Source organism: Microcoleus sp. Pol12A5 (assembly GCF_036701435.1).
GTDB lineage: Bacteria > Cyanobacteriota > Cyanobacteriia > Cyanobacteriales > Microcoleaceae > Microcoleus.
In genome coordinates this window covers 1-57,671 of sequence record NZ_JAUBQU010000016.1, presented here as the reverse complement: position 1 = coordinate 57,671, position 57,671 = coordinate 1, and the positions used below count along the sequence as shown (strand labels likewise).

Annotated in this window: 51 protein-coding genes, 2 tRNA genes and 2 pseudogenes (1 of these 55 running past the window's edge); 23 read left to right on the top strand and 32 right to left on the bottom strand. The window is 46.3% G+C overall.

Annotation, left to right across the window (positions count from 1 at the left end; all coding sequences use genetic code 11):
- Both QUA45_RS06815 and QUA45_RS06810 read right to left on the bottom strand, forming a co-directional pair.
- A protein-coding gene (locus QUA45_RS06815) for an SRPBCC family protein (protein WP_333095795.1) crosses the window boundary here: on the bottom strand, nucleotides 1-153 show its 5' portion. The gene continues 540 nt to the left of window position 1, outside the view; 153 of the gene's 693 nt are visible here — the first part of the coding sequence; the start codon lies at nucleotides 151-153; its stop codon lies off the left edge, out of view.
- An 18-nt stretch (nucleotides 154-171) separates the two neighbouring features.
- On the bottom strand, nucleotides 172-1,335 hold the full coding sequence (locus QUA45_RS06810; RefSeq protein ID WP_333095796.1) for a baeRF3 domain-containing protein: 1,164 nt from the start codon (nucleotides 1,333-1,335) through the stop codon (nucleotides 172-174).
- Nucleotides 1,336-1,766: 431 nt separating this feature from the next.
- On the opposite strand from QUA45_RS06810, the pseudogene QUA45_RS06805 reads away from it, so the two are divergent.
- From QUA45_RS06805 to QUA45_RS06790, 5 genes and pseudogenes are all read left to right on the top strand, one after another.
- Nucleotides 1,767-2,429 (top strand): annotated as a pseudogene (locus QUA45_RS06805) (ISAs1 family transposase); the annotation flags it as partial.
- A gap of 87 nt (nucleotides 2,430-2,516) precedes the next feature.
- Entirely contained in the window at nucleotides 2,517-2,759 is a 243-nt protein-coding gene (locus tag QUA45_RS29120; RefSeq protein ID WP_445305292.1) for a transposase, read from the top strand.
- 65 nt (nucleotides 2,760-2,824) lie between these two features.
- Nucleotides 2,825-3,139 (top strand): transposase, encoded by a 315-nt coding sequence (locus QUA45_RS06800; RefSeq protein WP_333095797.1) that lies wholly within the window; start codon nucleotides 2,825-2,827, stop codon nucleotides 3,137-3,139.
- Nucleotides 3,136-3,372 (top strand): hypothetical protein, encoded by a 237-nt coding sequence (locus QUA45_RS06795; protein WP_333095798.1) that lies wholly within the window; start codon nucleotides 3,136-3,138, stop codon nucleotides 3,370-3,372. The genes QUA45_RS06800 and QUA45_RS06795 overlap by 4 nt, the downstream gene beginning before the upstream one ends.
- Nucleotides 3,366-3,620 (top strand): flagellar alpha dynein, encoded by a 255-nt coding sequence (locus QUA45_RS06790; protein WP_333095799.1) that lies wholly within the window; start codon nucleotides 3,366-3,368, stop codon nucleotides 3,618-3,620. The genes QUA45_RS06795 and QUA45_RS06790 overlap by 7 nt, the downstream gene beginning before the upstream one ends.
- A gap of 78 nt (nucleotides 3,621-3,698) precedes the next feature.
- Here QUA45_RS06790 and QUA45_RS06785 read toward each other — a convergent pair.
- Nucleotides 3,699-3,772: transfer RNA gene (locus QUA45_RS06785), tRNA-Pro, on the bottom strand.
- A 91-nt stretch (nucleotides 3,773-3,863) separates the two neighbouring features.
- Here QUA45_RS06785 and lipA point away from each other — a divergent pair.
- From lipA to QUA45_RS06765, 4 genes and pseudogenes are all read left to right on the top strand, one after another.
- A pseudogene (gene lipA / locus QUA45_RS06780) lies at nucleotides 3,864-4,739 on the top strand (lipoyl synthase); the annotation flags it as partial.
- Between the two features lie 92 nt (nucleotides 4,740-4,831).
- A complete protein-coding gene (locus tag QUA45_RS06775) occupies nucleotides 4,832-5,005 on the top strand; it encodes a hypothetical protein (protein WP_333095800.1) in 174 nt (57 codons plus the stop codon).
- 520 nt (nucleotides 5,006-5,525) lie between these two features.
- A complete protein-coding gene (gene sigC / locus QUA45_RS06770) occupies nucleotides 5,526-6,791 on the top strand; it encodes an RNA polymerase sigma factor SigC (protein ID WP_333073525.1) in 1,266 nt (421 codons plus the stop codon).
- Nucleotides 6,792-7,149: 358 nt separating this feature from the next.
- Entirely contained in the window at nucleotides 7,150-7,677 is a 528-nt protein-coding gene (locus QUA45_RS06765) for a transcriptional repressor (RefSeq protein ID WP_333095801.1), read from the top strand.
- 177 nt (nucleotides 7,678-7,854) lie between these two features.
- Here QUA45_RS06765 and QUA45_RS06760 read toward each other — a convergent pair whose 3' ends face one another.
- From QUA45_RS06760 to rpmH, 11 genes are all read right to left on the bottom strand, one after another.
- The gene (locus QUA45_RS06760) at nucleotides 7,855-9,432 is read right to left on the bottom strand and encodes a peptidoglycan-binding protein (protein ID WP_333220037.1); all 1,578 of its coding nucleotides are present in this window, start codon (nucleotides 9,430-9,432) and stop codon (nucleotides 7,855-7,857) included.
- A gap of 41 nt (nucleotides 9,433-9,473) precedes the next feature.
- Complete coding sequence (locus QUA45_RS06755; protein ID WP_333095803.1) at nucleotides 9,474-9,662, bottom strand: hypothetical protein; 189 nt, start codon at nucleotides 9,660-9,662, stop codon at nucleotides 9,474-9,476.
- A 754-nt stretch (nucleotides 9,663-10,416) separates the two neighbouring features.
- Entirely contained in the window at nucleotides 10,417-10,593 is a 177-nt protein-coding gene (locus tag QUA45_RS06750) for a hypothetical protein (protein WP_333095804.1), read from the bottom strand.
- Between the two features lie 456 nt (nucleotides 10,594-11,049).
- Nucleotides 11,050-11,511: an SH3 domain-containing protein gene (locus tag QUA45_RS06745; RefSeq protein ID WP_333095805.1), complete on the bottom strand. Its 462-nt coding sequence runs from the start codon at nucleotides 11,509-11,511 to the stop codon at nucleotides 11,050-11,052.
- A 191-nt stretch (nucleotides 11,512-11,702) separates the two neighbouring features.
- The gene (locus QUA45_RS06740; protein WP_333220035.1) at nucleotides 11,703-13,211 is read right to left on the bottom strand and encodes an AAA family ATPase; all 1,509 of its coding nucleotides are present in this window, start codon (nucleotides 13,209-13,211) and stop codon (nucleotides 11,703-11,705) included.
- A gap of 18 nt (nucleotides 13,212-13,229) precedes the next feature.
- A complete protein-coding gene (locus QUA45_RS06735) occupies nucleotides 13,230-13,745 on the bottom strand; it encodes a YceD family protein (protein ID WP_333095807.1) in 516 nt (171 codons plus the stop codon).
- A 90-nt stretch (nucleotides 13,746-13,835) separates the two neighbouring features.
- Nucleotides 13,836-14,309 carry a R3H domain-containing nucleic acid-binding protein gene (locus QUA45_RS06730; RefSeq protein ID WP_333220033.1) on the bottom strand — a complete coding sequence of 158 codons (474 nt, stop codon included), beginning with the start codon at nucleotides 14,307-14,309 and terminating at the stop codon, nucleotides 13,836-13,838.
- An 11-nt stretch (nucleotides 14,310-14,320) separates the two neighbouring features.
- Nucleotides 14,321-15,469 carry a membrane protein insertase YidC gene (gene yidC, locus QUA45_RS06725; protein WP_333073514.1) on the bottom strand — a complete coding sequence of 383 codons (1,149 nt, stop codon included), beginning with the start codon at nucleotides 15,467-15,469 and terminating at the stop codon, nucleotides 14,321-14,323.
- Between the two features lie 203 nt (nucleotides 15,470-15,672).
- Nucleotides 15,673-16,065, bottom strand: coding sequence for a PH domain-containing protein (locus QUA45_RS06720; RefSeq protein WP_333067527.1), 393 nt, complete (start codon nucleotides 16,063-16,065; stop codon nucleotides 15,673-15,675).
- Complete coding sequence (rnpA, locus tag QUA45_RS06715; RefSeq protein ID WP_333073508.1) at nucleotides 16,037-16,441, bottom strand: ribonuclease P protein component; 405 nt, start codon at nucleotides 16,439-16,441, stop codon at nucleotides 16,037-16,039. Before rnpA ends, QUA45_RS06720 begins: the two co-directional genes overlap by 29 nt.
- Before the next feature lie 42 nt (nucleotides 16,442-16,483).
- On the bottom strand, nucleotides 16,484-16,621 hold the full coding sequence (rpmH, locus tag QUA45_RS06710; protein WP_006632320.1) for a 50S ribosomal protein L34: 138 nt from the start codon (nucleotides 16,619-16,621) through the stop codon (nucleotides 16,484-16,486).
- Between the two features lie 286 nt (nucleotides 16,622-16,907).
- Here rpmH and QUA45_RS06705 point away from each other — a divergent pair, with 286 nt between their 5' ends.
- A complete protein-coding gene (locus QUA45_RS06705) occupies nucleotides 16,908-18,047 on the top strand; it encodes a DUF4365 domain-containing protein (protein ID WP_333095809.1) in 1,140 nt (379 codons plus the stop codon).
- Nucleotides 18,048-18,257: 210 nt separating this feature from the next.
- On the opposite strand, the gene QUA45_RS06700 is transcribed toward QUA45_RS06705, so the two are convergent.
- Entirely contained in the window at nucleotides 18,258-19,934 is a 1,677-nt protein-coding gene (locus tag QUA45_RS06700) for an HlyD family efflux transporter periplasmic adaptor subunit (RefSeq protein ID WP_333220031.1), read from the bottom strand.
- 163 nt (nucleotides 19,935-20,097) lie between these two features.
- The gene (locus QUA45_RS06695; protein WP_333095811.1) at nucleotides 20,098-20,568 is read right to left on the bottom strand and encodes a MarR family transcriptional regulator; all 471 of its coding nucleotides are present in this window, start codon (nucleotides 20,566-20,568) and stop codon (nucleotides 20,098-20,100) included.
- Nucleotides 20,569-21,023: 455 nt separating this feature from the next.
- On the opposite strand from QUA45_RS06695, the gene QUA45_RS06690 reads away from it, so the two are divergent.
- From QUA45_RS06690 to QUA45_RS06655, 8 genes are all read left to right on the top strand, one after another.
- Nucleotides 21,024-21,686 (top strand): class I SAM-dependent methyltransferase, encoded by a 663-nt coding sequence (locus QUA45_RS06690; RefSeq protein ID WP_333220029.1) that lies wholly within the window; start codon nucleotides 21,024-21,026, stop codon nucleotides 21,684-21,686.
- 131 nt (nucleotides 21,687-21,817) lie between these two features.
- Nucleotides 21,818-21,934, top strand: a complete 117-nt coding sequence (locus tag QUA45_RS06685; protein ID WP_333095814.1) for a DUF433 domain-containing protein — start codon at nucleotides 21,818-21,820, stop codon at nucleotides 21,932-21,934.
- Between the two features lie 129 nt (nucleotides 21,935-22,063).
- A complete protein-coding gene (locus QUA45_RS06680) occupies nucleotides 22,064-22,774 on the top strand; it encodes a M15 family metallopeptidase (RefSeq protein WP_333220027.1) in 711 nt (236 codons plus the stop codon).
- Between the two features lie 285 nt (nucleotides 22,775-23,059).
- Nucleotides 23,060-24,130 (top strand): glucose-1-phosphate thymidylyltransferase, encoded by a 1,071-nt coding sequence (locus QUA45_RS06675; RefSeq protein ID WP_333095816.1) that lies wholly within the window; start codon nucleotides 23,060-23,062, stop codon nucleotides 24,128-24,130.
- Between the two features lie 332 nt (nucleotides 24,131-24,462).
- On the top strand, nucleotides 24,463-24,996 hold the full coding sequence (locus QUA45_RS06670) for a hypothetical protein (protein ID WP_333095817.1): 534 nt from the start codon (nucleotides 24,463-24,465) through the stop codon (nucleotides 24,994-24,996).
- A gap of 10 nt (nucleotides 24,997-25,006) precedes the next feature.
- Nucleotides 25,007-27,136 (top strand): glycosyltransferase, encoded by a 2,130-nt coding sequence (locus tag QUA45_RS06665; protein WP_333095818.1) that lies wholly within the window; start codon nucleotides 25,007-25,009, stop codon nucleotides 27,134-27,136.
- 14 nt (nucleotides 27,137-27,150) lie between these two features.
- Nucleotides 27,151-28,221, top strand: a complete 1,071-nt coding sequence (locus QUA45_RS06660) for a glycosyltransferase family 1 protein (protein WP_333095819.1) — start codon at nucleotides 27,151-27,153, stop codon at nucleotides 28,219-28,221.
- Between the two features lie 93 nt (nucleotides 28,222-28,314).
- The gene (locus QUA45_RS06655) at nucleotides 28,315-29,397 is read left to right on the top strand and encodes a glycosyltransferase family 1 protein (RefSeq protein ID WP_333220025.1); all 1,083 of its coding nucleotides are present in this window, start codon (nucleotides 28,315-28,317) and stop codon (nucleotides 29,395-29,397) included.
- Between the two features lie 128 nt (nucleotides 29,398-29,525).
- On the opposite strand, the gene petG is transcribed toward QUA45_RS06655, so the two are convergent.
- Nucleotides 29,526-29,645 (bottom strand): cytochrome b6-f complex subunit V, encoded by a 120-nt coding sequence (gene petG, locus QUA45_RS06650; protein WP_015174208.1) that lies wholly within the window; start codon nucleotides 29,643-29,645, stop codon nucleotides 29,526-29,528.
- Nucleotides 29,646-29,825: 180 nt separating this feature from the next.
- Between petG and QUA45_RS06645 the strand changes: the two genes are divergently transcribed.
- Nucleotides 29,826-30,206: a cytochrome c gene (locus tag QUA45_RS06645; RefSeq protein ID WP_333220024.1), complete on the top strand. Its 381-nt coding sequence runs from the start codon at nucleotides 29,826-29,828 to the stop codon at nucleotides 30,204-30,206.
- A gap of 145 nt (nucleotides 30,207-30,351) precedes the next feature.
- Here the strand turns inward: QUA45_RS06645 and QUA45_RS06640 are convergent, their stop codons facing one another.
- The 5 genes from QUA45_RS06640 to QUA45_RS06620 form a co-directional block, all read right to left on the bottom strand.
- A complete protein-coding gene (locus QUA45_RS06640; protein WP_333220022.1) occupies nucleotides 30,352-35,688 on the bottom strand; it encodes a DUF4347 domain-containing protein in 5,337 nt (1,778 codons plus the stop codon).
- 671 nt (nucleotides 35,689-36,359) lie between these two features.
- Entirely contained in the window at nucleotides 36,360-36,719 is a 360-nt protein-coding gene (locus QUA45_RS06635; protein WP_333220020.1) for an NIL domain-containing protein, read from the bottom strand.
- Between the two features lie 157 nt (nucleotides 36,720-36,876).
- Complete coding sequence (gene cysW, locus QUA45_RS06630; RefSeq protein ID WP_333095823.1) at nucleotides 36,877-37,755, bottom strand: sulfate ABC transporter permease subunit CysW; 879 nt, start codon at nucleotides 37,753-37,755, stop codon at nucleotides 36,877-36,879.
- Nucleotides 37,745-38,605 carry a sulfate ABC transporter permease subunit CysT gene (gene cysT, locus QUA45_RS06625; RefSeq protein WP_333039210.1) on the bottom strand — a complete coding sequence of 287 codons (861 nt, stop codon included), beginning with the start codon at nucleotides 38,603-38,605 and terminating at the stop codon, nucleotides 37,745-37,747. Before cysT ends, cysW begins: the two co-directional genes overlap by 11 nt.
- An 89-nt stretch (nucleotides 38,606-38,694) precedes the next feature.
- The gene (locus QUA45_RS06620) at nucleotides 38,695-39,855 is read right to left on the bottom strand and encodes a sulfate ABC transporter substrate-binding protein (protein WP_333220018.1); all 1,161 of its coding nucleotides are present in this window, start codon (nucleotides 39,853-39,855) and stop codon (nucleotides 38,695-38,697) included.
- 366 nt (nucleotides 39,856-40,221) lie between these two features.
- Between QUA45_RS06620 and QUA45_RS06615 the strand changes: the two genes are divergently transcribed.
- Nucleotides 40,222-42,378, top strand: coding sequence for a WD40 domain-containing protein (locus tag QUA45_RS06615; RefSeq protein WP_333095826.1), 2,157 nt, complete (start codon nucleotides 40,222-40,224; stop codon nucleotides 42,376-42,378).
- 147 nt (nucleotides 42,379-42,525) lie between these two features.
- Nucleotides 42,526-42,598: transfer RNA gene (locus tag QUA45_RS06610), tRNA-Thr, on the top strand.
- A gap of 180 nt (nucleotides 42,599-42,778) precedes the next feature.
- Here QUA45_RS06610 and QUA45_RS06605 read toward each other — a convergent pair.
- The 6 genes from QUA45_RS06605 to QUA45_RS06580 all read right to left on the bottom strand — a co-directional run bounded on the left by QUA45_RS06605 (nucleotide 42,779) and on the right by QUA45_RS06580 (nucleotide 51,905).
- Nucleotides 42,779-44,668 (bottom strand): aminopeptidase P family protein, encoded by a 1,890-nt coding sequence (locus tag QUA45_RS06605; RefSeq protein ID WP_333220016.1) that lies wholly within the window; start codon nucleotides 44,666-44,668, stop codon nucleotides 42,779-42,781.
- A 16-nt stretch (nucleotides 44,669-44,684) separates the two neighbouring features.
- Nucleotides 44,685-45,857, bottom strand: a complete 1,173-nt coding sequence (locus QUA45_RS06600) for a pyridoxal phosphate-dependent aminotransferase (protein ID WP_445304924.1) — start codon at nucleotides 45,855-45,857, stop codon at nucleotides 44,685-44,687.
- Between the two features lie 85 nt (nucleotides 45,858-45,942).
- On the bottom strand, nucleotides 45,943-48,984 hold the full coding sequence (locus tag QUA45_RS06595; RefSeq protein ID WP_333220014.1) for an SMC family ATPase: 3,042 nt from the start codon (nucleotides 48,982-48,984) through the stop codon (nucleotides 45,943-45,945).
- Nucleotides 48,985-49,236: 252 nt separating this feature from the next.
- Complete coding sequence (locus QUA45_RS06590) at nucleotides 49,237-50,412, bottom strand: exonuclease SbcCD subunit D (RefSeq protein WP_333220012.1); 1,176 nt, start codon at nucleotides 50,410-50,412, stop codon at nucleotides 49,237-49,239.
- A 193-nt stretch (nucleotides 50,413-50,605) separates the two neighbouring features.
- Entirely contained in the window at nucleotides 50,606-50,953 is a 348-nt protein-coding gene (locus tag QUA45_RS06585) for a DUF433 domain-containing protein (protein ID WP_333095830.1), read from the bottom strand.
- A gap of 58 nt (nucleotides 50,954-51,011) precedes the next feature.
- On the bottom strand, nucleotides 51,012-51,905 hold the full coding sequence (locus QUA45_RS06580; RefSeq protein WP_333095831.1) for an ion channel: 894 nt from the start codon (nucleotides 51,903-51,905) through the stop codon (nucleotides 51,012-51,014).
- 112 nt (nucleotides 51,906-52,017) lie between these two features.
- On the opposite strand from QUA45_RS06580, the gene QUA45_RS06575 reads away from it, so the two are divergent.
- Nucleotides 52,018-52,338 (top strand): hypothetical protein, encoded by a 321-nt coding sequence (locus QUA45_RS06575; RefSeq protein ID WP_333039230.1) that lies wholly within the window; start codon nucleotides 52,018-52,020, stop codon nucleotides 52,336-52,338.
- A gap of 307 nt (nucleotides 52,339-52,645) precedes the next feature.
- Here the strand turns inward: QUA45_RS06575 and QUA45_RS06570 are convergent, their stop codons facing one another.
- From QUA45_RS06570 to QUA45_RS06555, 4 genes are all read right to left on the bottom strand, one after another.
- Complete coding sequence (locus QUA45_RS06570; protein ID WP_333220010.1) at nucleotides 52,646-53,980, bottom strand: hypothetical protein; 1,335 nt, start codon at nucleotides 53,978-53,980, stop codon at nucleotides 52,646-52,648.
- A 529-nt stretch (nucleotides 53,981-54,509) separates the two neighbouring features.
- Complete coding sequence (locus QUA45_RS06565; protein WP_333095833.1) at nucleotides 54,510-55,031, bottom strand: hypothetical protein; 522 nt, start codon at nucleotides 55,029-55,031, stop codon at nucleotides 54,510-54,512.
- A gap of 287 nt (nucleotides 55,032-55,318) precedes the next feature.
- Entirely contained in the window at nucleotides 55,319-55,669 is a 351-nt protein-coding gene (locus tag QUA45_RS06560) for a hypothetical protein (RefSeq protein ID WP_333220008.1), read from the bottom strand.
- A 392-nt stretch (nucleotides 55,670-56,061) separates the two neighbouring features.
- On the bottom strand, nucleotides 56,062-57,162 hold the full coding sequence (locus QUA45_RS06555; RefSeq protein ID WP_333220006.1) for a saccharopine dehydrogenase NADP-binding domain-containing protein: 1,101 nt from the start codon (nucleotides 57,160-57,162) through the stop codon (nucleotides 56,062-56,064).
- A 290-nt stretch (nucleotides 57,163-57,452) separates the two neighbouring features.
- Here QUA45_RS06555 and QUA45_RS06550 point away from each other — a divergent pair, with 290 nt between their 5' ends.
- Nucleotides 57,453-57,581: a hypothetical protein gene (locus QUA45_RS06550; protein ID WP_333220004.1), complete on the top strand. Its 129-nt coding sequence runs from the start codon at nucleotides 57,453-57,455 to the stop codon at nucleotides 57,579-57,581.
- The last annotated feature ends 90 nt before the right edge of the window (nucleotides 57,582-57,671 follow it).

Sequence of the window (57,671 nt, the reverse complement as noted above, 5' to 3'; positions counted from 1 at the left end):
GCCCGCAACTGCCAGCAAAGCACCTCGCAAAGAACGCTGCGACAAACCAAAAAGCACCAGCGCGCCGCCGCCAATTAAAGATGCCCAGCGTTCGGTATCGCCGCTGCTACTTTGGTTTTGTTTGTCGGAATTTGTCATTGAAGTAGATTCCATTGGTTTAAACCTGGTAAATTAATAGCGAAAAATAGCAGCTACAGGTGCCTCCTCCGGCACTTTTTCTGGTGGCACGGCGTAAACAGTTCCGCCGTTGAGAATATTTTGAATTGCTGCGGCATTCAACAAATCTTCGTCGCCCAATTCTGCCTCGGGGTGGATTTGCACCGAGTTCGTCTCGGGATTAAAACTACCCCACTGCTGGACGCCAAGAGCAACAAACAGTCGATCGACCCGTCCAAAATAAGCAGCCGAAACAGCTTCTTTCAAATCAGCAGAAATTTTATCGCTTCCTATGAGATCGCGGTATTGTGCGATCGCCTCCGACTGAGCCTGCAAAAACAAAGGTTCTACCAGTGGCAAAGCTTCTGCCCGCAACTCTTCCGGCTTGAGAAGTTTCTGATTGCCTGTAATTCCTTCTTCAACTAAATGCGGGTAGCTATTGGCTTCTCGGTAAAGCGGGAGCAAATATTCAACTCCCGCTAACACTAAAGGAGCTTTTTTATTGCGCAAATATTCGTGCAGGACCGCATCGATTATGTGGAAATACTGCAATATTTCGTGCTGGCGCTCATCTCGATCTGGACTTCCTTGACCGTGAAAACTTCCCGGATGCTGAAAAGAATTATTAGTGCCTCCTTTTGAAGTAGCAATCCGAAACTGACCCTCTTTAGCTGTCGGGTCATATTGCAGAGCGTCATCAAGGCTTCTCGGCAAGTTTTCAACTTCAACTTCCCGAGCACTGTAAGCCGTACACTCAATCAGCCTCACTTCCTTCTGACTGAGAGCTAAAACATAAAATAAATTATTTCCTGTCAGCATAGGCATCAGCGGTTTGACGTGAAAATTGTCACTCACAACCACTAATTCATCAAAATTAACCGGACAGGTATAGTAGCGGAAAAATCCCGAACCGACAAAAATCGCCAGCAGGTTGCTTTGATTTTCCCAAAAGTTTTCCTGGTCAATTTCTGCTCTGACTGGCTCTAGCAATTGAGCAGCTTCTTTTTTGTCAAATCCGTACTCTACTATTTTGTCTTCAGCCTCTCTGATTAAATTTTTGAACCGAATCGGATTTTGTTGAATTTCTGTTCCTTGAGCTACTGGCATATAAATAGAGACGCACAATCCAGGAGATTGTTGTACCAGCGCTTTGAGTTCCTCTACAGATATTAAGTTCACCGCTGAAACTCCTTTTCTAATAAAGGGTGGTGTAATGAAAACAACCGATTTTTTAAAATGTATCTCCCCTGGCGCGGCTCCTGCGTCTGCCTAAAGTAATGATCGCCTGCTGTAGAGCCTTTCATCCCCGAACTAAAACAGGGTTTGCAGCCGCTGTTCCAATCGAACTGCTTATCACCTAAGATAGACGGCGCTAACTCATCTGCTACTTTACGATAATTTAGTTGAGTCTGGTTTAACTAATCGTTATATATAATGAAAACACAACTGTTTCTGAGGTTGATCTGGGCAACATTTATTGCCTATACCTTACTGCTAGCTCCTCTCGATCGGCCCCGGGCGAACGCATCTAAATTTTATGTTAACAGGATACGGTATATTAGCAAATAATTATTTAGTACGTACAAAACATTTAATTAGAGTTCGTTTTTCTGAAGCTCAAGCCTAAAATTACCATGACCGACCTTTTTTTTAACTGAGAAGATCCAAAACTTGAACGGACAATATGCTATGAATTAATTGATATTATCACCATCTAAATTTGTGTCGTGATTTGCGCTGCTGATACATGGATGGAGATCGAAAGTTACGGTCGCTATAAATACGAATGGTTAAATAAATTTTTAGAAGTACCGAATGGCATACCTTGACATGATGACACAAGTGTGCGAGTGTTTTCTCGTCTTAAACCCGAGTAATTTCAGAAATGTTTTTTGAGTTGGATTCAATCTATTAGTTACTTCAATCCAGGAGAGGTAATCGCCATTGATGGCAAAACTCTTCGCCATACTTACTATGGGAAAAGATAAAAAAGCAATTCATCTTATCGGTGCTGGGGCGGCCAGTCAAAAATTAGTTTTAGGCAAATTTAAATTTTATAAAAAGTCTACATTGAATCACAGCAATTTATGTTTTAATAAAAGTTTTGTAATTAAAGGGAAGCATTGTCCCGATTGATTGTATCGGCTGCCAGAGGTCAATTGTGAAGTCAATTGTCAAAAAAAAGAGATTATGTAATCACCTTAAAAAAGAACCAGCCATCCCTGTATACCAGAGTACAAGAGTTGTTTAAAAAAGCAATTACCCAAAGATTTTAGGATTTACTTTACATATACAACCCATTTGACATCTTTTACGGTCTTGTTGTAACGTGACCGTAAAAGCATTATCCAGTAGCAGCCATGCCTTATTATAGCAGTCTAACGGATTCAGAATGGGAAACAATTGAACCAATACTACATGAGATATTGCCCAAAAATAACCGAACTAGACCATGTAACTGGACAAAAAGAGAAATCTTAGATGGCATCTTCTACCAACTAAAAAATGGCTGCAATTGGCAAGACTTACCGAAGGACTTGCCCCCCTATTCTACTGTATATTGGCATTACAAGCAGTGGCGCTCACAGGGAGTAATAAAATAGCTGATGATGGTATTACATGAGCAAGTGCGTGAGCAGGTAAAAAAAAAGCCAAATGGACTAGATTGATGATGATGATAGACTCACAAGCCGTAAAAAATACTTGTAATGCTAGTATTGAGTCAAAAGGCTTTTGTTTCTACAAATCTACAAATGGTATTAAAAGACACCTAGCCGTTGATACACTTGGGTTTCCATTGTTTACCCACTGTACAAAAGCTAGTGTATCAGATGATGCTGGTTTGATTGAAATGTTGACTTTAAATCTCGATTATTTTAAGTCCAAACCTCTAAATATTCCGAAAATTACACTCTTACTAGACAATGGCTATCATCCCGAATATCTCACAAAAGAGTTAAAAAAAAATCTCCAGAAATTATGACAAAAATCAAGTTTGAACTTTCAGAAAAGCCATCAAAAGCTGAAAAAAAAGCTCAAGGGAAATCAGGATTTGTCCCAGTTAAAGCAAGGTGGGTCATTGAACGGTCAAATGCTTGGATGGAAAAATGTAAAATTTTGGTGAAGAACTTTGAGAGAAGTTTGACAGCGGCGACTGCGAAGCTCAACCTTTGTTTTATTAGGTTGATGATTAGAAGGCTTGCACCCTCTTGTTAGATGTCAAATGGGTTCTATACTCTGGCAACGGCGACTTAGGACTGAAGGTGCAGATGTTTGAGGCAGAACTCAAGGAAGCACGGCGCTCACGGGAACAAAATAAAAACTCAGCTCCGACCGTTGCAGAATCTGCAGAGCCGACCGATATGCTCGATCAGTTAAAAGCGCGGCGCAAAAAGTCAAGGGCAGACTTGGCGGACATGGAAGCAGTTTTGGGGCTACTCAGCTACTTAGAAGAGTCGGACTGAGCTAAGGATGAGCAGAAAATGGAATATCCTAGAGAGTAATAAATCTGAAATCCGTTACATGTAAAGAGTTAAAGTCAATCGGGATGACAGGATTTGAACCTGCGACCCCCTCGTCCCGAACGAGGTGCGCTACCAAGCTGCGCTACATCCCGAAATTAGTCACTATATTTTTAGCTTATCACATTCAAGTTAAAAATTAGCAAGCTCGTATATAATTATTTGTAAAACACTACTCAGGCGGAGACAGACGTGACAGTTAAGCCCCAGTGGTTGCGAGTTAAAGCCCCCCAGTGGGAGCGCGTCGGCAACGTCAAAGAAATTTTGCGGGATTTATCCCTGAATACGGTTTGCGAGGAGGCGTCGTGTCCGAACATCGGCGAATGTTTCAACGCAGGTACTGCGACATTTTTGATTATGGGCCCGGCTTGTACCCGCGCCTGTCCTTACTGCGACATCGATTTTGAGAAAAAGCCCCAACCTTTAGATCCCACGGAACCCCAAAGATTGGCGCAGGCGGTCCAGCGGCTCAAACTCAACCACGTCGTGATTACCTCTGTCAACCGGGACGATTTGCCGGATGGGGGCGCGTCTCAGTTTGTCGAGTGCATTCAAGCAGTACGATCGGCGATGCCCGATACAACTATAGAAGTTTTGATTCCTGACTTGTGCGGCAACTGGCAGGCTTTAGAAATCATTCTCGCAGCCCGGCCAGAGGTACTCAACCACAATACCGAAACCGTAAAGCGACTTTACCGCAAGGTGCGGCCACAAGGAAAGTACGATCGCACCTTGGAACTATTGCAGCGAAGCCGCGAACTCGCACCTGGGGTTTACACCAAATCCGGCATCATGGTGGGACTAGGAGAAACAGACACCGAAATTCGGGAGGCGATGCAGGACTTACGGGCTGTCGGCTGCGATATTTTAACAGTTGGACAGTACCTGCAACCGACTCAAAAGCACTTGAACGTAGAAAACTTTGTGCCTCCGGAACAGTTTGATGCTTGGAGAAAGTTTGGCGAATCTTTGGGATTCTTGCAAGTTGTAGCTTCTCCCTTAACTCGCAGTTCCTATCACGCCGAACAGGTGAGGGAACTGATGAAACTTTACCCACGCTAGCGATTTTAATTCGAGTTGACTCGCGCCCGATCTCACCATTCTCACTAAAACCCCATCAACCGGGTAACAGCGAGGAAAAACTTGCGCTTGATATGTACGCCCTGGGCAAAAAACCCGGTTTCAAATGCTGGTGTTCGGGGCGTGATGTTAAGCCGGAAGCAGCAGCCAACACCAAAACAATTATCAGTCGATCGTCGCCTCAAAGTCGCGACTTACCCAAAAGAGATCCAGAAACCGGGTTTCTTCCTCAAACTTCTAGGTTTTAATCCAGAAATTTGAGGAAGAAACCCGGTTTTTGCGTCAGCCAATAACTCGCTACTGCGGACTCTAGCAACTCTCAAGCCCATATGCTGTAATGGATTAAACGTCTCCGTTCACTAAGGTATTTTTAATCTAGAGCGCCGAGTTATATAAAGTTTTATTAAAAAAATGGTTAATTTTCCGAAGTGATCGGGAACCAGCTTATTGGTGATGAAGATTAACTTAACTTCTGACTAACGTCACTTGTTTCTAGCCAGTCACTATCTATACTAGCTACATAAACAAAGAAGTACAACACACTTTTCGGGCCTTCAACCTGTTACATCAGAAAGTTCTTAGCGTTTTCCAGAATCTTGGTAAAACAAGTGGGGCAGCAAAAGTTCGATCGAACAACAGCAGAAAAGTCAGGAAAGTTAGTAAAGAAACACAAAGCGGTGATGCTTCGTTTTAACTAAGTGGGCATCTTAATTATAAATAACCGCTAAGCGTAGCATCTTTTCACCCGGAGCAACTGAGAAAATCACTATGCCAGCCACCTCTTTTTACGCTGAAGCTGAATTCGACGAACAACTGCGAGTCAATCCCTTGCAAGGTGATGTGTTGGACGAAGATGCTGAAGAAGCTGGAGACGAACTGCTCGACCAAGACCCAGCAGAGACAGAAGATGCAGACCCAGCAGCAAAATTGCAAAAAAATGCCAGCCGCCGCACTACAGATTTAGTGCGCCTGTACCTCCAAGAAATAGGTCGGGTTCGTCTCTTGGGTAGAGACGAAGAAGTCTCGGAAGCTCAAAAAGTTCAGCGCTATATCAAATTGCTGGAATTACGCAACACCGTCGCCTCCCAGGAAGAAGGGCTAATTGCGCGCTTTGTGCATTTAATTGAAGTGCGAGATCGGTTAGCAGCACAGTTGGGACATAAACCTTCCCTGGAACGCTGGGCATTAACCGCCGGCGTCGGTGACGTGCCCGAACTCAAGCGAATTATGTCCGAAGGCAAGCGCCAGTGGGCAGAGTTAGCAGAGATGACAGTCGAGGCGATAGAAAGAGTTCAAGCCGAAGGCGTCGAAGCGAAAGACCATATGATTAAGGCGAACCTGCGCCTGGTGGTTTCGGTGGCGAAAAAATATCAAAATCGCGGTTTAGAATTGCTCGACTTAATACAAGAAGGTACTCTGGGACTGGAGCGAGCTGTAGAAAAGTTTGACCCGACGCGGGGCTATCGGTTTAGCACCTATGCGTACTGGTGGATTCGGCAGGGAATTACGCGGGCTATCGCCACTCAAAGCCGCACCATTCGCCTCCCCGTCCACATTACCGAAAAACTTAACAAAATCAAAAAAGCCCAGCGCAAAATTTCTCAAGAAAAAGGTCGGACAGCTACGATCGAAGATATCGCTGTCGAGTTGGACATGACGGCCTCCCAAGTCCGAGAAGTTTTGCTGCGAGTCCCCCGTTCTGTTTCTCTGGAAACTAAAGTGGGCAACGAAAAAGATACAGAGTTGGGCGACTTGCTCGAAACCGACAGCATCTCCCCAGAAGAAATGCTGATGCGAGAAGCTCTGCACCGCGACTTGCAGCAACTGCTGGCAGATTTGACCAGTCGCGAGCGAGATGTAATTCTGATGCGCTTTGGTTTGGGCGACGGACACCCCTATTCGCTGGCAGAAATCGGTCGTGCCCTCGACTTGTCCCGCGAGCGGGTCCGCCAAATTGAAGCAAAAGCTTTGCAAAAACTCCGCCAACCCAAGCGTCGCAACCGCGTGCGCGACTATCTGGAGTCTCTGACTTAAATTTGGCCTGTCAGTCAGCGCGATTAATCGGGGAGCAAGGCATTTGGCACTTGTGCAGAAGGCATGAGGCATTCGGCAGAAGTAACAATATTTACTTCTAAACAACTTCTCTGTCCTCTGCAGCAAGTCAATCGATTTTAGATTTTAGATTTTAGATTTTAGATTGAAGCATTGACCCCACGGATAAATATGGGGGCTTCTATCCTGGGTGCTTTCACTCATAAAGCTTGTTAAAAGTCAAAAAATATCAAAAACCAAATTTTTTCCTCAATCTTTTTTCAATAAGCTGCGATATTTGCAAAATATCTCGATCGTTGTGTATTATTGTCAATAGGCAGACTTTCTTGAGAGGGTCACTATGGCACTTTATACCGCGTCCTCATTCAAATCCGAACTCAATGACAAAGGCTGGCGGATGACTCCCCAACGGGAAACCATCTTGCACGTGTTTCAGAACCTCCCCAAAGGCAATCACCTGAGTGCGGAGGATTTGTACACTTTGTTAAAAAATCGCGGAGAAAACATTAGCTTGTCCACCATTTACCGAACTTTAAAGTTAATGGCAAGGATGAGCCTCCTCCGCGAACTCGAACTAGCAGAAGGTCACAAACACTATGAAATAAACCAGCCTTACCCGCATCACCACCACCACCTAGTCTGCGTTCAGTGCAATAGGACGATCGAATTTAATAACGATTCGATTTTGAAAATTGGCCTGAAGCAAGCTGAAAAGTCTGGGTTGCACCTGCTAGACTGCCAGCTAACCATTCATACGGTGTGTCACGAAGCTTTGCGGATGGGATGGCCGTCTTTGGTTTCCAGCAATTGGTCTTGTCCGAGGTCGATCGCCCAGAACGGCAGCAGCGCCCCGGATTCAATCGAGTGACAGTACACTATTTTCGCATTTCAAGTACGGCTTGTTACAAGTTTTAACAAAAATCGGTAGCCCAAGTGCGATCGCAGTTACGCGGAAACCGGGTTTCTTAAGAAAAATACATCATTTCAGGAATGAGTCGGAAACGAGAAACCCGATTTATTTGATGTAGGGTCCGCAAGCCTGGGGCTAAAAAGTTTGGCTCAACAAATCGTCGCTGCTGACCCCGTAACTGCGCTGAGCTCGATCGAGGGCGTCTCTCGTCGAACCATCGAAAACTCCGCTGATCGAGCCTGTGTAAAAGCCGAGGTCTTGCAGTCGCCTTTGTAATTGCTGAATGCTCGCTCGAGAGTTGAAACTGCTGCTAATTGGAACAGCAGGAACAGCTACCCGGTCAGCTAATCCGTTTCGGAGCGCAGCCAAAGTCGCCGGAGTGGCAATACCCGTCGCCGGTGACAAATTGCGTTCCTGCTGAAACGATAGCACCGCAAACTCGGTCTCGGCTCCAAATACTCCGTTCACCGGGCCGGGGTTTTTGCCAAGACTTCTGAGGGCAGACTGAAGCTGTCGGACAACAGCCCCAGTATCGCCCCGTCGCAGACCAGTGGCGATTTGCGGCACAGGCGCTGCAGCCTGCCTGTTGCCTTGCCGCAAAGCCGATCGAGTGCTGCGATCGACCCTTCCAGTCCCGAACAGCCCGCTATCTCTCTGAAAGCGGATCAAAGCTGCCTGAGTTGGTCGATCGAACCAACCGTGAATCTGGCTCCTGTAATAACCCAATTCTTGCAGCCGCCGCTGCACAAATTCTACTTGTCGGCCTCTGTCGCCCAACTCTAGAAAATCTCCGCCATTAATCTGTTGGTCATCTTCCTCAGTCCATGAGGTAATTTCAGCTTGCCTCATCTGGGCATCGATAGCAGTCAAAGTAGCAGTGTCAGCGCAACCATCAGAAACCAGATTGTAATCTTGCTGAAAACGAGTCACAGCGTAGAGAGTGCGTTCCCGAAACTTACCGTCAACGCCGCCTTCAAAATAGCCCAAAGCTTTTAATTGTCGCTGGATCAAGTCTACCGTTGCCCCTCTGTCCCCGAACCGCAGCCCCTTGCAACCGCCATTTCCCGAAATATCCCCTGGAAGCGTAACGGGGGGGATTGGCCGGGTGGAACCAAACAGCAAAGCTAAAGTTTGCCTATCGGCAACTCCAGTCACCCGCAGCCGATTAATTCGCTGGAAGTATCTAACGGCATTTTGAGTAACTTCGCGAAAACTCCCTGTAGGATGCGCGCTGAAGTAGCCTAGCTGCTTCAACCTGCGCTGGAGTGCCGAAACATCTGCACCCGCGTCTCCAAAACGCAGCTCCCTATAATTTGTATAGATAGTTTTAAAAGGTCGATCGTCATCCCCGGCCAAACTGTTAAGTGCTATTACAGTAGCTCGATCGGGCCTACCAGTCAGCGACAGTTGATAGTCTCGCTGAAAGTTAGTCAGAGCTTGTTGAGTAACTGGGCCGAGTTGACCTGTCGAAGATCTGGGAAAATAGCCGAGTTCCCGCAACCTGTCTTGAACAGAGCGCAAATTGGGATATCCCGGATCTATTTGAGCAAAAGCCGAACCGGCTGCACTCAAAACCGACAGCATCAAAGCCAGAGACAGCAAACGGACGTAAGTTTGACTCGATAGGTTTTGCCACTTGGGTTTATCAAAAATTTTCGACTCTAGGGGTGCTTCGCAAACAAGAGCAAGTTCGAGGTAAGCAAGAGATTCCATAATTTTTTAGTGTGAAATGGTGGGTGGGTTGTGTGAGCAAACTACCAAAAATGATTTTTGGCACGCTTGGCTTGGATTCTACCAACGCTAAGTTCTACTTGAAAAGCGCGAAGCACCCGTTTTTCTAAAAAAATACCGTCAAAAATAATTACAGGTAATAACCAAGATAGCATCGCTGCTTCTAGAGACGCGAGACTCAGCAAAAAAGTTTGCAGGCATAGTCTTAGCATTTAAGACCAAAAGAGAATAAGTTGTCAGGTAGTGTTGGCTAATATTTTATCTGCCTGCCGCTGAAATTACCACAAGACTTGCGAGCAGGCTGTCATCACCTTAATTTGTGGTCGGCTAAAGAGCCTGAAATTGCAGATTTTTTGTTAAGAAACGCGGCTTCTTCATGTGGCGAGTGCGTCTAGGAAAGTACCGCTGATTAACCAAAAAACTAGCTACTAAAAACCCCCACGTTTGCTAGTTGCAAATAGGGCGGGAATTTTTTGATAAGTTGACTTTGTAGTGAAATACCTAACACTAACCTTGCGGTGAGCGTGTAGGCTTCGTATCTTATTTGCCGTTGCTCTGTTGGGGATATCAATTGGTGAATATTCGTCACTCAAGACGATCCCAGTCTTACACGGCATCTCTGGCTTTGCAGCCTTTATCCCTTCGTAGGGAACCCACCCAGAAACCCTGTTTCCCAAGGCAAAAAACTATTCCGTATGACAAACTTAGATTGTATTTCACATTAGGACGTATCCCAATAACCAGCGGTCTGTCTTTTCCCCTTTTCTCTCGCAGTTATCCTTGGCAAGCATACTAATGCTACTGTGACCTATTGTTTGCAGCCGAGTGGGTGGGTCGCAACCACTGATATCTTACCATCTTTTTGTGAGAAATCAGGAAATTTTTGATTATTTCATAGACCTTGCTTGGCTTATATCCCAACGCCCAATTGAGTACAATTACAGCGTAGGACTTACGCCAATTGAGTTAAATTAAGCCGAACCGATCGCAAATTACAGCTACTCCCGCTGCAAAAATAGTAATTGCGATGGCTACCAGCGGGTTTTGCCCTCTGCTCACCGCAAAAGAGGTAACGATCCCAGCTCCCAAAGCTGCAGTAACAGCAGCAGTCGCCAAATCTCGATCGGGACGTTTGTCGTACATATTTTTTATTGTTGGTAGCTGTTAAGCGGAAAACTTACATCTTGTAATCCAAGCTACCACTCTTGCCTCTGTGGCGGTGACAACAGCCTGGGTTTTGCAACTAACCTTAAAATTTTGCTAATGTTCTTAACATACTCTCCTGAATCACATAAGTTAGGTTTATGTATTATTGAGTTTTTCTGTTGAGTTTTAGCTTTTAAAACCTTTTGCCTGCTGGGCTTTTATCTTAAGGTCAGGATTTTGCAGGGGCGATTGCACCTGCAGTGTCAGCGCATCAAACTGCTATCGCAAATATCGTAAAGAAATTTAACTTGACTTTTATTTATAAATATGTATCTCGATATTTGGAGCCAGAGACAGGAAAAAACCCAGGGTTGGTAAACAACCTGCACACTACAATTGCTTCGCTGCCCTCACACTCAGAGGAGTATATTTTTTGTCTATTTTGCCTAATTCCTATTCGCCCTCAACTCTTTCAGTATTGCCACCTTTGACCCAACCCTCGCGATTGTCATCCTCAATCCGAATTCGCTGCCACTCTTTGTCGGGCGACTCTTCCAAAACTACGACTTTTTCCTTGTAACCAACACCGCCAATACGGTTCGAGTCTCGGCTACCAGTATCCCGGAGAATTAAGCCGATCGGCTGAGTCACCACAGCTCGGTAAGCTCCTGGTTCCAGGGGTTTCGGAGACGGGGCATCGCTAGATGTAGAAACAGGGCTAGCCTGGGCTGTTGACTTCGGCGCTGCGCCTGCAACCTGAACTGCTGTTTTGTCGTTGGGAAAAACAGGTTTTTCGGGCACAGTAGTTAACTTAGCGGCAAAGTAAAGTGCAGCAGCGACGCTAGCACCTGCCATCAGGACGATCGCGAGCAGAAAACCCACTAAAAATTTGAAAACGCTATATACACTGTTCATAAAACCGCAAATGAAGGAAGAAGGAAGTTCGGCAACGGATCCTGTAACGGATGTAACGGATGTCAGGCAGAAGGCAGAAGGGAAGAGGGAAGAAGGTTGACTGTTGAGTGTTGACTGTTGAATGTTGAGTAAAATCTGGTAACTGCCAACTGACAACTGGTTACTAACTACTGACTACTGACTTCAAAAGCTTAACCTTGAATCCGGCGGCTCAAACTGCCGTATCTAGAAGCAAGGCGAGCTTTCCCCGCAGCGGCCCAATCTTGGAGAAACTGGATTTGTTCTTGAGCCGTTCTGGCTAAGGGCACCATCTGACTAGCTGATTCTAAAATATCATCTGTGGTAAAGTCTCGATTTTGGCTAAACCCAATGTGCATGGCTTCAATCAAAGTTTGCTCGATTTCGGCCCCGGAAAAATCGGGAGTTTCATAAGCCAAGCGCTCTACATCGTAATTTTTGATGCTGTGCGATCGCAACCGCAACAAATGTACCTCAAAAATCGCCCGCCGTTCCTCCTGGCTGGGCAAACCCACAAAAAATATTTCGTCAAACCTGCCTTTTCTCAGCATTTCTGGTGGCAGAGACTGGATGTTGTTGGCCGTTGCGACTACAAACACCGGCGAAGTTTTTTCTGCCAACCAAGTAATAAATGTCCCGAACACCCGGCTGGTTGTCCCGGAATCTCCTTTACCGTCTAATCCCGCAAAAGCTTTGTCAATCTCGTCAATCCAAAGCACGCAGGGGGCCAAAGCTTCCGCTAGCTGAATCATTTGCCTGGTGCGGGATTCCGATTCTCCGACTAATCCGGCAAACAAGCGCCCGACATCCAACCGCAGCAAAGGCAAATGCCAGTGGTGGGCGATCGCCTTTGCTGTTAAGGATTTTCCGGTTCCTTGAATTCCGACTAACAACAAACCTCTGGGATGCGGCAAACCGTATTGGCGGGCTCGATCGGAAAAAGCACCGCCGCGCCGCAGCAGCCATTCTTTGAGATTGTCCAAACCACCGATATCGGAGATATTTTCGCGGGCTGGGTAAAAATCCAGAATTTGAGTTTGGCGAATTGTTTGGCGCTTTTCTTCTAAAATCAGTTCCGCGTCGTCGGGATGGAGTTCGCCTCTGGTGGCGATCGCCTTTGCCAAAACTCGGCGGATTCGTTCGATCGACAACCCTTGACAAGAGCGCACCATTTCATCAAGCAAACGCCCTTCCATGGCTTTTCCGGTTGCCCCTAACAGCCTTTCCACCTCAATTTTGATTTCCGCCGCAGCAGGCAGGGGAAACTCCAAAACAGTCATCACTTCGCTGAGGTCTTCTGGTATCGAAATTATAGGAGATACGATGACAATATTTTTGGGTACAGATTTGAGGAGTCTCGCCAAATTCCGCAGCTTGCGGGAAATCGAGACATCTTCCAAAAACCGCTGAAAGTCCCGCAGAATAAAAATTGCCGGCGCGGAGGCGGGCAATTTTTCGAGAAATTCCAAGGCTTGCAGCGGGTTGCGCTTGCCAAAACCTGTATCGTTGGGATTGCCTTGGTAGCCATCAACAAAATCCCAGATGTAGACGGCGCGAGAACCTTGTTTTTTGGCGCTTTGGGCGATCGCCGCTTCTACGCGCTCTTCTTCCCGTGTGGGAATGTAAATTAGGGGGTAGCGCGATCGCAGCAGTAGTTCAAACTCGTCGCTAAAAATAGTCATTAGTTATTAGTCAACTGACTAAGGCAATTGCCGTTTAAGTGCTTCCAGAGATGCCCAGCGACTGTCTGAGACTGTTTCGGAGCTTGCTGTATTTGTTGCATCATCAGTTAAAGAAATTCCCGGACATTCAGTATCGCATATCTGTTTGTGCGGCAGCTCCAAACACATTTGCTCGTACACCCAATCGCGCGGAGAGAAATAGCCGCTTGGGGACAAATTTTCCACCAAATCTTCTAAAGCAACTTCTATTTCTGCTGAACTTGAATCTGTTTGATTTCCTGTTTCTTCGAGCCAGATTAGTTCCGATGAGTTTAGTGCTAAACGATGATTGTATTGTTTCAAGCATCGGTGGCACGTGAGAGTAACAATTGTTTCTGCTTTCGCCTTCACCTCAAGATAATTTCCTTGGTGAGTTACTTGTAGTCGTCCTCGCACTGGAGTAAGAGTTTCTAAATCGGGGATAAATTCTTCAAAATCAATGACCTCTTTCCGCTCACTTTTTGTGAGGAGATGAGGGATATAAATTGTCTCCATAATCTTTTGCCTTCCTACTTCTTGAATTCAAAGGTCAAAAGGAATAGTTAATTTTTAACTTCTTCCTTCTTCCTTCTTCCTTCTTTAGCGTCAGCGCAGGCGAACTACCAAACGCCGATCGGGTTCTTGTCCTTGACTGTAAGTTTCTATATCCTCACATTCGCTTAAAAAGCTGTGGACTTGACGGCGTTCTGCCGAAGAGAGAGATTTTATTTCAACTTCAACTCCCGTCGATCTGGCTTGATCTGCTGCGTACTCTGCCATCGATCGCAATTCCTCTTGGCGGCGGATGCGATAGCCATTTAGTTCAACTGTATAAGGAATTGATTCCTCTACTTCCTGACCTATATTCTGAACCGTGTTACAGAGGTACTGAATGGCATCTATTACATTACCGTTTTGCCCTACTAAGATTGCAACTTGTTCTCGAGTGAGATTGCTTTCATCTATTGTCATCCAATAGCAATCTTCTCGTTGTTCGGATACCACTTTTGAAGGAATTGCGGACAGTTGTAGCAATTCTTCTAACCATGCCTGTCCGCGCTGCATTTGAGAGTCTTTCATTGTTGTTAAAATCAAGCCTTTTTCTTGGCACGCTTTGGCTCAAAGGGAAGGGCATCTAATCCCTGATCTTTTTTGGTTTTCGCCTCTGCTTCGTCTACTATTTTTTGCAGGTTTTCCGGCAGTGGTTCTCGCGACAAAATAAACGCTTGAACTGTCTGGAAGATGTTAGCAATCAGCATATACATCAACACGCCTGCGGGCAGCGGGAAGAACAAAAACATCCCTGAAAATATGACTGGCGTCAGTTTGTTGACTGTAGCCTGTTGGGGGTTGTCGTTTGGTCCTTGTGCTTGTCCTGAAAGAGTTTGGTTGATATACAAACTGATGCCGAAGCCCAGGATCATTACCAAAATATCCCAGTGGATTGTACCGTCTGAGTCGATCGCGCCCACGCGGCCTAGAGCTTCAATAAAAAGGAATCCTTTGTTAGAAGCCAATCCGGGGATTGTGCCTTGAACTGTGGCTTCACCGGGCGCTAAGGCCGTGATGTTGCCCTGTTCATCTACCTTGACCACTTCTTCGCCTTTGATGACTTTCCAGCCGGGTTCAAAGTCGATTTCGCTCTTATTTTCTGTCGCTAAAACTTTAAGAGGTTTGCCCTCTGGGGTTTGAAAATTAATCTTGGTTGTTTCGCCGACTGCGAGTTTGTCGCCGCCTGGAATTACGCCCACAACAGGAGCATGAAAAGTACCTGTGACGTAAATATTTTGTGGCGGTGTAGCAAAAGCTTGCGGTTGAACAGTTTCGATTTGTTCTTTCGGCAAAACTTGAACGTTGACGCTGTAATTTATGTCAGAAAACGGCGAGCCACGGAGCGTTGCAAACAGCGCAAACAGCACTGGCATTTGCAGCACCAAGGGGAAGCATCCTGCTAGAGGATTACCAAATTCTTTGTATACTTTGCTCATTTCCTCCTGCTGTTTGGCAGGATTGTCTTTATAGAGTTTTTGAATTTGATCTACTCGCTCTTTCATCAACGGCTGCGCTACTTTCATGCGCCGCATATTGCGAAGAGAGCCTGCGTTGAGAGGATAAAGAGCAAAGCGAATCACGAGCGTCAGTGCTACGATCGCTAAACCGTAGCTTGGCACGATCCCGTAGAAAAAATCTAGGATCGGGAGCATGAGGTTGTTGGAGAGAAACGAGATACCGAAATCCATTCGCTTTGAGTTAATTTAGGTGCTCTATGTTTGCTGTTGAGAACTATTTTTACCCGCTGAAGGCGAGCCGCCTCAATTTTTAGGGTTTTGTCTCTATCTTAGGACATGGCCCGTCGATCGACCGCCCGGTCTGCGGGTTTGTGGTAATGAGTTTGCCAATAGTCGCAGTGACTTTACCCTGATTTGAGGGTGAAGCGGTGCGGTTATTTAGCTTGGGCCGCGTTTGCTTTTTGAGCTGCTACGGGCAGTTTTTCGTTAATGTAGTCATACATTGCTCGAAATTTCGGCATAGCTCTGAGTTCCAAGCGGCTGCCATTTTTCATGGTGAGCACCATGTCTCCGTAAGTCCCGAAACCGCGAGGTACTGTGACGATTTTGACTATATCTGAGTAGATAACGTCTGTCTGATCGCCCCCCATCCAACCGCTAGTTACGGACACTCGGCGGCTGGTGATCCGATACCGCAGCCACAGAGCTCGGACAATTGCTCCTACTGCTAGGGGGATTCCCACCACAGTCAGCCCCAGGAGTAAATTGAGGATCAAGTCTCCCGGCGCGGGGCCGCCTTCATAATATACTTCCTCTCGAATTCCCATCTAGTACCTCGGCTTCTACCAACAACTGCTCTAATTCTTGCAGAATTTCTGCATAATTGCACTCTTGTGCGATCGGACGCACGACAATTACTAAATCCCACCCGAATTTTAATCGGGGCAATAGGTGTCGCAAAGCTGCCCGAATCTGACGCTTAATCCGGTTGCGGACTACAGCGCGTTTGCTGACTTTCAGGCTAATGGAAATGCCTGTGCGAGTTGGCTGCAAGGATTTTTCGGCTGTCGGTTTGCTTAATTCGGCGCTTTTTGGTTTACGCAGAGCTCTTAAGCTGAAATGGGCCGAGTTACGGCGCATTCCCTTGCGGTATACGGCGCTGAAGTCTTTTCGGTGCTTAAGTCGGTTTGTATCGGGCAACATGGCGTAGGGCGAGCGTTGAGGCCTCTCTACCTTGATGCAGTGCTACACTGCAAGGCGGTGGCGACCTTTGCTGCGGCGAGCTTTGATTACTAATCGACCAGTCGCGGTACGCATTCTGGCGCGAAAACCCGATGTTCTTTTTCTTTTGCGGCTGGTTCCGTGCAGGGTTTGCTGTGTCATTTTGATTTCTCCCGGCTTGTTACTTTACTTTTGATTAATATTCACAATCTTCTAGTTTACCATAGAGTTGTTTTATTGGCAATAATATTTTTTACAGTTGAGATGTAATGAGAGTAAGAGTGAAGTTGCGGTATTTTTGTATTATATTAAGTATTATACCGAAACTGCGATACAATTATAAGTTACACAGACAAAGCCATCTTCTACTTAAAGTATTTCTATTCCTATTTGCTTTCGCCTTAGATAGCGGTTTAGTTAAAATTGTGAAAAAAGCTCCATTACCGTAATGACAAATTTACCTAATTTACCTAAACGTACAGACGCTCAGAGAATTGGTGTAAGTGCTGCTGACCTTCTTAATTCAGTTTTAACTAAGTTTTGTAATGTTCATCCTGTTCAACAAGATCGGGATATGGGGATTGATTTCATTTGTGAGCTTATGCAAGGAGAGTACCCAACTGGAAAGTTATTTAACGTTCAATGCAAAGGTACAGAAGAGTCTGAATTCAAAGGCGATTCAATTCGAGTTCGTATTGCAGTAACGACTATTAATTATTGGTTAATCCAGCCCAATCCAACATTTTTAGTTGTAGTTGATCGTCAAAATTACAATTTCTATTGGTCTTTCCCAAAGGATTTTCTTAGCTCGCTTAATAAAAACTGGCAAGAACAACAAACGGTTTCGATTCCAGTTCCTCTTCAAAATCGTTTTGAGCAAGATGTAGATGCACTGCCTGCTCAATTGGTATCAATAGTTAATATGCAAGCTTCAGCTACTCCTCGGCAGGGCGATTATCTGGGAACATTGAGGCTGGAATTTGACAGGTCATCCTCGCCAGAGAGAATGACTATCAAAGGATTAATGCATTACTACTTAGAAGGTAGTCGAATCGCTAATGCCAAGTGTGCATATGGAAGCCCTGGTTCTCCAGTTACAGTCTATGCACAAACATTCGGTGGTGAAGGATATAGTAAGGAAGTTAAAGCTAGAGCTTGGGGTGAGTTAAAAGGAGGAGAAGCTATCCTACTGCAAATGCCAGTTGAAAGAAATTATATTCTTAGTCATGAAACCTTTGAAAAAATATGTTATTTACTAAGCCTTGACTTTACTAATTGCGAGCTACACAAAAATCTCATGTCACGCGGAGGTTATCCTGGGGGAAGCATTTCAGTAATAGTAGACAGAAGGTCTATTTCAGCAATAGCTTGGTATGAAATACCACCAGGTAAATTAAATCTTTTCAAGGTGGATGGGCAGTGGTATGCCATTAGTCTGGTGGCTAGTAAAACAGTTTCTACGGAAACAAGGGAAAGGAGGACGGGTAGTTATCTGCATCCAGATCCGAGAAGAGAAATACTTTGGCACTATTTTGATTTGTCTGGACGCAAATACTCTTTACCCTTGAAGTTTCCAAACACGCTTTAAGTTTGACTAGCTGGTGAAGGAGATTTCGGTTTCGTTTTCACTACCATATCCCTAACTTTCCCAGATGATATTGCAAGGGCGATCGCCCTTAACCGAAAAAAATCAAATCCCAGACTTTTCAAACTTCTCAAACTCCCAGAAGTCTTGGATTTCCTCTTCTATTCACAAAAAATCAAATCCCAGACTTCTAAATTCATCCGTCTTCTTCCCTTATTTCAGTTCCACATTTACCGTAGCAGACATCCCCGGTGCAATCCGCGATTCGTATCCTTTAACGCTTTCGGCATCAAACACAACTTTCACCGGAATCCGCTGCACAACTTTGGTGAAATTTCCCGTAGCATTATCGGGAGGCAATAATGAAAATTGAGCGCCAGAAGCAGGGGAAAAACTATCGAGATGACCTTCAAACTTGCGACTACCAAAAGCATCTAATTTAATTTCTACTTTTTGGCCTGGTTTCATGTTTGCCAGTTGCGTTTCTTTGAAGTTAGCAATTACCCACAAATCGTTACTTACTATAGCCATTAACGGAGTTCCCGGCTGCACCCGCTGCCCGACTTCAACCGATTTGCGGCCGATTTGTCCGGCGGCCGGAGCAGTAATATTCGTGTAGGAAAGTTGCAGTTGAGCGTCTTTAACCGCAGCTTCCGATTGCCCGATCGCAGCTTTAGCAGCATCATACTGCGATCGACTGACTTTAGTTTGCTCGCCCGTAGCTTGCGCCTGTTGCAATCCGCCCTTTGATGCAGCAAGTTTTGCTTCGGCAGTGCTGATACCTTCTTCGGCTAGGGCGACTTTAGCTTGAGCGCTGGCGACACCGACTTGGGCGCGCGCTACTTGGGATTGAGCTTGTTTTACCCCTTCTCGAGCTTGGGCTACTGCTGCTTGAGCTTCGGTTACGCCTTCCTTAGCTTGGGCTAACCGCGCTCTAGCTTGGGCAATTCCTTGTTGGGCTGCGGTGGTTTGGCCTTGGGCTACTTCGTAGGCGGCTCTCGCTGCGTCTAGTTGCTGGCGGGCGATCGCACCTTCAGACTGCAAGCTTTCGTACCGTCTATAATCAGCTTGCGTCTTGACCAGATTAGCCTGCGCTTGTGCTAGCTGAGCTTGCGCTGCGGCAATCCCGGCTTCAGCTTCCTTCACTTTAGCTTGAGCTTGGGGAATTCCGGCTTCGGCTTGGGCGACTTTGGCTTGCGCTGCAGGTACGCCGGCTTCGGCTTCAGCAACGGTAGCTTCTGCTGCGGGTACGCCTTGCTGGGCTTCTCTTAGTGCTGCTTGGGCGGTGGAAATAGCAGCGTTTGCACCGCTGATATCTCCTTGGGCTTGGGCTGTTTTGCCTTGGCTGGTTTGAGAGGCCAGGGAAATATTGGCTTCGGCTGCTTCGGCTTCGCGGCGGGCGTTTTCTAAGGCTGCTTGGGCTTGTTGGACTTTAACTTGATAGTCGCGGGGGTCGAGTTTGATCAGCAGTTGTCCGGGTTTTACTTGTTGGTTGTCTTGTACTAAGACTTCGGCGACAGTACCGTTGACGCGGCTGCTGATTTGGTGGATGTGTCCGGCAACTGTGGCGTTTTCGGTTTCTTGGTGGATGGAGGCGTATTGCCAGTAGCGGTAGCCGAAGCTGCCTGCTGCGATCGCCCCTAGGCCCAGCGCTGCTAATATCAACGCTTTCGGGGCTTTTTTCTTGGGTGTTGCAGCCGTCGGCAGGGGTGCTTGCAGTTCTGTTTCTGCGCCTGTTTTGACTTCGGCGGGGGCGCTGATTTCTGTTTCTGGGGCGGGGATTACTGGTAGGCTTTTAGCGATGCTGTCGTCGATGGGTTTTTCTAATACGGCGACTGATTTGCTGTTGCCGTTGAGTTCTGTTGGGTTGGTTTCGTTTGTGCCTTTCACTGTATTTGACTCCTGATTCTTTAGTAAGATGTCGTTTGTTTAGAGTGCGTAGTTTTTATTTAGTAAGACGGCTTTTTTTAAGAGTGCGTAGTATTTTACGGATACTTGTAATGTAGTAGAGGTAGATGCTGCTGCACTTCACTCAAAAGATTGATTTGTCGGTTTAGGAAAGATTCAGGATCGCGATATCGATCAGTTCGGAAAAGAGTTCTCGATCGGCCTGTGAAATTCCCTCGACAGCTCGATCTCTGATTTTAGCTACCAGCGGGGGCAATACCTCTTGCAGTTCCCTGCCGGAGTCTGTCAGCCAAATGCGCCAAATGCGGCGATCGCGCGTGTCTCTCTCCCGGCGGACTAGGCCTCTTTCTTCCATGCGATCGATCACGCCTGTCAGCGTTCCGCCTACTTGTTGCAGTTTGTCGCCAATGCTGGAAGTCGGCAAACCGTCTTCTTGCCACAAACAGCAGAGTACCAGCCAGTGAAAAGGTGTTAAGCCAAAGGGTTCAAGTACCTCTTGCAGCCTGCGACTGCCTAGCTGTGCCAGAAGTTTGAGACGGTAGCCCAGGCTGTGGGGGGCGAGAACGTCGTACCACTGAGCTAGATTTATGCGCTTGACAGTGGATGCAATAACCATATGTTTATTAGTTAGCGTTCGTATTATTAGAGTATGATATTTTTTGGGGTTTTGTCAAGGGGGCGCAAGCAAATTTTTTGAGGTCGCCAGCTATGCTAAAACCGGGAATCCCCCTGGGACTTAAGTCCCAGACTAAAAGCTGAATTTGGTTGAAACCGACTAAAAAATTCAAGCTTAACTGATGGGATGCTCGATCGTTCGATCGTCGAGACTGCCACTGCTTTTTATTCCACTTAAAGTGGACTTTAGCTGTAAGCCAGGGACTTAAGTCCCTAGCGGACTCGCGGGTACACTTGCAGACTGTGGGGCTGCGGAGGATATGTAGCTTTCCATGCGATTATCGATCGCACTGTGAGCATCACCCTGCAAACCGCATGTCCGCCCTGCGAGGTGTGTTTACATTTCTTAATTTTTCTTAAACTAGAAAGGGTAAATCTACTTCCAGATCATAATTTATGTTGCTTCCAGCCGACCAACGCACCAAGTTAGACGACACCGACGACAATTTGTTCTATTCCGCTCCCCGGTTTGTGACTCACGTAGACGATGGATTCATCCAGCAACTAACCGATTTATATCGGGAACGGCTGAAACCGAATACTCGGATTTTTGATATGATGAGCAGTTGGGTTTCTCACTTGCCCGACGAGATGGAATTTGCCCATGTTGAAGGGCACGGCATGAATGAAGAAGAGTTGGCAAAAAATCGCAGACTGAATCATTATTTCGTGCAGAATTTGAACGCAAATCCCAAATTGCCGCTGCCGGATGCAGAGTTTGACGCCGTTGTCAACTGTGTTTCGGTACAGTATTTGCAGCACCCGGATGCGATTTTTGCCGAGATTCACCGGATTTTGAAGCCGGGTGGCGTAGCAATTATGAGTTTTTCCAACCGGATGTTTTATCAAAAGGCGATCGCGGCTTGGCGGGAAGGTTCCGAGGGCGATCGGGTAGAATTAGTCAAGAGTTACTTTAATTCTGTCAAAGGAGCGAATATACCCGGATTTAGCAAGCCGGAAGTAATAGTTCGCAAGCCTAACTTGCCGAGTTTTATGCAAATGCTGCGAATAGGAAGTGGCGACCCGTTTTATGCGGTAGTTGCTTACCGCCAAAGTTAATTTTTTTTAGCAGTAAGGACTTTAGATGGAGATTGAAAGCACTAAAGCCCTTACTACCAACCGCTCGAAATTTATGTTTTTTAGGTTAGGATATATTTAATATTTTATCCTAAAATATAGAAAACCAGCTTTTGCAGCGCATCACATTCGCTCCAAATATCGCTCACGTAAAACATTGTATTCGCGGTCTCCGATATCCACTAAAGTTAATTATTGAATTACTCATTTCTGGTATGAATGTTACATAAATTATAGATGACAATAAAAATGAGGATATTCTAGCTGTTTTGCTATTTGCAGCGCGACGGACTCAAGTGAAAAGCATATACTGAGTATTGTAGTTCACCCGCAATCATAAAGTAGGGTAAAACCTTGATATGAAACCATACCAGCAAATAGCTATCGACGAATGCGGCGAACCTTTAGTCCCCATTCCACCAGAACAATTTGCCTTTGAAATCCCGCACCCTTATCAAAAGTTGGGGGCTCCTTATCACAACAGCAAAGCAGATTCGCCTTACTATTTGCGGCAAGGAGTTGTAGATAGTTTAATCGCCGCTCAAACCCAGTTACAACAAAATCATCCCAAGTGGAAAATTCTGATATTTGATGCTTATCGGCCGGTCGAAGTCCAGCAATTTATGGTGGATTATACTTTCAATCAAATTGCCCTAGCTCAAGGGTGTGAATTTCCGGTTTCGGAAGACAAACGCCAAGTGATCATAGAACACGTCTATCAATTTTGGGCAGTACCGAGCCTGGATCGCGCGACGCCTCCTCCTCACAGTACAGGTGCTGCTTTAGATATAGCTTTAGTCGGTGAAAATAATCTGCAAATTGATATGGGTTCTCCGATTGATGAAATATCAGAACGTTCTTATCCCGATTATTTTGCTAACAGCAATCACCCACAAGAAGAGCAATATCACCGTCACAGGCAAATCTTAAAAAATGCGATGATAGCTGCGGGTTTTCAGCAACATCCTAACGAATGGTGGCATTTTTGTCTGGGCGATCAGATGTGGGCTTGGTTGACAAATCAAAACAATAGTGGTAGTCAATTGATTGCCCGATACGGCCGCTATTAAAATGGTACGCAATTAAATCTGGACTGGCGCACTCGCAACGTTTAAAAACCACGTTTATTGACAAAAAACCTCAGCTTTTAGGTGTTTTATTCCGCAAGAAACCCAGTTGCTGACACTCTATGCGTCCAGGACTATAAAAGCTCGATCGGCATAAATCATTTGTATCATAAGACACGGCAACTATTGCCAGCGGGGTAGCGGTAGTTTAAAATCAACGAGAGCGAACAAGTGCAGGCAATATTTGCCAGCACCGCAAACCCTAAAGGATAACTCAGAGTTCACCAAATGAAAGCACTCATCCTCTCTGGCGGTAAAGGAACACGCTTGCGTCCCCTCACCTATACGGGTGCTAAGCAGTTGGTTCCTGTAGCAAATAAGCCGATACTGTGGTACGGAATTGAAGGAATTGTGGCGGCTGGGATTACGGATATTGGGATTATTATTAGTCCCGAAACCGGGGAAGAGGTGAAGACGAAAACAGGAGATGGATCTCGCTTCGGTGCCAAAATTACTTATATCTTGCAAGCAGAGCCGGCGGGACTCGCTCATGCAGTGAAAGTTGCCAGACCATTTTTGGGCGATTCTCCGTTTATTATGTATTTAGGAGATAACTTAATTCAGAATCAGTTAGATCCGTTTTTAGAGATTTTTAACAAGCAGAAACTCGACGCTCTGATTATGCTGCGTCCCGTTCCCAATCCCTCTGCTTTCGGTGTGGCAAAAGTTGATGAGACCGGAAGAGTTTTGCAGTTAGTAGAAAAACCCAAAGTTCCGCCGTCAAATTTAGCACTGGTGGGAATTTATTTTTTTGCTCCTAGTATTCATGAAGCGATAGATCAAATTCAACCTTCGCCCCGGGGCGAACTCGAAATTACCGATGCCATTCAACAGCTCATCAATCAGGAAAAACACGTAGAAGCCTGCAATTTAGAAGGTTGGTGGCTGGATACGGGGAAAAAAGACGATTTGCTGAGTGCAAACCAAATCATTTTAGATAGCCGTATAGTAGCTTCAACTGAATTAACAGTAGATGCGAAAAGTCAAATTATCGGGCGAGTGCAAATAGGGGAAGGAACGGAAATTATTAATTCTACAGTTCGCGGGCCAGTGGTAATTGGGGAAAATTGCCGCATTGAAAATTGCTTTATCGGGCCTTACAGCAGTATTGCCGATCGCGTGACGATGATTGATGCCGATATCGAACACAGTGTAATATTGCAAGGGGCGAAAATAGTTGGCATTCACCAGCGAATTGTTGACAGCGTGATCGGGCAACGAGCTCAACTCACAAATGCGCCGGCTCGTCCAAAAGCTCTGCGGTTTATGATTGGTGATGACAGTCAAATTGAGTTATAGCAATCCTTGCAGAAGCCGTAAACTTTTTACCCCACCCCAACCCTCCCCTTGGTAAGGGGAGGGATTAAGAAATTCACAAATGATTTAGGATGGCTATAGCTTAAATTCAGATATTGCCAATATCGGAAGCAATAATCTTGATGTAACAAGAGATGAATTTTCTTGTGGGGAGTAGGGTTGGGCATCCTGCCCGCCCTGGAACACGCATCTTGCCTGTTCCACAATTATTCACACAGCAAAGCTGCCTGTTCACAATTAGTTATAATGATTGCAACAGCAATGATGCCTGTTCCATAATAAGTCATAGTAAGTTATCTAAAGGAGAGGAAAGTTTGCAGTACGAAGAAATACCAACTCAACAGATAATACATAAATTGCGACAAACTTTGGAGCCGCGAATTGGTATTGCTGAGCAGTCTCTGTTGGGAACCGAAAATAGTGCGATCGCCCAAAATGAAGATGACGAAGACATCGCCCTTTTAAAAGCAGGTTTCGACATTTATAACATCCCCATTACCTCTTACCAAAGGCGACTCGGTTCCGCAGTCATAGCCGTTAGAAAAATAGTCCGAAAATTGCTCAGACCCGTACTAGAACGCCAAGTTATTTACAATTTCGCTAATACCCGCGTAGTTCAAACACTGAGCATTCAATTGCAAAAATTGCAAGAAAATCAGCAAACTATAGAGAAAAAAATTCAATCCGACTTCAGCAGCGCATCTCCCGAAGTTACAGCACAGCTTGAGACTCAACAAAGAGCGATCGCAGCTTTTCAGTCGGAAATAGAGCAAATTAAAGAAGTGCAGCAGCAACATACTGCTATTTTAGAGAAGATTACGGCTGAATTGCTCGATCGACAACAATAAAGCATCAAAGATGACAACACTGCCCATATGCTCGTTAATTATAGTCAACTATAACGGTCTGCGCCACACGAAAGATTGCTTAAAATCTCTACAAAAACTTGCGTATCCCGAACAGCAACTAGATTTAATTGTAATTGATAATTGCTCTCAAGACGATTCCGTTACTTCCCTGCGCGAACTATTTCCAAAAGTTCGGATTTTTGTCAACTCCGCCAACAACTTTGCTAAAGCCCTCAACCTCGGCATCAGCGCGGCAAAAGGAGGATATATCGGCTTTCTAAATAACGATGCTACCCTAGACAGTCGCTGGTTAGAGATTCTTGTAAAACGGCTAGAAACTAATAAAGAAGTAGGTGCGACTAGCGGCAAATTGCTGTTTAAAGACGGGCAGATTAACAGCGCTGGCATTCAGCAATTGCCTAATTTTTATTGGAAAGATGTCGGTTTTGGCGAAAAAGATTCGGGACAGTACGATACAGAACGGGAAGTCGAAGGGCTTTGTTGGGCGGCTGTGCTTTTTCGCAGAGAATGTCTCGAAGATGTGGGATCGATAGATGAAGATTTTGTCATGTATTTTGAGGATGTAGAGTTTGCCAAACGCTGCCACAAACGCGGTTGGAAAATGCTTTATAGTCCCGCAGCTATCGCCCATCACGAATATAGGGGTTCGAGTAAAGGAAGCAAACTTACCGAGTATTTCTGCAACCGGAATCGGTTTTTGTATTTGGCAAAACATGAACCGTTGCAATTAGTCAAAGGAATTCATACTTCTGATTTTTTTACTAACAAGCAGTACGATTTGCTGTTTGAGAGTTTATTTGTAGCGATTAAAAAGCTGCTGGATTATCAGAAACCAGAAATCATTGAAACTGTATTGCCACAGTTGTCGGAAAAGTTGGCGGTGATTTACAGTCGGATGAAGATCGATCGCATTTTGTCTCGATTGCAGGTGGTTCGGGGCGATCGCAAAATGTCGATCGCCATTTACGATCACGGGCTGCATTTTATTGGTGGCGGTCAAAAATACGTCGCGACCATCGCCTCGCTGCTACAAAATGAATTTGACATTACTTTTATCGCCAACAAACCAGTTGCTGTTTCCGACTTAGAATCGTGGTACGGACTTAACCTTTCAGGGTGCAAAATTAAAATTATGCCCTTGGCGTTTTACGAGAAACGCGGAATGCAGTGCATCGATTCCAGCATCATCGTGGAAGATATGGAAAATCCCTTTGATGAAATTGCCAGAGAAAGCAAAAACTACGATATTTTTATCAACGCGAACCAACTGGAAAAAGTTAAGCCACTGTCGCCAATCTCAATATTTTTCTGCCACTTTCCCAATACCTTCCGCAACCGTCACTTTGCTGTCGATGACTACACTTTCATTATTGCCAACAGTCAATTTACTGTTAAGTGGTTGGAGAAACGCTGGAACATACAGCCAACTTTTCTGCTTTATCCGCCCGTGGAAATGGCAACAGTTAAAGTTCCGAAAGAAAAAATAATTTTGGCTGTGGGACAGTTTGAAGCTGGGGGAACAAAAAAACAAATTGAACTAATTAAAGCTTTCCGCTGTTTGCTAGCAGATTATCCCAAAGAACTTCAAGGATGGCGACTAATTTTAGTGGGCAGCAGCATTCCGAAAAATCCTTATTTAAAGACTGTTCAGAATTTATTGAAGCAAGATTCAAGGGCGATCGAGCTAAAAGTCAATGCTGACTTTGATGAGGTAAAATCGCTTTATGCTAGAGCGAGTATATTTTGGCACGCCTGCGGTTTGGGTGAAGTCAATCCTCAAAGATTTGAACATTTCGGTATGGCGACTGTAGAAGCAATGCAAAATAGTTGTGCTCCGATTGTTTTCAACGGTGGCGGCCAACCGGAAATTGTCGAACATGGGCGATCGGGCTTTTTGTTCAATACCGTTGAGGAACTTTGCCAGCATTCACATCAACTAATTGTTAATCCCGATTTGCTAGCAGAACTTCAAGCTGGCGCACAGCAACGCAGTCAGAAGTTTAGACTTGCACATTTCGATAAAAAAGTCAATAGTTTTTTTGAGATTATTCACCAAGAGTATGCTACAATTCGGCTGCCAAATCCTGCCGATATAGCTCAAATGCTCGATCGAACTTAAAGGCTAATTCAAGCGTGTCTAACCCACTTTTAATCAATTTATCATTCTTAACACCCGAACCAACGGGAATCGGGACTTACGCCGCTAATCTTTTCCCGCAACTGCAACAGCTAGAACCAACATTACTCGCTTCCCAGCAACTTGAAAATTATACTTGCTATCAAATCCCCGACACTCTGACACCGAATCGCGGCCCTAAAGGACAAATTAACAGGCTGCTGTGGACTCAGTTTGAGTTACCTAAAATTTACAAAAAATTGCAGTCCACCCTCATGTTTTCCCCAATTCCTGAAGCACCTTTGTATTCCGGCTGCCGCTACATCGTCACAGTTCACGATTTAATTCCTTTGCGATTTCCCCGACGGTTTTCTCGTTTAACAGCTTATTTCCGCTACTACATACCGCAGGTTTTGGGGCAAGCAGAACACATTATTTGCGATTCTCAAGCAACGGCGGCAGATGTTGCTAATTTTTACCAAATTCCGCCTAAAAATATGACCGCAATTCCCCTAGCTTGCGATAATATTAATTTTAGATATCTCGACTTGCCCGCCAAAAATTATTTTCTTTATACGGGCAGACACGATCCTTACAAAAACTTAGAAAGATTAATTGCTGCATTTGCGAGTTTGCCCGATCGCGCAAATTGCGAATTGTGGCTAGCAGGGCCTCCCAATGCCTACACGCCGCAGTTGACAGCACAAGTTGAACAATTAGGTTTACAATCTTTGGTAAAATTTCTCGGTTACGTTCCCTATTCTCAATTGCCCGTACTGATGAATCAGGCGATCGCCCTAGTTTTCCCTACACTGTGGGAAGGATTCGGCTTACCAATTTTAGAAGCAATGGCTTGCGGCACACCAGTCATCACATCCAACCTATCATCGATGCCAGAAGTAGCCGGAGATGCGGCATTATTAGTCAATCCTTACAGCGTCGGAGAAATAGCCGAAGCCATGCAAACAGTAGCCACAGATTCAAAAGTGCGATCGAACTTAAAAACTGCTAGTTTAGCCAGATCATCTCAATTTAGCTGGAATAAAACCGGAAAAGCAACCGCCAACATCTTACAGCAATATCTTTAAATATCCCTCTCTTCCTTTCTCCTCTCTGCGTCCTCTGCGCCGTCTGCGGTTAAAAAAACTCCCACCAAAAAACCGCAATCTACATATTATCCCATGCCCAATTCCCAATCTAACTTACTGATCAACCTTTCTTTCCTAATTTCCAAACCAACTGGCTTAGCGATCTACGCCAAAAACCTATTTCCCCATCTAAAACCCCTCAATCCAACATTACTAACAGCCGAAAATTTTCCCAATAGTAACTGCTACCAAATTCCCGCCAATCTCACACCAGAACAAGGAACCAAAGGACACATCAACCGATTGCTGTGGACACAAACTCAACTTCCCAAAATTTACAAGCAGCTAAAATCTAACCTGTTATTTTCGCCAATTCCCGAAGCTCCTTTATTTGCAGGTTGCCGCTATATAATTACAGTACATGACTTAATAGCGCTGCGATTTCCCCGCCGCTTCGATCCTCTGACACCTTATCACCGCTACTACATTCCCCAAGTGCTGCGACAGGCTCAACACGTCATTTGCGACTCTGAATCAACTGCCAAAGATATCACTAATTTTTGCAATATTCCTACTAATTTAATTACGCCAATTTTCCCCGGATACGATACCAGTTTTTTTCGTTTTCTAGACTTACCAACAAGCAATTATTTTCTTTATATCGGGCGCCACAATCCATATAAAAATGTGCAGCGAGTGGTAACAGCGTTTGCTGCTTTGCAGCAGAATTCCGAGTACGAATTGTGGATAGCAGGTTCGGAAGACAAACGCTATACGCCATTGCTGAAGGCGCAAGTTCAAGAATTGGGGTTGGTTGATCGAGTAAAATTCCTAGATTACCTCCCCGCAGCCGACTTGCCCAAAGTCATCAACCAAGCGATCGCCCTGGTTTTCCCCAGTCTTTGGGAAGGATTCGGACTCCCCGTGCTCGAAGCCATGGCCTGCGGCACTCCTGTAATCACTTCTAACCTGTCTTCAATGCCCGAAGTGGCTGGGGGTGCAGCATTATTAGTAAACCCCTACAGCGTCGAAGAAATTGCCTCTGCTATGCACCAGCTTGCAGTCGATGCCAAAGTTCGATCGCACTTGCGGGAGCTCGGTTTAGCCAGAGCAAAACAATTTAGCTGGGAAAAAACAGGTCTGGAAACTGCTGCTATTCTCGATCGATATCTTTAACGAGGGAAGAAGGAAGAAGGAAGAGGGAAGAAGGAAGAAGTCAGTAGGTAGATTAATGCCCCATGCCCCATGCCCAATTCCCAATTCCCCCTCCCCCTGACAGCCTGAGTGAGGGACTGTAGCCCCTTTTACTTATTGATACCCAACTGATCGCCGCGCTTGTACTGCTGATAAGCAGCAAAAAACAGCCCCGACAGAGTAACAAAGATTAGGCCCAGAACAATACCTGAAAGCAGCGGTTCTACCATGAGATCTCCTTAACGTTAAGATTTAACAACCTATTTTTAATATTACCAGCACTTACACAGATGAATTTTCCAAAAAACGCCCTTCCGGGAGTATGAGATCTTGCTCTCCCCGCTGCGAACGATTAAGCTATGTTATGAGAAATAAATTTTCTTGTAGATACTATTTTTAATAGCACTCCTTTGAATAACCAACTTGCCAGGAATGAAATTAAAAACCCGCTCGAGCGACTAGCCATATTTGGGGTAGCGGTGTTGCTTGCCATCATCTTGGCAATGATCGCAATTCGTCAGTTTCAAGTCGCCGATCCTTACGTCAAAAGCGTACTATCCCTCACGGGCAACCCGTTTCAGGGTTCTGCCATCTTTCAAATGAACTGTGCGGGCTGTCACATATCCGTTTCAGACAGTCAAGTCGGGCCCAACTTGCACGGAGTGTCCGAGCGCAAATCCGAATTCGATCTGATCCGGCAAGTCACCAGCGGGCAAACCCCACCAATGCCGCAGTTTCAGCCGAGTCCGCAAGAAATGGCCGACTTGCTGAAATATCTCGAACAAATTTGACCAAAGAAGGGGAACGGAATTCGTTCCCCTTCTTTGGCAAAGCCTCGAAGCATGGGTTTCGAGGCTCTGCTTTCAGTTAGTCCGTCTCTGGTGGGCCGACAGGCAAGTGTAGGATCTGTTGCAACTGCCGAGTTTTATCTGCAGACTAAACCAGCAAGCTAAAACTCTGAGCCGATAACTGGCTCGGCTGTACGCCCGTCACTATAGCCAAAATCTGGTCGCTGTTGGCGATTCCGATCGCCGTCGAGCCATTAGTTTCGGTCAATGACAGTTGATTGAAGTCCAAGCCTCCGAGCAACCCGATCGAATCAACTCCTGCGGTGAAGTTGATAATGGTGTCAATTCCTCCGCCCGCTGACAAGACAAAGCCATTGCTGCCACTGCCACCGACGAAGGTATCGCTGCCAATGCCGCCAAAGAGCAAGTTATCGCCGGTGTCAGCAAAGAGCAAATCATCGCCGCTGCCGCCAATTAAGGTATTGTTACCCTCGCCGCCGCAGAGAGTGTCATTGCCTTGATCGCCAAATAGCACATCGTCGCCAGCGCCTCCCAAAATTACGTCCTCGGCTTTGCCCCCGTACAATAAGTCATTGCCTTCGTCGCCAGAAAGAGAGTCATTGCCACGATTGCCATAAATCGTATCGTTACCGCGATCGCCAAAAATCAGGTCAAACCCTTTGCCACCGAAGAGAGTATCGCTATCGATGCCTCCGTAGACAGTATCGTTGGCCGTATTGCCATTAATGTAGTCACCGCCCCCTCGGCCAAAGATCAAATCGTTGCCGCCCAATCCGAAGATAGAGTCACTGCCGGCACTACCCACGATCGTATCGTCGCCGTTAGGACCATTGATCACATTACCCGCTGAAGAAGTGCCGGGTTCATTGGGAGTAGCGATTCTGGGGAAGTTCTCAGGGCAAACCAAATCTGTCGGTACAGGTGCAGGAGTCGGCGTCGGTACAGGTGCAGGCGTCGGTGTCGGCGTCGGTACAGGTGCAGGCGTCGGTGTCGGCGTCGGTACAGGTGCAGGTGTCGGCGCCGGTGCAGGTGCAGGTGTCGGCGCCGGTGCAGGTGCAGGTGTCGGCGTCGGTACAGGTGGTAGTGGTGGCGGGGTCGGAGTCGGCGTCGGCGGAGTCGGCGTCGGCGCTGGGAAGTTCCCGAAGTTGATGCCAGTGACAATAGCGCCCGAAGTTAGGGTGATGTCGGCGGGTTGGGGTGTGCTTTGGGTAAACCCAGTTTGGTTGACTTCCCGGACACGGTAGGTTCCCGGCGTTAGGTTTGCGAACAGGTAGTTACCACTGTTGTCTGTGGTAGTAGTAACAGGAGCAGGAGCAGTTCCAGCTACAACATTGGTTAACTGAATTTGGAAGTTGGGTAAACCCGGTTCTCCAGCATCCTGAGTGCCATTGTTGTTGGTGTCTTGGAACTTCAGACCTTGGATCGCTCCGGGTTGGGGCAGGAAGTTGCCGAAGTCAATGCCCGTGATGTTATCGGAGGGATTAACCGTAACGGGGGCGGGGTTAGGGGTCGTCTGCGTCCAGCCGTTTTGCTGGACTTCCCTTACCTGGTAAGTACCTGCGGGTATATCTCGGAGAGTGTAGTTGCCCGCTGCATCAGTGATGGTAGTCGGTTCGCCCTGCTGAAAGATGCCATCGGGATTGATACTGTCGAGGAATATTTGCCAGTTACCCAGCCCCAATTCTCCGGCATCCTTAACGCCGTTGTTGTTGAGGTCATTGAATTTTTGACCGCTGATTGTGCTCGACTGGAAGTTGCCAAAGTTGATATTAGCGATGTCTTGACCGCTGGTGACAGTGATGTCATCCGGGTCGGGGGTAGTTTGCGTCCAAGTAGGCTGCAACACTTCCCGCACCTTGTAGGTTCCTGCTGACAAATCGAGGAATTTGTAGTTGCCTGTGGCATCGGTGAGGGTGTTCGGTTCCCCGGTGTCGAGAGTGCCGTTATCGTTGGTATCTAGGAAGAATTGCCAATTGGCAAGCCCTAGTTCCCCGGTATCTTGTACCCGGTTGTTGTTGAGGTCATTGAACTTCAGACCACTTATCGAGTTGGGCTTGAAGTTGCCGAAATTGTTGTTTTGGGAGTCTGTGCCACTGGTGACGGCGATCGTAAACGCGCCGGGAAGAGTAGGCGTAGCTGCATTGACCGGGGGTACAGTTTGCGTCCAGCCTGTTTGTGGCACTTCCCGCACTGTATAAGTGCCGGCTGGCAAGTTGGTGAACTGGTAGTTACCGGCGACATCGGTGACGGCGGCGTTAGTGCCTGTTTCGGCGGCTACTGCGTCTTGGACGCCGTTGTTGTTGGCATCCAGGTAGATTGTCCAGCCTCCTAGGGGTTCTTCTGCTGGCGCTTCTTGGATGCCATTTTTGTTGAGATCGTTAAATTTAATCCCGCTGATTTTGCCCAACTGGAAGTTGCCGAAGTCTTGAGCCGTAATGTTTGTGCCACTGACTGGGTTAATTGGATAAAAAGTCGGGCCTGCGGTTTGTGAGAAACCAGTCGGTACGTCTTCTCTCACAAAGTGCCTACCGGAGCCGACGTTGGCAAAGCTATAAGTGCCAGCAGCCGCAGGTGCGGTGCCTGTAACTTGAGACGCGATTTCCGCGTCGCCTGTATCTAAAGTGCTGTTATTGTTAGTATCTTTGAACAAGCGAACGGTGGTGCCGTTGAGCGGCGTGTCATCAGCAGAGAAGCCGTTGCCTGTGAGGTCGGTGAATTTGGTGCCGCTGACGGTGATGTTTTGGAAAACGCCGAAGTTTTGGGCGGTGACGGGAGTACCGCTTTGGGCGCTAACGAGAATTGCGGCAGCGGGGAAAGAGATGCTGGAGTTGGCTGGGGCCGTGGCTTGTATCAGGTAATTGCCGGGGCCGATATCAGCAAATGTGTAATCTCCGGCTCCTGCAGTGGTTTGTGCAGTGCCGACAACAGTATCTGTGCCGACTTCTAGCGTACCGTTGGCGTTGGTGTCTTTGTAGAGGTTGACCGTGACGCCGTTTAATACGGTGTCATCGGGCGTGAAGCCGTTGCCCGCGAGATCGGTGTAGGTTTTGCCCGCGATCGATGTCCGTTGGAAGTTGCCGAAGTTGGCACCGGTGACATTAACAATACCCGTATTTGCCGGAGTCGGGCCGAGGGTCTGCACCCAAGCATTCTCAGGCGTTCCAGCGGGCGCGGCTTCTGTAATCGGAGTATCTGTTTTTACGTCGCGGAGGATGTAAGTGCCGTCGGCTGCGGTAGTAGCGCTCTTCGTGCCTACAGAAATCACCCAGCCGGGAAGACCTGGTTCAGTCGCCGCGGCACCTTGCAGGCTATCCCCGTTAAGGTCGTTGAATTTAACCCCTGTGACGATCGGGCCGTATTCATAAGCACCGATATCAACACTAGCGCCGATCGTCCGAGGAAAGCCAGCTCCCCGCTGGTCAGTTGCCCCGGCAGCCACAGCCGCGGCGGCGTCGCCGCCATCGATCGCCGGATTAGGAGTCCCAGTGCTGTCAGCCAAAGCATAAGTCAGGGGAACGCCTGTAGCCTGGTTCAATCCTGCGGTAGGGGCGATGACATTTGCTAGAGGAACGGTCAGTTGCTGGGTGGCTGCGAAGCCAGTGCTGCCAGCAAGATTCCCGATCAAATTGTTGATACTGGTGGCAGCGAATGCCCCGAACACGTCGGGACTTGCGCCGCCAAGATTGCCTGCGACGATCGAATTTAGGACATTCACAGTACCGCCATTCGTCGCAATCCCCCCGCCGTTGGCAACAGCAGGATCCGTACCAGCACTATTGCTAGTAATGGTGTTGTTAGTCAGAGTTGCTGTAGCGCCGCTGTTGACAAAAATCGCGGCCCCCGCAGCCTGTCCCGGTGTCGCCCCCGCACCGCCAGCCGCGCCTCCCGTTGCTGTGTTGTTGAACAAAGTGCTGTTGTTCAGGGTCAAACTGCCAGCATTAACAAAAATTGCGCCTCCCAAACCAGCACCGCCGCCGCCACCGGTGGCGCTGCCGGTGCCGCCCGGGGTAAAAGCTCCGAGAGGCGTGCTGGCTCCGCCTGCGGTACCGCTGCCGCCTCCGCCACCGAAGCCGCCGACACCACCGTTGCCGATCGCACCGACCGCAGCAGGGGCAGTAGCAGTACCACCAAAACCGCCAGCGCCGCCACCGCCACCAAAGCCGCCAGCACCGCCAGCACCGCCAGCACCGCCAGCGCCGTTGCCAACAACTCCAGTACCGCCAGCACCGCCAGCACCGCCAGCACCGCCCCCACCGCCGAGGACGCCTACCGCACCGCTACCGCCTGCGCCGCCTGCGCCGCCAGTACCGCCTGCGAAGGTAGTGCTGCCACCAGGACCGCCCGGACCGCCTTGGCCGCCGGGAACGCCCGCTCCAAAAGTATTGTTAACGCCAGCGCCACCACTACCAGCATTGGGTGCAGTAGCAGTACCAGCAGCACCAGGACCGCCCGCAGTTGTGAAGTTGAAGCCAGCAGTGCCACCGAAGAGGGTGCCAAAATCAGCGCTGCCACCAGCACCCGCTGGGGCTACCGCTGCTGCCCCAGCGCCTCCTGTAGCGGTGTTGGCAGTAAAGGTCACGCTGTTAACTGTGACAGCTCCGTTGTTGATAAATAGTGCGCCGCCCATACCGGCCCCACCGCCACCGCCGGCTGTACCGGCACCACCCACAGCGCTACCGTTGGCAATTGTCAGGTTAGAAATGCTGACAGCAGCACCGCTGTCTACAGAGAAGCCCCGGTTAGTGTTGAGATTTAGGGTGAAACCGCCACCGGTCAACGTGATGGGGTTAGTAATTCTGGGCAGAACTTCTCCGGGGGCGAAGGTGATGTCGCCAGTGATGGCAATCGTGTCGGTGTCGGTCAAAACATTTGCCACCAGAATCTTATCGCGCAGTTCGCCAAATGTGGCGACTAAAACTGCACTGTAAGCTTCCCTCGCCTCCGCAGAAAAAGCCAAAGGTGTTTCAATGTTTCCCGTAGTTACTTCGAGTTCCCAGTCTCCACCCAGTGCCGCACTGCCGGTCAAGTTATCGGAAGCGGCAATATTTGCTCCCGTGAGCTGGCTCAGCCTTTCCACGAAAGCCACACCGGCTTCTGTGGCGGCGACGTTGCAACCGTAAAGCAGAATTTCGGGTTTAGCTGTAATTGGAGAGTTAGAGTTTGCCTCAGTTGTTGGCAAAGCAAACCATGTTTCTAAATAATTGCGGTAGCTTTCAATGTTGCTGAGATTTAGTTCTGTTGCTCCCAGTTGCAAGCTGGCTGCTGCGCCGTGAGACAAAATGTGAAGGGCTGCAATGTTTTGCCGCTGTTTAAGTGTTTCGGCGATTTGCTCAATGCCGTCGCGATCGGCTTTCAGAATAACAATTTCTGTATCGGGATTGACCGTTTCTGTTAAACTTTCGCAATCTTTAACTTGTGAATCTGCAAAAACTATCTGGTGTTTCGGTTCTTTATAAAGTTCCACGTTCAAATCCTCCTGGTACACGCACACATCAAATTCATATCACAAACCAACCGCAACAGCGATCGAGCTTTTCTGCTGCAGATGAGAGTCGTTGGCGAAGCCCTCGAAGAGGAGCGCCCCTAACTTTCACCTAAATTGAATATTGACAAAAACGTTTTTTTATGCTTCCCTGCCCTAACTGAGTTAGTTTGATTGTTTAGAAGTTTTAAAGGGAGATATTGTTCCGGCTGTTCCAATAATGTTGGAGAAGATTTGTGCGCTGTTTATTGATCTGCCCGAGATGGAGAAATTACCAGATTTTATAAAAAATGTCAATCTAATAGTTAACTGATGACGATCGATATTTGTGAGTCAAGAGTTATCAATCACGATTATTAGCTGTAAGCTGATATTATTTGGTAGTGGTTGGCTGCTGAATGATATGTATGTGCAATCTAACAACCGCAATCAAATTGCTTGGTAGTAAGCAATACAAGTCCTCTGAGTTTTATGAGGACTTGCATTCCTCACTAGAAGCGTGATAACGGTAATTTTACAGGAATAGATATGGTGACTCATGACTAACATTCCTGGAGCCTGTTAGACTCAATAAACAGGCTAGAATAAATAAAATTCTGCCTGTCAGTACCGAGTATTAACTATTCCAAGTTGGTGCGTGCAAGACTCACTAATTACCAAGTTTCTTCATCGGGATTATTGGAATTGCTCCAGATTTCCACATCTAAATCATTGAGATAAATCAGAGCACTTTCAATCTGTTTACTTGTACCGTTAAGTTCCAAATCAAACCAGCCATCATCTAAAGTTTTGACACCTAACAAAGCTGCATTAAAATTCACCGTCAAACCGTATTCAGAAATCAAGTTAGAGATCACAGGTTCCTGATGGTACTCTTTAGGAACACGAATGCGAATGCGGGTTTGAGTTGGTCTGCTGTCACCGCTATCAGATTGGGGGATATCAGATTCTTGGGTTCTGTGAAAATTGCCGATCGCCTCAAATTCAGATTCGCTAGTGTTGTGAGCTAACATTTGGGCCTCCTAATGTTTTTTTGAGTTTACATTTTGCACCAATATCTTGTAGAGTGCGGATCTGCGAGGTTTTCGAGCTTCCAAGCTGATTGTCGATAGCCACGCACCCTACTAATGACTAACAACTGCGTATAGCCTACAGCCTAATGACTGATGATTATTCTTCAACCTCCTTAATGCTAGTTTTTCGTTCCAAAATCTCCTTAAGCACAAGGGTAATAACTCCTAAAAAACCTAGAATTACCGCCGCTGAAAATGCGGCTTGTGTCGCATACTGCTTGTAAGCATCCTCTACAAACAAAGGCAAAGTTTGCGTTTTTTTAGCAATATTTCCCGAGACCACAGAGACGGCTCCAAATTCTCCCATTGCTCTAGCATTGGTCAAAATTACTCCGTAAAGCAATCCCCAGCGAATACTGGGAAGGGTGACATTCCAGAAAATTTGCCAGTCATTTGCTCCCAAAGTTTTAGCTGCCTCTTCTTGATCTGTACCGACTTCTTCCAAAACGGGAATTACTTCGCGGGCCACAAAAGGCAAGGTAACAAAAGCAGTAGCCAGTACCATTCCAGGGAAGGCAAAAATAACCTTGATATTAGCCCCCTCCAGCCACGGTCCGAACCATCCCACCCGACCGTAAAGCAGTACAATCATTAAACCTGCAACTACGGGTGATATGGCAAACGGCACGTCTAAAATGCTGATTAATAGCGTGCGACCGGGAAATTTATTGCGGCCGATTACCCAGGCTGCACACAAACCAAAAACTGTATTTACAGGCACAACTATCAGAGAAATTATCAGGGTAAGTTGGGCTGCATGCAGAAAATCGGGTGAGGTTAAGTTAGAAAGAAATGGTTCAAATCCTTTGCGGAAAGCTTGGTAAAAAACGTTGAGCATGGGGATGAATAAGACGAGAGCAAGATAGCCGCTCGCAATTCCGATTAAAGTTGGTTTTACCCAGGCTTTCTCCTGACTCCGACTAGAACCCGCAGGCGGAAATTTGTAATCAGCGGGTGAATTGATATTAGCCGTCATAGCGTCTTCTCCATGCTTGTAATAGATTAATTGCGAACAGCATTGCCAGAGAAATACCTAACAGGATAGTGCCGATAACTGTTGCTCCTGCATAGTCGTACTGTTCCAATCTTTGAAAAATTAATACGGGCGCGATTAAATCTTTGAAGGGTATGTTAGAAGCTACAATTACAGTAGAGCCATATTCACCAACGGCTCGCGAAAATCCGAGGGCAACTCCGGTTAAAATAGACGGAAATAACGGGGGTAAAACTACTCGCCAGAAAGTTTGAAATTGAGAAGCACCCAAGCACCAAGCTGCTTCTTCGATGTCTTTTTCCATCTCGTTTAAAACTGGCTGTACAGTCCGCACGATAAAGGGCAAGGAAATAAAGATCATGGCTATTCCTACGCCCAAGCGAGTAAATGAGATCTTGATTCCCAAGGGTGCAAACAGCCCGCCGATCCAGCCGTTATCGCTGTAAACTGTGGCGAGGGTTAAACCGGCGACGGAGGTGGGCAGTGCAAAAGGTAAATCGACTGCTGCATCGACAACCCGTTTTAAGGGAAAGTCGTAGCGGACTAATACCCAGGCAATTAATGTGCCGAATACTCCGTTAATTAATGCCGCCATTAAAGCCGTAAAGAAGGTGACATCGTAGGCGGAAAGAGCGATCGGACTGGTGGCAATTGCCCAAAATTCGGCGGGGTTTGCTGTGCTGGCTTTCAGCAGCATTGCTGCAACTGGAAGCAATAGCATTAAGCTGAGGTAGCCTAGGGTGATTCCCCAAGGTAATGTGATTTTGCCGATCGCCTTTTTGATATTGTCGATCGGAGACTCATGGTTGCTGGTTGGAGATGATACAGCCATAGGTGAATAGTTTTGAGTTCGCAAGAATAGTGAATCTTTTAGCTCCCCGACAACTTCGAGGAAGTCGGGGAGCTGAGCCTTCTGTTTTTTTACTGTTTAATTGAACCTTGGATTTTGTCAAAAACAGCTCCGTCATCGAAGAATTTCTGCTGAATATCTTTCCACCCTCCTAAGTCTTGAGCTGTAAATAGGGTTTTGATGGGGGCATATTTTTTGACAAATTCTGGTTCTGCCGCTACTGTCGCATCTACTGGGCGGAAGCCTACTTTGGCAAATTCTCGCTGAGCTTCTGGGGTGTAGAGAAACTTGACAAATGCTTCGGCGACTTCGCGAGTACCGTGTTTATCAACGTTTTTATCGACGATGGCAATCGGATTGTCGATCGAAACATTGACTTCGGGAATAGTATAAGTCGGTTTTTCGCCTTTCTCACCTGCCAGAAGAATCTCGTTTTCGTAGTTAATTAAGGCGTCGCCTTGCCCTTGTTTGAAAAATACATCCGTGGCTTCGCGGGCATCTTTAGTCAGAATCGGGACGTTTTTGTAGACTTTGCTAGTAAAGTCTAATGCTTTGGTTTCGTCTCCTCCGGTTTTAACAACCGAGCCCCAAAGTGCGAGGAAATTCCAACGGGCAACGCCTGATGTTTTAGGATCGGCAGTAATCACTTTTACTCCCTCTTGGCTTAAATCTTCCCAGGTTTTGATGTTTTTGGGATTGCCTTCGCGGGTGACTATTGCTCCTACGGATTTACTGACTATGCCTTCGTTGGGGACTTCTTTTTCCCACCCGGGCTCAATGAGTCCAGCTTTTTCGATTTTTGCGGTGTCGAGGGCGAGGGCTAGGTGTACGATGTCTGCTTCTAAACCGTCAATTACGGCCCGAGTTTGGGAACCGGAACCGCCATAGCTTTGGTTAAAAGTGACGGTTTGACCCTTTTCTTTTTGCCACTGTTCTACGAATTTGGGAATTATGGCTTCGTGGGCGGCTTTGGTGACGGCGAAGGATACTAGGGTTAATTCTACGTTGCCTTTGTTGGCTGCTGGGCTAGCACCGCCTGGAGTAGCACCGCCTGGAGTGGCTGCGGGGTTGTTGGTGCTTCCTTGGCCGCAGGATGCAACGGCGAGACTTAATGTTATTCCGACTAAAAATAGGGACACAAATCTTTTCAGGGCAGTAAATGATTGATTTGTGCTGGCTGATGACTGTTGTCGCCAGCAAAGGTGTTGATTTAGGCGTTGCCACGGACTCATTATATTTGTTCCTAAGCGAGAAAGTACGGTTATTGGGTCGGAATACCGTAATTATGGTTGTGAAGTATGATTATAGACAAGAGCGAGTCAAAAGGCAACAAAAAAAATGAATTGGAGGAACTCAGGGTCGATCGCATATCCTGAAGTCTTTTCCATCGGTGCTTTCGATCCAGATTTGGGGTAAAATGTAAAGTGTATAAATACTATAATTGAGTTAAGGTGGTCAACTTGCGCGGCTGCACGATACGCCCTACGACTACCATCGGCCGATCGCCCAAATGTAATAGCCCTGCCAAGAGTCGCCGCCCCAGCGAGATATGCCTGACTCGCGCGATCGTCCTTAACTAAGAAAAAGTTTTAACTGGTATGTCCTTACCCCGCCCAGTCTCAGACACCCTAATTGAACTGTTGAAGCCTGTAGCCTCTGAATTGGGAGAAAGATTGGGAGCAAGCGCTGTCAACGAACGCTATGCAGAAATTGAACCTTCTGGTTCTTCAGCTTTAAACCAGCAAATCAAAAAAGACCCTCGCTGGATTAAAGCACAAATGAAATATTTGCAGCGTCAGCAGGCAAGAGAACAAGAATTAATCGCCCTCGCGGGCGCAGAAGAAAGGGTAAAGGAAGAACGGGCTAATCGAATTAAGGCACAAGAAGTAAGAGATAAGCGGGCAATTAGCCGGCTTTGCCGCGACTTAATGCGGGAGTTTCAATCAGAAGCAATTCGAGTTAAGCTGAGCGAAATTCAAACTATTTGGGACAGGGACAACTGGTTTTCTAATTTGAGCAGGCAGGAAACTGAACAGATTTTGCAGCAGCAGCAGCACCGATTGCTGCTGTTAGTTGCTCCCGCAAAAATTAGCCAAGATTGCCCTGATTCGTTCCGCCACAATCTGAATATCGAGCTGCCGGCTAAGTTAAGAGCTTTTTTGAACCAGCACTACCCCCCCCATGGAGATTTATGCCCGGTTCAGTTTTACGGAGACTATTTCAAAAAAGCGATTTCTGATATTGATGTGGAGCGGTTGCAGACAGTGTTGTCTCCCGTACCGACAGCTATACTGTACAGCGATATCAGCGATTATGAAGTTAATTTTCATGTGGGTTTTTGGGGAGTCATCAATCAGAGCGTTTCTCTAGTGGCAATGCAGCCTTGGAATTGGGAAGAAGTTTATCACCACTTGGAGGCGGAGGGGAAAGACAAAAAGCTGAGTCTGCGGATTATTAGGCAAATAATTGTGACTATTCACAAGTTATTGGCGGCTTTTTTAGCTGATTTGTATTATTTAAATATCGATTTTACTCACGAACCTCAGTTATTTAAATTAGAGGGGGAATTTGCTCAGGAATGGTTTTCTAAAGATTGGGCACAACCGTATATTGAAACTCTTAAAGAAATTCAGGAGCAACAGCGAATAGTTTATAAGGGAGAGATGCGGCGGCTGGCGCTGCGAGAGGCGAAAGCTAAGGCGGAACGCCAGCGTTTGGAAGAGGCTGAACTCAAACGCAGAGAGGAATCTGAGGCGGCAGCTAAGCGGGTGAAGGAATTAGCTCACAAATTAAAACATCAGAAATGGCGGTGTGTATATACGCTGCCTGGACATTCATCGTTTGTGAATTCTCTGGCGATTAGCCCTGACGGTAAAATTATGGCTAGCGGTAGTTGGGATAAAACTATTAAGATTTGGAATTTAGAAACGGCGGAATTAATTGGCACTCTGACGGGACATTCCGATCGCGTAAATTCGGTTGCTATTAGCTCTGACGGGAAAATGTTGGTCAGTGGCAGTTCGGACGAAACAATTAAGTTTTGGAATTTGCACAGCGGTGATTTGCTGTGTACTTTTCCGGGACATTCTATGGAGGTGAATTCGGTGGCGATTAATCCGAAGCGCCTGGTAATTGCTAGCTGCGGCGGGGCTGATAATACGATTAAGCTTTGGAATTTGCGGAGTGGTGAGTTGCTGCGGACTTTGAGGGGTCATTCTGACAATGTGAATGCGGTGGTTTTTAGCCCGGACGGTAAAATATTGGCGAGTGGCAGTTCGGATGCGACGAGCAAGGTTTGGGATGTGGAAAGCGGCAAGTTGCTGCGGACTCTTTCGGGATTGAATGTTGGGGTGAATTCTGTGGCGATCGCCCCAGACGGTCAGATTCTTGCTAGCGTCAGCAATGATTATACGATTAAGCTGCGGAATTTGCACACGGGCCGTTTGTTGCGGATTTTAAATACTAATTATGCGAAGGGAAAGGGTGTAACTAATTTAGGAACGAATGAGGCGCTGCATATTTTGCAGAATTATGTGAGTCGAGGCGATTCGGTTGCTATCAGTGGGGACGGTTTGACTTTGGTTAGTGGCTGTGATGATAATACGATTAATATTTGGAATTTGCAGACGGGGGAGTTGTTGAGCGCTCTTCAGGGACATTCGGGTACGGTGTACTCGGTGGCGATCGCACCTTCGGGCAATTTGCTAGCCAGCGGCAGTGCGGATCAGACGATTAAGATTTGGCGCTGCGATTAGTGACTGGGCCCAAAAGCATCGGGCATTGCTCAGAGGAAGAGCATTTTTGTTCCGCCCTTGCGGGGAGAGCTTTTGGGGGAATCTGAAAAAAAAATTGGCTGGGGGGGTTGCGCTGATGACTATAAGTTTGCTATATTAAGTTTCACTGCTGGTGTAACTCAGTTGGTAGAGTAGCTGATTTGTAATCAGCCTGTCGCAGGTTCAAATCCTGTCACCAGCTTTATAGCAGTTTTCAATCGGATTAAATATCGCATTAAATACAGTAGGGACACGGCACTGCCGTGTCCCTATCTGATAGGTGCTATTTTGTTTGTACCTTTGGGGCGGCCTCGCGTATCCACCCCACAAGAGTTCCCCGAAAAATAGGTGCACAAGTTAAATGTGCGACAAATTACAAGGCTTAACCTAACGCAGCGCAAGCTTTTTTCAACCATTCAATTGTTGCTGCATCAACTACGGGTTCCAGTTTCTCGACTACAGCAGCATGATAATTATTCAACCACGCTAGTTGAGTCTTTGACAGTCGATCGACATTTATCAATTTGCGCTCAAACGGAATATACGTCAGCGATTCAAATCCGTACCAAACCGTAGCGTTTTTTGATGGCATTTCCCTGACAACATAGAGATTTTCGATGCGAATTCCGCCCCATCCCGGTTCGTAATATCCAGGTTCGATGCTAGTTACCATTCCGGCTTCCAGGGGATATTGTACCGATTTGCTGATGCCGTTTGGCCCTTCGTGACCGGCTAAAAACGCGCCGACTCCGTGCCCGGTGCCATGTCCGTAGTCTAGCTGTTCTTGCCATAATACCGCACGGGCGATCGCATCTAATTGCGCTCCCGTTGTTCCTTTGGGGAATTGCTGCATTGCACAGTTGATGTGCGCGATTAAGACTGTTGTGTAGTGTTCTATTTGTAGCGCCGTCGGTTCTCCGATACTTATTGTTCTCGTATCGTCGGTTGTACCTGCTAAATATTGCGCTCCTGAGTCAAGCAGCAGCAGTTCCCCCGGTTTTAACGTTATTTCTGGGCTGGGGGTTCCGTAATGTACGATCGAGCTATTGGCTCCCGCACCTGCGATCGTTCTAAAAGTTAAAGTCTGAAAATCTGTTTCTTGCTGGTAAAATCTTTCGATGCTTTCCTTGACATCAAACTCTGTCACTACCTTACCATTTTCTAGCTGTTCTGTCAACCACTTTAAAGTCAAAGTTTTCGCTCGACTTGCTTTGAAATTGGCTGATTTCATCTGCTCAATTTCTACGGGATTTTTGCGAGCTTTCATCCCTTCCACCGGATGTGTCTCAAAAACTATTTCGATGTTGTATAACTGCGCTTCTTGCTGGTTTAAGATTAACTGGTACGTGCCTGCAGTGCTGTGTTTCGGGTCTAAAAGTACCCGAACTTTTTTCGGCAAATTAACGCAAGTTTCTAATGTATGCGGATAGTCTGCGTAGGGAAGCAAAGTTACATCCGCCCGCAATTCTTGCTTAATTTCTAGTGAAATTCGTTCGGGATTTGTAAACAAAAACGCTGAATCTGTGGTGACAATGGCATAGGAGATGAAAATAGGAATGTGGGGAATATCCGAGCCTCGGAGATTGAACAGCCACGCTATTTGATTCAGGTTGGTAATCGGAAGCACATCGATATTGGCTTTTTGCATCGCTTCCCTGACTCTGGCTAATTTTTCGGCGGCGGTTTCTCCGGTCAGGGATACAGGTAAGCTAAATATGGGAGCTGCATCAATCGCGGGTAAAGTCTCTGCTGTTTGCCAAGGAGTTTGCGATCGCACTTTGTCTGTCAAATTCTCCCGGATTGGTATGAGCTCAATCTCCGCATTCGCGAATTTTTTCACCCAATTTTGATATTGCTCTGTCGCTACTGTAAACGGGTCAAAACCCAGGCGAACTTTTGTGGATTTTTCTGCCGATTCTACCGCCAGTTTTTCTAAAGTTTCAATTAAGGTTAAATTTCCTTCTAAGCCGAGTTTCGATATTTGAATAATTCCAGTATCGACTTGCAACTCGGCTTGTTCGTAATAGCGGGAATCCACAAACAACCAAGCGGCATCTTTACCAACCAATAAATCACCAGCAGAACCCGTAAAACCGCACATCCAAGCTCGCCGCTGCTTGGCTGCTGGAACTGATAAATTTAAGTGTTCGTCAACCGCTGGGATGAAATAGCAATCTAATTCATAATCTGCAATCAAATCGCGCAAGTCTGCCAGTTTTGCAGCGGAGGTATCTTGGATATTTGTATTTGCTTTTAAGTTAGTGGCAACCATTTTTAAATTTCCTATTTTACTTGTTTAAAATTGTCTTCAAACCTTTAACTAATCTCCTAATACCTGCGGTGGCGGTTGCTTTCTCCAAAGCACCGTAAGCAACACGCAAATAGCAGCCGCTATCCATGCCGAAGGTTGTACCGGGAAGCACCGCTACGTGATATTCGCGAATTAATTTTTCTACTAATTCCATTGTATCGATTTCAGTATCAACTTTCAAGAAAAAGTAGAATGCTCCAGCGGCCGGGGAAATTGTACACAAACCTTGGATGCTATTGAGTTCGTCTAATACGAGTTGTCGCACAGATGCGATCGCCCTTACGTAATTATCGCAGTAACCTCTACCAACTTGCAAGGCTCCCAGCGCTGCATATTGAGAAATTACTGGGGGACAAATTAAGATTGTATCTTGAATTTTTCTCACTGAAACGAGCAAGTGTTCTGGGATTACCATATACCCGAGCCGCCAACTCGCAAAACCGTAGGCTTTGGAGAGGCTAAACAGAGAAATTGTATGTTCGCTGCTGTGGGGAAAAGCGGCGGGCGAACAGTGTTTGACGCCGTTATAAGTAAAATATTCATAAGCTTCATCGCTGATGTGATAGATGTTGTGCTGGCGACAAATTTCGTTGACTTCCCGGAGTGCTTCGACCGAATAAACAACACCAGTGGGATTATTTGGCGAAATGGTAACTATGGCTCGTGTTTTGTCAGTAATGGCTTTTTTTATAGCATCGATATTAAGTTGATATTTGGCGTCTGTTTCTACTATCACGGGTCGGCAACTTGCCATAATTGCCGCCATTTCGTGGTTGAAGTAATAAGGTGATTGGATAATAACTTCGTCTCCCGCCGAAGTGATAGCGAGAATAGCGTTGGTAAATCCCATGTTGCTACCTGCGGTAACGACAATGCAGTTTTTGCTATTAATTTCTATGTGGTTATCGGTTTTTAGTTTGGCTGCGATAGAATCTTGTAATTGTGGAATTCCTTCCACGGCTTTGTATTTGTGATTGTCGGGGTTTGCGAAGAATTCGGGAATTCGGTCAAATGATTCTTGTGGCGGATTGTAGTAAACTACGCCTTGTCCTAAAGATATTGTTCCCGGATTTTGGCGGATCAGTTCGCCAACTACTGGAATTATTGGCGACTGTACCGATTGCATTCGATTCGGGTGATTTTTCATCATATATTATAGGTAATTGTAGGGGCAGGTTTAGTGATAATATACCTCCTTAAGCAAGTTTAGTATTTCACGCACGCGCCTCTCCGCTTCAGGATCTATGTACTTCTATTTTAGAACCTTGCGGGGATTTAGAAACTTTAACTTGTGCGGGCAATCTTTCGCCCAATTCTCGAACGTGGGTAATCACTCCAATCAGCCTGTCTCGCTGCCGCAAAGATTCTAAAATTTGAGTAACGCTTTCGAGAGTTTCGGTATCTAAAGTGCCAAATCCTTCATCTAGAAATAAGCTACCCAAGTGAGTTCCTTGAGACAGTTTTTCTGACAAAGCTAAAGCCATTGATAAGGAAGTGGCAAAGGTTTCGCCACCGGAAAGAGTACGCACTCGTCTAGCTTCGCCGCCGTTCCAATTATCTGCTACCCAGTATTCGCCGTCTTGGTTTATTAGTTTGTAGCGATTTTCGGTTAATTCTTGCAAAATCAAGGTGGCGCTTCCAACTAATTCTGCTTCTAAATGTTCTAAAATGTAAGATTGAAATTCGTTGGATTTGAGGTTCTGCGCTAAGGTGTGATAAGTTTGCTCTTGTTCGGTGAAATTTGTGATTTGCTGTGACAATCTTTCGGCTTGTTCGAGATTTTGGGCTGCTACTTGAATCCAAGCTAACAGTTCGGCGCGGTTGTTGTTGGCTTGTTTGAGGTTTTCTTGGGCGGTCTGTTTTGCGGATCGCACTTGTGCTAAAGTATTCTCATCGGTAGTTCTGCCTGCGATATCCTCGCTCAAATCTTTCACCCGTGTCTCTAACTGAATTTTTGATTCGCGGTGAGAGCGAATAGCATTTTCCCATTCAGATTGTTCCTTAACTGTCGCAACCGCTGCTAAAAATGTCTCTTCTGTGAAATCAGCCGCTGTTAATTTTGCTGACCAATCCTGATTTAACTGCTGTTTATGAGCCTGGGCTTGTCCAAAAGCTTCTCCAGCTTGTTGCTCTCTCTCTGCGGCTTGAATAACCTTATTTTGAGCAGTTTGATATGATTTTTCGGCAACTTTCAGCAGATTTGCCAAGTCTTGTTTGTCTTGTTCTAAGACTTTTGCTAAGTTAGCATAAGGTTGATATTCGGTAATTTGATAAAGCGCATTTACACAACTTTGCAACTGCTGCTGCCGACGGTCTGATTCGGCGATCGCATCTTGATATTCCTGCTGTTTAGCTGCTTGAGTCGCCACAGCAAAATTAAATTTTTGTTGAAAATTATCATATTCCAATGATGCGAGTTGGAACTGCTGTTCGGTTTGGCGGTATTGGCGATCGCTCTCTTTAAGGAGTGCCAACTCCTGCTGCAACCCCAAGCTTTCCCAGTGAGGATTTTCCAGCACTTGAGTGATTTGCTGCTGCAATTGAGAAACTCTATTCGCAGTTAATTCGAGCATTTGAGCAATTTCCGACTCTTTTTGCCGGCAGGCTGAAACTGCACTTTTCCCCTCAGCAGCCAACCTTTGAGCATCTTGAAAAACCTGATTTGCATCCGCCAATTTCCGCCGCAAACCAGCGACATCGACAATATTAGAATTCGGCAAAGGAGGGAGCCGATCGCTCTCAGGATGCACCCCCCCACACACCGGGCAAGTATCGCCAGAATTCAGCGACATTCTGACAGCAGCAACACTCTCTAAACGTGCTGCTTCCGCATTAGCTGTTTGGGCCACTTCTAACTCGCGATCGCACTCTTTTAGTCGGATTTCTGCTGCTTCTAAATTAGTAGCAACCTCCACATAATTTTGTTCAGCGCTTTCCTTCTCTGCAATAGATTTCTCCAACTGTTCTTCCTGAGTTTTTTGCTGCTGGGCAATTAGCTGCAATTCCATCAATAAGGGTGCAATTTGCTGCAATTGCTCTAAACGCTTTCCTCCCGGCGCATACTGTTCGAGTTGTGCCGCTGCTTGAGTAACTCGAAAACCCGCACCTTGAATTTTAGTGTTAGCAGCTTGCAAGTCTTTATCTGCTGCCATAAAAAAGCGGAGTTTTTCCTGTTGAATTTTTTGGGCAAGCGCAACTTCTTTTTCTAATTGAGCGCGCTGTTCTTCATATACTTTAGCAGCAGCTAAAGCATCTTCGCGAGCCTTAATTTGTGGTGCTAGCACCTCTTCTTTAGCTTTTGCCGCGTCAAATTGCTGCTGCTCTACTGCTAGCTCTGATCGAGCTTTAATTAACAGTTTTCGCGCTGCCACCGAGCCACTTGCTGCAGTTTCATACTGACTGCGAGCCGATCGCACTAAAGCCCAATCTCCCTGTAAATGATTGGCAGCTTGCGCTCTTTCCAAACGCTGTGCTAAAATTGTCACCTCGGCGGAATTAGCATTTAATTTAGCCAATTGTTGTTGCAGCTCTTGCCAGCGAGCGATTTGCGAAAATAGCTGTTCCTCTTCATCGAGATCCTTCTGAGCTTTCATCACAGCGCGATCGAACTGGGGCAACTGCTGCTCTAAAATCAAAAGTTGCGATCGTCTTTGAGCCACCTCATCCGCCGTCGGCGCACTCAAATCCGCTAGCTGCCTTTCCACCATTTCCCGTTCCTGTTTCAGCAACTTTGCGAGTTCATTTGTTTCCTTCCGCATCTGCTCAAAAATCTCAAATCCCGCTAACTGCCGCAAAATTTCCCGGCGTTTTGATGTATCCCCTTTAATAAACTCGTCAAACTTGCCTTGAGGCAGAACAATTGCTCGCGTAAAAGTATCAAAATCCATTCCTAAAATCTGTTCAATGGTATTTTGAACAGCAACGATACTCGTCCCTAAAGTTTCCCATTGACCATTTTGCCAGTTGTCCAAAATCACCTTATTTTCGGGAGATTTCGGACGGAAACGCCACCTCCGCGTCACCCGATACTGTGCCGAACCCACAGCAAAACGCAACTGCACTTTTAAATTTTCGCTGCCTTGACTTGCCAAATCACTTACTTGTTTGCCGCTGCGAGTTGTCGTGCCAAAAAGAGCGTAAGTCATGGCATCTAGGAGTGAAGATTTGCCCGCACCTGTAGCACCAGTAATTGCAAACAAATCGAGTTGAGAAAAATCTAAACGCTGTTCGCGGTGGAAGCTGGTAAATCCTTCGAGAATAAGTTCGAGTGGACGCATACTGATTTTAGTTTTAGGATTTGGGGTTTTAGATTGTTATATTCAGGTCTACTGTCTTCCTTCTACAGTCTTCCCGATCCCCCCTAACCCCCCTTAACAAGGGGGGACAAGAGTATTATCAAAGTCCCCCAACAACCAGGGGGGATTTAGAGGGATCTAGACTCGACTACAAGCGACATTGAGCGTGGGTTTCAGTCTTAACACTATTTGAAATTTGAGATTTTGGATTTTGGATTGTATCTTTTTACGCATTTAATTGTTAACTGTTTCCTTAAACTTCTTGTACAAATTTTTAAATTCCTCCAATACTGCCGGTTTCGGTGTCGTTCCCAAGCGGTTTTGATAATAGTTGCAAAACTCTGCTGCCGGATCCAAATTATTGGGATCGATATTAGTTATTTCTGTTGGTTCTAAGGCTGCATCTGGATAGCGCGGTTCAATTAACAGCGCTTGAGAACAGATTTGGCGCACTCGAGCGGCAAGTCCGATTTGCGGACTGTCCAATTCGACAATTACTTTCAAGAAACCCGGATGATACTGATGAGCTTGTAAAGTTTCATCGAGATTGTCGTTATGACATTTAAGCACTTTTAACGGCTTGTGGCAAGCCACAGGCTTAAATTCCACCTTTGCCTGACTTCCCGGCTCAACTTCTATCAAGCAAAATCCTTTTTCCTGTTCCGCTTCTCCAAAATCTAACTGAATTAAAGAACCGGAATAATAAGCGGGAGAAGTCTCAGAAATCCGCTGGTGAATGTGGATGTGTCCGAGGGCAACATACTGAGCTTCCGGGGGCAGAGTTTGCGCTGACAGCAGGTATTTTTCTCGCGTGTAATAAGCGACTTCAGATTTTGCCAATCGAGCGCCGTCAATACTCATGTGTCCCATGAGAATATTGACAGTATTATCTCTAAACTCTCTGGTTAAATCTTCGAGTAAATATGCTACGATTTCGCGGTAATCTTTTCGGCGATCGGCATCGCCCGACTGCCACAGAGAATTAGCATCTAACAGTCTTTGTTCGGAAGCAAAAGGCATAGCTCCCACACAAAGTTTACCACTTTTCGTATTAAGAGTAATTGTGCCGCCGTCGGCGGAAATCCTGGGTTTGCCTAAAGCGCGAACACCGGCGAGGGAAAGCAATTGTGCGATACTGTCGATGCGGGATGCCGAATCGTGATTACCGGCGATCGCAATTGCGGGAATTCCTGCTGCTTGCAGTTCGCAGAAAAAGTTATAAGCAATGCGTTCGGCGTAAGCGGGAGGGTTGGGCACGTCGAAAATGTCGCCCGCAACGAGCACAGCATCGACCTCTAAGGCTTTTGCTTGCTTCAAAATCTGTTCGAGGGCGATCGCAATTTCAAAAGTGCGATCGATTCCTCGAAAACGTCGCCCTAAATGCCAGTCAGCAGTATGAATTATTCGCATAGTACGAGGAGTATTTTGTTTATGTTAACTGAGATGTTGTACCATTTTCAAGAACGGGTAAGATGCCCGTTCCACAAAGAAGGAATTTCTTGTGGAACGGGCATCTTGCCCGTTCATAAAAGGCTGATTTAAAATGGTAAAATATCTCAGTTTTAATACTTTGTGCGATCGCGGTATAAATATCTGTCACAGTTTATGCCTCTTCCTGTTCTCGAATTGCTGTTTCAATCTCATCAGGATATGCCTCAGCATAAGCCCAAGCATTCGCCAAATCAGCGGCACCCAGAGTCGGATAGTCTTCTAGGAGTTCAGCTTCAGAAATACCTAAACGGCGAGCATTCACCAGCAACCAAACAGGAATTCGCGTTTGTCTGATGCAAGCATCGCCGCCGCACACGCCGGGAGTCTTTTGAATTCCCGACCAAAATTTTCTTAAACTTTGGGCTAGTAATTCTATAGCTTGAGCCTTCTCTTCGGGAGTTAAAGCCAAGAGTTGGGGTTGCAATTCTTTCAGTGTCGTATTTGCCGTTATTGAGTTCATAAATATTAACTTTTTTTGCCATACAGGTATTCTAGCACTGGTGGCTAAATCAACACTTTCATTCAACAGGCTTCACATCGTGAAACCGAGTATAATCAACCACCCGCCCTCCCGTCGCCGATTTCAAAAGAATATCTACAAACCGCATATTCCACATAATTTCAGACGCCACAAAAGAATGTCGCGCATGAATAGTTTGCGAAACTGTTTCGTCAATTCCTGTTAAAGTAATTACAATTTCCGCTTGCTGTTCCATCAAGTCTTGGGCAGTAAGTTGGTACAAAGGACTGCTCTCCTCAATTGGGTGCATAACCGTCCAAGTTAATGCAAAAACCGGAGAGTGACTCCGCATCAATTGCAAATCGTAAAAACGCCGCATAAATTCTCCTTCCGGTGTTACCTCGTCACGGATCAAAGTAGCTCGCTGCTGCGCTTCTAAAATTTGGTTGAAACGCTGATTTGCCGTGCGGTACATCAGAGTCGGAACGCCGTTAAAAGGAGCGATCACAGCTACGCGGCTGAAGATAACTCTGGCTGTTGGTCTGGAAAATCTCGAAAAAGCCAGCCCCGTCACCATCGCTACTCCCCACAAACCAAAAAGCGCTTGGATCGCGACTATAGTATTAGCGTAATCCGTGCGCGGATACATAGCGCCGTAGCCGATCGTCGCCATTGTTTGCACGCTGAAATAAAAGGCATCTTGGAAAGAACCCGGTCGCGCGTTAGCAATGCAATCTCCTCCCGCCAAGTAAGCTAAAGCAAATAAAGAATTTGTGACTATATAGGATAGACAAATAAGCATGAAAAATCGCGGCCAAGAAAGAGTTAGCAGCCTGTGGTACAGGTCGGCAAAATGCAGGCGCGGTACTCCCAACTTGACAATATTTAAGGGCAATTGTCCTTTGCGACTGACTAAACGAGCCTGTGGCTGGCGGTTTTGGTGAGTTTTCATTGCGATTTGTAACTGCGGCTGTTTCAATTTGTAACTATTGCTTTGACCGGGAAAACTTATCCTTTAGACTGATGTCTGATTCCAAAAATTCGGATAAAAGCGGAGTTTAGAAATGGTTGAGCTTAACTGGCATGACTATCTCGTTATGGTTTCTTTTGTGGCTTCTATTGCGGGTCTAGTCCTGCTGGGTGATAATCGCAACTCGCAGCCAACGGACGATCGCACTTTGAGCGAGGAAATCCTAATCAAGATGAGCTTTACTTACTGGATAGTGTACTGCATCTCTTTTTTCGGGCTGAAACTTCACCTACCAGAAGATAGCTGGTTATTGCTCAGTTTAAAGCTGACTACGGTTCTTTCTTACTTGTTGACTGCTTCTAGCATACTCAGCCTGCCACTGCAACGCATGGCTGTCCGACGAGTTGAAGATTAAAAAAAAGTGTTTGTAGTCAGGACTTCAGTGTTTTCGATCGCGGTGAAGAAAAACTAAAGTCCTGACTGCAAAGGTATTTGAGTAATCTTACCGGGCCATAAGGTCACAGCTAGCTGTGACCTTATTTAATAATTTATTATCTGAGGGATGCAGACTAACGCGCCCAAAATCGCTAGGGTCGATCGCACTCATACTTGAAATTGCCACTCTGTTTCTGCTGTCCCTGGGCTGTGGCCATCTCATCGAGTATCATCCCTTGGCCAAGCCGGCGCATTAGGACATAGCAGTATGCCACCAACTTAGCTAGTTAGGATTTAAAGCCTTTAGAGCTTTTCTTTTTCTCCTGCGGTTTGGACTTTGACTTATTAACTTCGCCTAAAGCTTCCTGAAATAAGTTGTGCAGGTGCAGGGGAACGCTGGCAATTTCCGGGAGTTCGGGTTCTAACGGTTTTTTAAACTCTTGCAGCAGGGCATCTAAATCGCGATCGATCTGAAAATCTGTACGTTCCAGTACAGTTTGCAAAATTTGTTCTAATTTCGCTGGATTAACTTTAGCTAACCGTTGCCAAATCCAGACATTAATTGCAGGATCTTCCAGATAGTTACGCACCAGCTTTTCGTAACCGGGAACGGTTGAAAAGTTTTCGGCTGCTAGCAGTGCAGTAAATTGAGCGTAAGTAGACAAAAAGGTTTGTCCCCAGCGAGGATGAGAAAGTGCTGTCACCTGTTCGGCTTTCTTGAAGCGATCGGGCAATTCGACTTTCGGCATTACCATTTTTGAACTAGCATTGCTGTCGATCATTACCTCAACTGCGTTAGCATCGGCACCTGCTGCCGCGATTGCTGCTGCTTTGACTTCTTCTCGGTCGACTCCGGCATCTTCAACGATATCCGCCAGAGATTTACTTTCATCAATGCCGATATCAGCTAGGCGTTTTTTAGTAATGAATTCCTGAAATTCAGCCAACTGTTTATTCAGGTGATATCCCGATAGCGTCAATTCATCACTGCCAAAAAATTCGGTAAAATCTTCATGGTACTTTTCTACTGACTGCCAAGCTTGCTCTAACAATTCCGGGGCATCGCTGTACAGGTTCTTGTTGTGATTTTGCTTGAAATTGCCGATCGCCACCGCCAACTTCGGCTTACCCAATTTCCCCTTCAGGATGGGAGAGCTCGAAAGTATCCACCAGTCATCGGTAAGGGGAGAAATCCGAGCCAGCAAGATTTCTCCTAACTTAAAGCGAGACATTTCTGCTAGAAAATTAGGACTGTTGGGCTTGACAACGTAGTGCTTTGCTGTCAGCCAGTTCATCAGTTCAAACTTGTCGGGGGAAAGTTTAGTGATTTCAAATAAGCCAGTGAAGCTTCTGTACTCCCAACTTTCGAGCAAGCTACGATCGCTCTCGGTTAAATCCGGCTGACTTTCGACAAATAGGTCGATCGGCGTTTTGTCGCCGACTTTACCTTCGACTGTAAAACTGTCAATCACTTGATTTTGCTGGGCAATATCGTAGCGCTCGCCGGTCGATCGAGCAGCAGCATAAGCTTCCAAAGCTACCGCCAACTCTCCCTCAGCATCCAGCACAAAGTCAATTAAATTTTGCTTGAGTGTCCAAGCTCTTTCCAACATTTCATCCACAAGTAATACCAATTTTGAATGAGAGGATTTAGATTAACAATTATCGGACTTGAAGCCACCGACGCTTTACGATCCGGCTCCGATTGAAGAAAGCCCATCGCGATCGATGTCTCAGTCCTGAATAAGTTTAATTTTAAGGCTAATAGTAAAAAAAAAATGTTAATCTCAAACGGAAGCATCCCGATTTTGTAAAAAGCATTTTTTAGCAGTGCGATCGTCCCGCAGAGCAAACCCTCTACGTCTTTAGCGAGTTCTCACAGCGAACAGTCCTGTGAAATAAAAATCGTGCTGAAAAAGGCGATTTCAAGGGAGCATAAAAATACCCTCTCCGATGTAGAGAGGGGCTGAAAATCCCCAAAAACTTTGCTAAACTCGCTTTAAAAACTGTGCCACCTATCAACAACAGTCCAAGACGCAGCAGCCGGTTTTTTTTATCAAACACTTCCCTCCATTCCGGTACCCGGCTAAAAATAACCGCAATGCTTGAGTTTGTGTGTCTTCAAGACTGAGAAATACTTGGTTTCAGCCCTTAGCGGCCGTCTTTGTCAATGTCGCCAGGAACAGCGCGTTCCACCCGATCCCAAGCGTCGCGGGTGGCGTGCTTAGCTTTTTCCCAAGTCACATTAGACTTACCGCGATTTGTTTCGTAGTCGCGCTGCAAATCTGGTTCGATCTCGTGGAATTTCTTACCAGTAGCGCCATAGCGGCTGTATCCCTCATAACCGGTGCGGTATGCAGGCTGATAGTCTTCGTAAGTTGCGCTCGTGTCCACGTAAGGACGGGAACTGTAGTTGCTTTGCCAGTAAGCATCTTCTACCGTGGGGTCGATCGCCTCGGCCACACCTTTGCCAACCAAACCGCCACTAAACGAACCCACAACAGCGCCTACAACTGCTCCTACAGGCCCGCCGATGGCACCGCCGATCGCAGCGCCCGCAGCACCGGCACTCGCCGCACCAATACCCGTTCCCACTGGATGAGCCCCTGTTTCCCCCGAAAGCGGGTCGAGGTTAGCATCAGGTTCATGTACCGTTTTTTTGTCATCGCTCATGATATTTTTTTCCTTTTATCTAACTCTAACTATTATTAAATTTACCTTTTAAATTCATATCTATTCATCTGCCTTGAGGATGAAGCTGCTAGCTTTCAAATAAAGGAAATGATAAAACAGTTGTGGATTCAAAAAGTATTTTTACACGCTACTTTCAAGCGATAGGGTGCGCCTCGGCGCACCCTAGATAATTATGTTCAAGTGAATTCTGAGATCTTCTCACTTCTGTACTCACCGAAGCTGTGTATTTACCAGCAACTTGAGTTAGATATAAATCTCTTGATTTATTACTTTCCCGTGACCTTTTCGATCAAATCTTCAGCTTTTTGAACTATGCCTTCTTGCGGGTGTTCTCCCTTGTACTCCTTTAAGCTTTCGTCGTAAGCTTTCTCGACCTTTGCGGGATTTTGAGAAGTTTTGACTATTTCATCGTAAGCTGCTTGGGGATTCAGATCCTCGAAACTTTCTGCGGGGTCAGTCATTTTAGCTTCCGGCGGCGCCTGAGTTCTGTCTTGACCTGCGTAAGCAGCCTGACTGGGTACTACCGCTAGACTTAGCAGACCAATGAAAGCCAGGGTACAGACCAGCAAAATGCTTTGGCTCAATTTTTTTCCGAGAGATTTTAAAACCCGCTTCATATCAACTTCTCCTCGTATTTTTCCGCAAAAATTATGGTGTTTGTCGCTTCTTCACTGCGATCGCACATTGACAACCTTGTTTCAAGCGCAATCTTTGTCGCAGCTACCGCATCTAGAGCGAGCCAAAAGGGATGTTTCCCGTTACCTCCCATATCTTAAGCGCCTGCTTGTTATTATTCCTTCTACCAAAAGATAGATTAGTTAGACAAGCGGAACCGATCTCCTAGGAGGTGCGATCGCAATTTCTGCGACGAACCCTATCTAGGGGTTCTCCCATCAATTGCGAACCTTTACTCTTCACCTTTCTTTCTTCGGGTCCTTTGCGTCTTTGCGGTTCGTCAAAAAAACTCATTCACCAAACAGATGCAAATGGCAACAAACAACCGATAACACTACAAAATAACCTGCTCTATCTTGAGGTTTCGATTCTGCATAGCTCGTTCAAATAGCTCAGTAGAAAGAGCTTGTTCAACCGACCAAACGCCCGGTTTTTCCAGTTTCCCTTCTAACATTAATTGAGCTATACTGCCAGTACCGATGCCCGTAGCGGCGGCAGCATTTGGGTGTACCGCTGTCGAGCAAACTTTAGCCGATTGACCGTTTTTGAGACCTGTCACTTGCGATCGCACTGCCACACCAACCCCACTAAAAGTATTAGTAACACTCGTCATCCCATAACTGACGTAGGAGAGAAATTCAATCACGGAGTTATTTTTGAGCCAGCTAGCAGGCCAATACTTAGCAACAAACCAGGTAAGGTGATTGTAAAGGTCGGGAGACGTACCGAATTTAGTCACAACTGATTTGACCGGGAAAGTTTCGGGCAAAGTGATTGCTTCCGGCATATCAAACCAGTAAACCCCTGTTTTACCGTAGGGCGCGGGAAATTCAATTGTTTCGCGAGCGCTGTAGGGTTGTACTTGCTGCCACTTGCGATCGGCCCAAACATCAAAAGGCGTTTGCAAACCTAAAAAAGTGGTTCTCATGACGGTAACACCAGCACCGCCAGAACCTCCTACTACATAACTCAAATGTATGTGTTCTGCTTCATCTAATTGTTCCACATCTCGGCGCACCATGCTATTAGACACACCGGGGAAAATGCCCGTATTAATAATAGCAGTAATCCCGGAGTTTTTAGCAGTTTCCCGCAAGTCTAAAGCTCTGCGAGTAAAACTGCGGCTGTCGCTGACATCAGTATAATTAACACCTGCTTCTATGCAAGTTTTCAATACGCTAGCATCTCGGTAGTGAAAAGGTCCCGCACAGTGAACGACGAGATTAGAGGATGAAACCGCTTGGTGCAGGGCTGCACTGTCTGCTAAATCTAAAGCTTGATACTGCACCCTATCCGGTGGCAATCCCGGCCCAATAGAGGCTTCAGAGTTGCGTCCGGTAACAGTAATTTCTGCGTCGGTATGGGTAACAAGGTCTTGGGCAACGCTGCTGCCAATTCGTCCCCGCCCGCCGACAATCAACACTCGATTTGCCATCGCTAAAAAAAGGGTAACGCCATTTCTCAGTTTCTCAACTTGGGGCCGGCGTTTTCATCCGCATAAAGTATGAATTGAGAAGAATGCGAACTCCTGGGGGCTCGGCGACTATCGCCCCGATCCGCAGATGGGGAGAGACTTCTACCAGCGACCTGCCTGTTCTGCTTTCATTAGAGTTTTGGCTGCAACGCTAAGTTCAAAAATGCCTTCACCGTTAACTTGTTCTTCTAATATTGAGAATTTTATCGATGGAATATGCTCTATGATGACAAAATATTTTCACAGATTTGATGAAACACAAACCATCGCCACCAAGCGCGAAAGATGCACAGGATTTAGAAAGGTTATTGAGGGCGATCGCAAATCGTTTTCCCTTCACAGGGAATCAACCAGAAAAAATTCTCGCACTGGCACACTGATAAATCAATACAAACAAACAAACGCAGATGTGATTCATCTGCGTTTATCTGCGTTTATCTGCGCTTGCTAAAAATCTTACTTCTCATTAC

Bases quoted from the DNA above. Each gene is read 5' to 3' on its own strand.
- QUA45_RS06615 (WP_333095826.1), top strand. From the start codon at position 40,222: ATGTCCTTACCCCGCCCAGTCTCAGACACCCTAATTGAACTGTTGAAG.
- QUA45_RS06755 (WP_333095803.1), bottom strand. From the start codon at position 9,662: ATGCTAAGACTATGCCTGCAAACTTTTTTGCTGAGTCTCGCGTCTCTA.
- QUA45_RS06555 (WP_333220006.1), bottom strand. From the start codon at position 57,162: ATGGCAAATCGAGTGTTGATTGTCGGCGGGCGGGGACGAATTGGCAGC.
- QUA45_RS29120 (WP_445305292.1), top strand. From the start codon at position 2,517: ATGCCTTATTATAGCAGTCTAACGGATTCAGAATGGGAAACAATTGAA.
- rpmH (WP_006632320.1), bottom strand. From the start codon at position 16,621: ATGACACAGCAAACCCTGCACGGAACCAGCCGCAAAAGAAAAAGAACA.
- QUA45_RS06585 (WP_333095830.1), bottom strand. From the start codon at position 50,953: ATGAACTCAATAACGGCAAATACGACACTGAAAGAATTGCAACCCCAA.
- QUA45_RS06680 (WP_333220027.1), top strand. From the start codon at position 22,064: ATGAAACCATACCAGCAAATAGCTATCGACGAATGCGGCGAACCTTTA.
- QUA45_RS06720 (WP_333067527.1), bottom strand. From the start codon at position 16,065: ATGGGAATTCGAGAGGAAGTATATTATGAAGGCGGCCCCGCGCCGGGA.
- QUA45_RS06760 (WP_333220037.1), bottom strand. From the start codon at position 9,432: ATGGAATCTCTTGCTTACCTCGAACTTGCTCTTGTTTGCGAAGCACCC.
- QUA45_RS06565 (WP_333095833.1), bottom strand. From the start codon at position 55,031: ATGAGCGATGACAAAAAAACGGTACATGAACCTGATGCTAACCTCGAC.
- QUA45_RS06560 (WP_333220008.1), bottom strand. From the start codon at position 55,669: ATGAAGCGGGTTTTAAAATCTCTCGGAAAAAAATTGAGCCAAAGCATT.
- QUA45_RS06550 (WP_333220004.1), top strand. From the start codon at position 57,453: ATGAAACACAAACCATCGCCACCAAGCGCGAAAGATGCACAGGATTTA.
- QUA45_RS06575 (WP_333039230.1), top strand. From the start codon at position 52,018: ATGGTTGAGCTTAACTGGCATGACTATCTCGTTATGGTTTCTTTTGTG.
- cysW (WP_333095823.1), bottom strand. From the start codon at position 37,755: ATGACGGCTAATATCAATTCACCCGCTGATTACAAATTTCCGCCTGCG.
- QUA45_RS06800 (WP_333095797.1), top strand. From the start codon at position 2,825: ATGATGATGATAGACTCACAAGCCGTAAAAAATACTTGTAATGCTAGT.
- QUA45_RS06655 (WP_333220025.1), top strand. From the start codon at position 28,315: ATGCCCAATTCCCAATCTAACTTACTGATCAACCTTTCTTTCCTAATT.
- QUA45_RS06775 (WP_333095800.1), top strand. From the start codon at position 4,832: ATGTACGCCCTGGGCAAAAAACCCGGTTTCAAATGCTGGTGTTCGGGG.
- QUA45_RS06740 (WP_333220035.1), bottom strand. From the start codon at position 13,211: ATGACTATTTTTAGCGACGAGTTTGAACTACTGCTGCGATCGCGCTAC.
- QUA45_RS06595 (WP_333220014.1), bottom strand. From the start codon at position 48,984: ATGCGTCCACTCGAACTTATTCTCGAAGGATTTACCAGCTTCCACCGC.
- cysT (WP_333039210.1), bottom strand. From the start codon at position 38,605: ATGGCTGTATCATCTCCAACCAGCAACCATGAGTCTCCGATCGACAAT.
- QUA45_RS06675 (WP_333095816.1), top strand. From the start codon at position 23,060: ATGAAAGCACTCATCCTCTCTGGCGGTAAAGGAACACGCTTGCGTCCC.
- QUA45_RS06635 (WP_333220020.1), bottom strand. From the start codon at position 36,719: ATGTTAGCTCACAACACTAGCGAATCTGAATTTGAGGCGATCGGCAAT.
- QUA45_RS06735 (WP_333095807.1), bottom strand. From the start codon at position 13,745: ATGGAGACAATTTATATCCCTCATCTCCTCACAAAAAGTGAGCGGAAA.
- QUA45_RS06695 (WP_333095811.1), bottom strand. From the start codon at position 20,568: ATGGTTATTGCATCCACTGTCAAGCGCATAAATCTAGCTCAGTGGTAC.
- QUA45_RS06590 (WP_333220012.1), bottom strand. From the start codon at position 50,412: ATGCGAATAATTCATACTGCTGACTGGCATTTAGGGCGACGTTTTCGA.
- QUA45_RS06580 (WP_333095831.1), bottom strand. From the start codon at position 51,905: ATGAAAACTCACCAAAACCGCCAGCCACAGGCTCGTTTAGTCAGTCGC.
- QUA45_RS06665 (WP_333095818.1), top strand. From the start codon at position 25,007: ATGACAACACTGCCCATATGCTCGTTAATTATAGTCAACTATAACGGT.
- QUA45_RS06690 (WP_333220029.1), top strand. From the start codon at position 21,024: ATGTTGCTTCCAGCCGACCAACGCACCAAGTTAGACGACACCGACGAC.
- QUA45_RS06730 (WP_333220033.1), bottom strand. From the start codon at position 14,309: ATGAAAGACTCTCAAATGCAGCGCGGACAGGCATGGTTAGAAGAATTG.
- QUA45_RS06605 (WP_333220016.1), bottom strand. From the start codon at position 44,668: ATGGTTGCCACTAACTTAAAAGCAAATACAAATATCCAAGATACCTCC.
- rnpA (WP_333073508.1), bottom strand. From the start codon at position 16,441: ATGTTGCCCGATACAAACCGACTTAAGCACCGAAAAGACTTCAGCGCC.
- petG (WP_015174208.1), bottom strand. From the start codon at position 29,645: ATGGTAGAACCGCTGCTTTCAGGTATTGTTCTGGGCCTAATCTTTGTT.
- yidC (WP_333073514.1), bottom strand. From the start codon at position 15,469: ATGGATTTCGGTATCTCGTTTCTCTCCAACAACCTCATGCTCCCGATC.
- QUA45_RS06600 (WP_445304924.1), bottom strand. From the start codon at position 45,857: ATGATGAAAAATCACCCGAATCGAATGCAATCGGTACAGTCGCCAATA.
- QUA45_RS06705 (WP_333095809.1), top strand. From the start codon at position 16,908: ATGACAAATTTACCTAATTTACCTAAACGTACAGACGCTCAGAGAATT.
- QUA45_RS06765 (WP_333095801.1), top strand. From the start codon at position 7,150: ATGGCACTTTATACCGCGTCCTCATTCAAATCCGAACTCAATGACAAA.
- QUA45_RS06620 (WP_333220018.1), bottom strand. From the start codon at position 39,855: ATGAGTCCGTGGCAACGCCTAAATCAACACCTTTGCTGGCGACAACAG.
- QUA45_RS06745 (WP_333095805.1), bottom strand. From the start codon at position 11,511: ATGAACAGTGTATATAGCGTTTTCAAATTTTTAGTGGGTTTTCTGCTC.
- QUA45_RS06795 (WP_333095798.1), top strand. From the start codon at position 3,136: ATGACAAAAATCAAGTTTGAACTTTCAGAAAAGCCATCAAAAGCTGAA.
- QUA45_RS06750 (WP_333095804.1), bottom strand. From the start codon at position 10,593: ATGTACGACAAACGTCCCGATCGAGATTTGGCGACTGCTGCTGTTACT.
- sigC (WP_333073525.1), top strand. From the start codon at position 5,526: ATGCCAGCCACCTCTTTTTACGCTGAAGCTGAATTCGACGAACAACTG.